The organism is Kovacikia sp. CALU 1929, from assembly GCF_056784235.1.
This window is the reverse complement of record NZ_JBXBCF010000064.1, coordinates 1-57,671: the sequence shown is the minus strand read 5'-3', so window position 1 is coordinate 57,671 and position 57,671 is coordinate 1. Positions and strand designations below refer to the sequence as shown.

54 protein-coding genes and 1 pseudogene (1 of these 55 running past the window's edge) are annotated in these 57,671 nt (G+C 50.0%); 27 read left to right on the top strand and 28 right to left on the bottom strand.

Annotated features, from left to right (window positions below):
• Positions 1-295: the beginning of a tetratricopeptide repeat protein gene (locus AC1S52_RS11405; protein WP_482029128.1), read on the bottom strand. It extends 3,314 nt beyond the left edge of the window; the window shows 295 of its 3,609 coding nt (coding positions 1-295); its start codon is at positions 293-295; its stop codon lies beyond the left edge, outside the window.
• A gap of 314 nt (positions 296-609) precedes the next feature.
• Here AC1S52_RS11405 and AC1S52_RS11400 point away from each other — a divergent pair, with 314 nt between their 5' ends.
• Positions 610-909, top strand: coding sequence for a P-II family nitrogen regulator (locus AC1S52_RS11400; protein WP_482029127.1), 300 nt, complete (start codon positions 610-612; stop codon positions 907-909).
• 78 nt (positions 910-987) lie between these two features.
• Here the strand turns inward: AC1S52_RS11400 and pdxH are convergent, their stop codons facing one another.
• Complete coding sequence (gene pdxH / locus AC1S52_RS11395) at positions 988-1,644, bottom strand: pyridoxamine 5'-phosphate oxidase (RefSeq protein ID WP_482029126.1); 657 nt, start codon at positions 1,642-1,644, stop codon at positions 988-990.
• Positions 1,645-1,891: 247 nt separating this feature from the next.
• On the bottom strand, positions 1,892-3,700 hold the full coding sequence (locus AC1S52_RS11390) for a mechanosensitive ion channel family protein (RefSeq protein WP_482029125.1): 1,809 nt from the start codon (positions 3,698-3,700) through the stop codon (positions 1,892-1,894).
• 559 nt (positions 3,701-4,259) lie between these two features.
• Here AC1S52_RS11390 and AC1S52_RS11385 point away from each other — a divergent pair.
• The 8 genes from AC1S52_RS11385 (at position 4,260) to AC1S52_RS11350 (ending at position 12,701) form a co-directional block, all read left to right on the top strand.
• The gene (locus AC1S52_RS11385; RefSeq protein WP_482029124.1) at positions 4,260-4,916 is read left to right on the top strand and encodes a hypothetical protein; all 657 of its coding nucleotides are present in this window, start codon (positions 4,260-4,262) and stop codon (positions 4,914-4,916) included.
• 92 nt (positions 4,917-5,008) lie between these two features.
• A complete protein-coding gene (locus AC1S52_RS11380; protein ID WP_482029123.1) occupies positions 5,009-5,323 on the top strand; it encodes an SH3 domain-containing protein in 315 nt (104 codons plus the stop codon).
• A gap of 65 nt (positions 5,324-5,388) precedes the next feature.
• Positions 5,389-6,195 carry a hypothetical protein gene (locus tag AC1S52_RS11375; RefSeq protein ID WP_482029122.1) on the top strand — a complete coding sequence of 269 codons (807 nt, stop codon included), beginning with the start codon at positions 5,389-5,391 and terminating at the stop codon, positions 6,193-6,195.
• Between the two features lie 126 nt (positions 6,196-6,321).
• The gene (locus AC1S52_RS11370; RefSeq protein ID WP_482029121.1) at positions 6,322-7,587 is read left to right on the top strand and encodes a PrsW family intramembrane metalloprotease; all 1,266 of its coding nucleotides are present in this window, start codon (positions 6,322-6,324) and stop codon (positions 7,585-7,587) included.
• 36 nt (positions 7,588-7,623) lie between these two features.
• The gene (locus tag AC1S52_RS11365) at positions 7,624-8,427 is read left to right on the top strand and encodes a CPBP family intramembrane glutamic endopeptidase (RefSeq protein ID WP_482029120.1); all 804 of its coding nucleotides are present in this window, start codon (positions 7,624-7,626) and stop codon (positions 8,425-8,427) included.
• Positions 8,428-8,557: 130 nt separating this feature from the next.
• Positions 8,558-9,061, top strand: a complete 504-nt coding sequence (locus AC1S52_RS11360; protein ID WP_482029119.1) for a hypothetical protein — start codon at positions 8,558-8,560, stop codon at positions 9,059-9,061.
• Positions 9,062-9,080: 19 nt separating this feature from the next.
• The gene (locus AC1S52_RS11355) at positions 9,081-10,634 is read left to right on the top strand and encodes an alpha/beta fold hydrolase (RefSeq protein WP_482029118.1); all 1,554 of its coding nucleotides are present in this window, start codon (positions 9,081-9,083) and stop codon (positions 10,632-10,634) included.
• A gap of 60 nt (positions 10,635-10,694) precedes the next feature.
• A complete protein-coding gene (locus tag AC1S52_RS11350) occupies positions 10,695-12,701 on the top strand; it encodes an alpha/beta fold hydrolase (protein ID WP_482029117.1) in 2,007 nt (668 codons plus the stop codon).
• A 142-nt stretch (positions 12,702-12,843) separates the two neighbouring features.
• On the opposite strand, the gene AC1S52_RS11345 is transcribed toward AC1S52_RS11350, so the two are convergent.
• From AC1S52_RS11345 to AC1S52_RS11330, 4 genes are all read right to left on the bottom strand, one after another.
• Positions 12,844-13,326, bottom strand: coding sequence for a cupin domain-containing protein (locus tag AC1S52_RS11345; RefSeq protein ID WP_482029116.1), 483 nt, complete (start codon positions 13,324-13,326; stop codon positions 12,844-12,846).
• 183 nt (positions 13,327-13,509) lie between these two features.
• Positions 13,510-13,779: a type II toxin-antitoxin system RelE family toxin gene (locus AC1S52_RS11340; protein WP_482029115.1), complete on the bottom strand. Its 270-nt coding sequence runs from the start codon at positions 13,777-13,779 to the stop codon at positions 13,510-13,512.
• Positions 13,776-14,012: a hypothetical protein gene (locus AC1S52_RS11335; protein WP_482029114.1), complete on the bottom strand. Its 237-nt coding sequence runs from the start codon at positions 14,010-14,012 to the stop codon at positions 13,776-13,778. The genes AC1S52_RS11340 and AC1S52_RS11335 overlap by 4 nt, the downstream gene beginning before the upstream one ends.
• 121 nt (positions 14,013-14,133) lie before the next feature.
• On the bottom strand, positions 14,134-15,894 hold the full coding sequence (locus AC1S52_RS11330) for an AIPR family protein (RefSeq protein WP_482029113.1): 1,761 nt from the start codon (positions 15,892-15,894) through the stop codon (positions 14,134-14,136).
• Between the two features lie 193 nt (positions 15,895-16,087).
• Between AC1S52_RS11330 and AC1S52_RS11325 the strand changes: the two genes are divergently transcribed.
• The 3 genes from AC1S52_RS11325 to AC1S52_RS11315 all read left to right on the top strand — a co-directional run bounded on the left by AC1S52_RS11325 (position 16,088) and on the right by AC1S52_RS11315 (position 18,939).
• Entirely contained in the window at positions 16,088-16,243 is a 156-nt protein-coding gene (locus AC1S52_RS11325) for a hypothetical protein (RefSeq protein WP_482029112.1), read from the top strand.
• Between the two features lie 193 nt (positions 16,244-16,436).
• Complete coding sequence (locus AC1S52_RS11320; protein ID WP_482029111.1) at positions 16,437-17,636, top strand: ATP-grasp domain-containing protein; 1,200 nt, start codon at positions 16,437-16,439, stop codon at positions 17,634-17,636.
• Between the two features lie 400 nt (positions 17,637-18,036).
• Positions 18,037-18,939, top strand: coding sequence for a succinate--CoA ligase subunit alpha (locus tag AC1S52_RS11315; RefSeq protein ID WP_482029110.1), 903 nt, complete (start codon positions 18,037-18,039; stop codon positions 18,937-18,939).
• Here the strand turns inward: AC1S52_RS11315 and AC1S52_RS11310 are convergent.
• From AC1S52_RS11310 to dnaK, 4 genes are all read right to left on the bottom strand, one after another.
• Entirely contained in the window at positions 18,936-19,175 is a 240-nt protein-coding gene (locus AC1S52_RS11310) for a hypothetical protein (protein WP_482029109.1), read from the bottom strand. The two genes, AC1S52_RS11315 and AC1S52_RS11310, sit on opposite strands and share 4 nt — an antisense overlap.
• A 178-nt stretch (positions 19,176-19,353) precedes the next feature.
• On the bottom strand, positions 19,354-19,557 hold the full coding sequence (locus AC1S52_RS11305; protein ID WP_482029108.1) for a hypothetical protein: 204 nt from the start codon (positions 19,555-19,557) through the stop codon (positions 19,354-19,356).
• Between the two features lie 144 nt (positions 19,558-19,701).
• Complete coding sequence (gene sufU / locus AC1S52_RS11300) at positions 19,702-20,169, bottom strand: Fe-S cluster assembly sulfur transfer protein SufU (protein WP_482029107.1); 468 nt, start codon at positions 20,167-20,169, stop codon at positions 19,702-19,704.
• Positions 20,170-20,355: 186 nt separating this feature from the next.
• Entirely contained in the window at positions 20,356-22,260 is a 1,905-nt protein-coding gene (gene dnaK / locus AC1S52_RS11295; RefSeq protein ID WP_482029106.1) for a molecular chaperone DnaK, read from the bottom strand.
• Between the two features lie 206 nt (positions 22,261-22,466).
• Between dnaK and AC1S52_RS11290 the strand changes: the two genes are divergently transcribed.
• From AC1S52_RS11290 to AC1S52_RS11270, 5 genes are all read left to right on the top strand, one after another.
• Positions 22,467-23,126 carry an NfeD family protein gene (locus tag AC1S52_RS11290; RefSeq protein WP_482029105.1) on the top strand — a complete coding sequence of 220 codons (660 nt, stop codon included), beginning with the start codon at positions 22,467-22,469 and terminating at the stop codon, positions 23,124-23,126.
• Between the two features lie 72 nt (positions 23,127-23,198).
• Positions 23,199-24,590, top strand: coding sequence for a flotillin family protein (locus AC1S52_RS11285; RefSeq protein WP_482029104.1), 1,392 nt, complete (start codon positions 23,199-23,201; stop codon positions 24,588-24,590).
• A gap of 72 nt (positions 24,591-24,662) precedes the next feature.
• Positions 24,663-25,949, top strand: coding sequence for a flotillin family protein (locus AC1S52_RS11280; protein ID WP_482029103.1), 1,287 nt, complete (start codon positions 24,663-24,665; stop codon positions 25,947-25,949).
• A gap of 302 nt (positions 25,950-26,251) precedes the next feature.
• Positions 26,252-26,374, top strand: coding sequence for a hypothetical protein (locus tag AC1S52_RS11275; RefSeq protein ID WP_482029102.1), 123 nt, complete (start codon positions 26,252-26,254; stop codon positions 26,372-26,374).
• Positions 26,375-26,391: 17 nt separating this feature from the next.
• A complete protein-coding gene (locus AC1S52_RS11270; protein WP_482029101.1) occupies positions 26,392-28,095 on the top strand; it encodes an MBL fold metallo-hydrolase in 1,704 nt (567 codons plus the stop codon).
• 53 nt (positions 28,096-28,148) lie between these two features.
• On the opposite strand, the gene AC1S52_RS11265 is transcribed toward AC1S52_RS11270, so the two are convergent.
• The 3 genes from AC1S52_RS11265 to AC1S52_RS11255 all read right to left on the bottom strand — a co-directional run bounded on the left by AC1S52_RS11265 (position 28,149) and on the right by AC1S52_RS11255 (position 33,667).
• The gene (locus AC1S52_RS11265) at positions 28,149-30,863 is read right to left on the bottom strand and encodes a two-partner secretion domain-containing protein (protein ID WP_482029100.1); all 2,715 of its coding nucleotides are present in this window, start codon (positions 30,861-30,863) and stop codon (positions 28,149-28,151) included.
• A gap of 164 nt (positions 30,864-31,027) precedes the next feature.
• Positions 31,028-31,822 (bottom strand): hypothetical protein, encoded by a 795-nt coding sequence (locus AC1S52_RS11260; protein ID WP_482029099.1) that lies wholly within the window; start codon positions 31,820-31,822, stop codon positions 31,028-31,030.
• Between the two features lie 273 nt (positions 31,823-32,095).
• Entirely contained in the window at positions 32,096-33,667 is a 1,572-nt protein-coding gene (locus AC1S52_RS11255; RefSeq protein WP_482029098.1) for a photosystem II high light acclimation radical SAM protein, read from the bottom strand.
• Positions 33,668-33,952: 285 nt separating this feature from the next.
• Here AC1S52_RS11255 and AC1S52_RS11250 point away from each other — a divergent pair, with 285 nt between their 5' ends.
• On the top strand, positions 33,953-34,321 hold the full coding sequence (locus AC1S52_RS11250) for a DUF1830 domain-containing protein (RefSeq protein WP_482029097.1): 369 nt from the start codon (positions 33,953-33,955) through the stop codon (positions 34,319-34,321).
• Between the two features lie 135 nt (positions 34,322-34,456).
• On the opposite strand, the gene AC1S52_RS11245 is transcribed toward AC1S52_RS11250, so the two are convergent.
• The 3 genes from AC1S52_RS11245 to AC1S52_RS11235 form a co-directional block, all read right to left on the bottom strand.
• Complete coding sequence (locus tag AC1S52_RS11245) at positions 34,457-38,629, bottom strand: hypothetical protein (protein ID WP_482029096.1); 4,173 nt, start codon at positions 38,627-38,629, stop codon at positions 34,457-34,459.
• An 85-nt stretch (positions 38,630-38,714) separates the two neighbouring features.
• Entirely contained in the window at positions 38,715-39,017 is a 303-nt protein-coding gene (locus tag AC1S52_RS11240; protein ID WP_482029095.1) for a cytotoxic translational repressor of toxin-antitoxin stability system, read from the bottom strand.
• Positions 39,018-39,035: 18 nt separating this feature from the next.
• Entirely contained in the window at positions 39,036-39,233 is a 198-nt protein-coding gene (locus AC1S52_RS11235) for a hypothetical protein (RefSeq protein ID WP_482029094.1), read from the bottom strand.
• A gap of 94 nt (positions 39,234-39,327) precedes the next feature.
• Here AC1S52_RS11235 and AC1S52_RS11230 point away from each other — a divergent pair, with 94 nt between their 5' ends.
• Entirely contained in the window at positions 39,328-40,794 is a 1,467-nt protein-coding gene (locus tag AC1S52_RS11230; RefSeq protein ID WP_482029093.1) for an aminopeptidase P family protein, read from the top strand.
• A 124-nt stretch (positions 40,795-40,918) separates the two neighbouring features.
• Here AC1S52_RS11230 and AC1S52_RS11225 read toward each other — a convergent pair whose 3' ends face one another.
• From AC1S52_RS11225 to AC1S52_RS11195, 7 genes are all read right to left on the bottom strand, one after another.
• A complete protein-coding gene (locus AC1S52_RS11225; RefSeq protein WP_482029092.1) occupies positions 40,919-41,656 on the bottom strand; it encodes an alpha/beta fold hydrolase in 738 nt (245 codons plus the stop codon).
• A 187-nt stretch (positions 41,657-41,843) separates the two neighbouring features.
• The gene (locus AC1S52_RS11220; protein WP_482029091.1) at positions 41,844-42,101 is read right to left on the bottom strand and encodes a hypothetical protein; all 258 of its coding nucleotides are present in this window, start codon (positions 42,099-42,101) and stop codon (positions 41,844-41,846) included.
• Positions 42,064-42,423, bottom strand: a complete 360-nt coding sequence (locus tag AC1S52_RS11215) for a DUF6972 family protein (RefSeq protein ID WP_482029090.1) — start codon at positions 42,421-42,423, stop codon at positions 42,064-42,066. Before AC1S52_RS11215 ends, AC1S52_RS11220 begins: the two co-directional genes overlap by 38 nt.
• Positions 42,424-42,592: 169 nt before the next feature.
• Positions 42,593-42,727 carry a hypothetical protein gene (locus AC1S52_RS11210; protein WP_482029089.1) on the bottom strand — a complete coding sequence of 45 codons (135 nt, stop codon included), beginning with the start codon at positions 42,725-42,727 and terminating at the stop codon, positions 42,593-42,595.
• A 451-nt stretch (positions 42,728-43,178) separates the two neighbouring features.
• The gene (locus AC1S52_RS11205) at positions 43,179-43,652 is read right to left on the bottom strand and encodes a hypothetical protein (RefSeq protein WP_482029088.1); all 474 of its coding nucleotides are present in this window, start codon (positions 43,650-43,652) and stop codon (positions 43,179-43,181) included.
• An 85-nt stretch (positions 43,653-43,737) separates the two neighbouring features.
• Positions 43,738-43,917 (bottom strand): hypothetical protein, encoded by a 180-nt coding sequence (locus AC1S52_RS11200; protein ID WP_482029087.1) that lies wholly within the window; start codon positions 43,915-43,917, stop codon positions 43,738-43,740.
• Positions 43,918-44,133: 216 nt separating this feature from the next.
• A complete protein-coding gene (locus AC1S52_RS11195; protein WP_482029086.1) occupies positions 44,134-44,346 on the bottom strand; it encodes a hypothetical protein in 213 nt (70 codons plus the stop codon).
• Here AC1S52_RS11195 and AC1S52_RS11190 point away from each other — a divergent pair.
• Positions 44,345-44,491: a hypothetical protein gene (locus AC1S52_RS11190; RefSeq protein WP_482029085.1), complete on the top strand. Its 147-nt coding sequence runs from the start codon at positions 44,345-44,347 to the stop codon at positions 44,489-44,491. The genes AC1S52_RS11195 and AC1S52_RS11190 overlap by 2 nt on opposite strands.
• A 736-nt stretch (positions 44,492-45,227) precedes the next feature.
• Positions 45,228-47,324: a molecular chaperone HtpG gene (gene htpG / locus AC1S52_RS11185; protein ID WP_482029084.1), complete on the top strand. Its 2,097-nt coding sequence runs from the start codon at positions 45,228-45,230 to the stop codon at positions 47,322-47,324.
• Between the two features lie 341 nt (positions 47,325-47,665).
• On the opposite strand, the gene gyrA is transcribed toward htpG, so the two are convergent.
• The 3 genes from gyrA to AC1S52_RS11170 form a co-directional block, all read right to left on the bottom strand.
• Complete coding sequence (gyrA, locus tag AC1S52_RS11180; protein ID WP_482029083.1) at positions 47,666-50,257, bottom strand: DNA gyrase subunit A; 2,592 nt, start codon at positions 50,255-50,257, stop codon at positions 47,666-47,668.
• Between the two features lie 159 nt (positions 50,258-50,416).
• Positions 50,417-50,638 (bottom strand): hypothetical protein, encoded by a 222-nt coding sequence (locus AC1S52_RS11175; RefSeq protein ID WP_482029082.1) that lies wholly within the window; start codon positions 50,636-50,638, stop codon positions 50,417-50,419.
• A gap of 145 nt (positions 50,639-50,783) precedes the next feature.
• Positions 50,784-50,951 (bottom strand): hypothetical protein, encoded by a 168-nt coding sequence (locus AC1S52_RS11170; RefSeq protein ID WP_482029081.1) that lies wholly within the window; start codon positions 50,949-50,951, stop codon positions 50,784-50,786.
• Here AC1S52_RS11170 and AC1S52_RS11165 point away from each other — a divergent pair.
• From AC1S52_RS11165 to AC1S52_RS11140, 6 genes are all read left to right on the top strand, one after another.
• Positions 50,943-51,983: a nitrilase-related carbon-nitrogen hydrolase gene (locus AC1S52_RS11165; protein ID WP_482029080.1), complete on the top strand. Its 1,041-nt coding sequence runs from the start codon at positions 50,943-50,945 to the stop codon at positions 51,981-51,983. The two genes, AC1S52_RS11170 and AC1S52_RS11165, sit on opposite strands and share 9 nt — an antisense overlap.
• 399 nt (positions 51,984-52,382) lie before the next feature.
• On the top strand, positions 52,383-53,192 hold the full coding sequence (locus AC1S52_RS11160) for a DUF488 domain-containing protein (protein WP_482029079.1): 810 nt from the start codon (positions 52,383-52,385) through the stop codon (positions 53,190-53,192).
• Positions 53,189-54,007: a hypothetical protein gene (locus tag AC1S52_RS11155; RefSeq protein WP_482029078.1), complete on the top strand. Its 819-nt coding sequence runs from the start codon at positions 53,189-53,191 to the stop codon at positions 54,005-54,007. Before AC1S52_RS11160 ends, AC1S52_RS11155 begins: the two co-directional genes overlap by 4 nt.
• Positions 54,008-54,156: 149 nt before the next feature.
• Positions 54,157-55,572, top strand: coding sequence for an aldehyde dehydrogenase family protein (locus AC1S52_RS11150; RefSeq protein ID WP_482029077.1), 1,416 nt, complete (start codon positions 54,157-54,159; stop codon positions 55,570-55,572).
• 88 nt (positions 55,573-55,660) lie between these two features.
• Positions 55,661-56,116: a DUF3598 family protein gene (locus tag AC1S52_RS11145; RefSeq protein ID WP_482029076.1), complete on the top strand. Its 456-nt coding sequence runs from the start codon at positions 55,661-55,663 to the stop codon at positions 56,114-56,116.
• A gap of 18 nt (positions 56,117-56,134) precedes the next feature.
• Positions 56,135-56,953 (top strand): alpha/beta fold hydrolase, encoded by an 819-nt coding sequence (locus AC1S52_RS11140; RefSeq protein WP_482029075.1) that lies wholly within the window; start codon positions 56,135-56,137, stop codon positions 56,951-56,953.
• A 340-nt stretch (positions 56,954-57,293) separates the two neighbouring features.
• Here the strand turns inward: AC1S52_RS11140 and AC1S52_RS11135 are convergent.
• Positions 57,294-57,503 (bottom strand): annotated as a pseudogene (locus AC1S52_RS11135) (DUF5615 family PIN-like protein); the annotation flags it as partial.
• Positions 57,504-57,671 lie beyond the last annotated feature (168 nt).

The following is a 57,671-nucleotide window of genomic DNA, read 5'->3' as shown; positions in this document are numbered from 1 at the left end:
ACACATCCCGTCGCAGTGGGTGAGGCAGTGGGGGCAATTGCTCATAGAGCTTTGCCATCAGTTCAATCGGAGTCTGAATGATGTCTTCAATATGGAAGGATAGGACAGCAAAGTCTGCTTCCTGTTCGTGGTGCTTCTTCAGCCGTCTGATCAAGGTCGATTTACCGACTCCGCCAATGCCCCAAAGATGAAACACCACAGGATACGCACTGGGCTTCTGCAACGCTTCGGCAAACTCGTGCTCAACTGCTTCAGCCTGCTGCCGAGAAATGTAGAGGGGGGATGGCTCAGTCATGCAAATACCGCTGTGGTTATTCCTCTCTGAAATTTTAGCGCGATCGCTCTCTCCATACCTTCAGACTGCTCAACGCCGATATCTGAATAGATTGAAGTTTGATGTCGTACTTCATCAAATAACCCTGGAAATGAAACATCATTTGGTTATGATGAATCACAGTGGAAAAGTAGGTGATTCCCCTTGTATAAGCCACCTGCAAACTCATCCACACGTCGTTGTGGTTGACTCATCTAACAATTACTGTCAGTTAATCGCTGTAAGTTAGTAGGGCTTCATTCAATACTTTCCATCCAACCATTCTCGGAGTTTTTATGTCCTCTTCTTTAATGCACGGTGTTCTTGTCACAATTATTGGTGAAGCCGTTCTACAGGATCGGTTGATACACCTGCTCACCAAGTCTGGCGTGTCTGGCTATACGATCACTCCGGCGCAGGGCGCAGGGAGTCATGGCAGACGGATGGGTGATATGGCGGGTTACAACACCAACATTGAAATTAAAACTATCGTCACGTCGGAACTATCGGAGCAATTGCTGGAAGACTTAAAGCCATTTCAAGCCACCCATGCCCTGATTGCCTTCCGGCAAAAGGTAGAGGGTTTGTTTGATTAGAGATTGGTTTGAATGGCTCACGACCCCAATGACAAGGTCGTCATTATCATCCTGGGTGATTGGCAGAACCTGCACCACTCAGGGTGCAAGCCTCTGAATTTCCCAATGTTCATTATCTTGACGAACATACAAAAAGCGATCGTGCAGTCGGTTAGAACCCCCTTGCCAGAATTCAAAATTCTTCGGAATGACCCGGTAGCCTCCCCAGGAAGAGGGCAGAGGAATTTCCTGGTTGAGAAACTTCTGTTTCATCTTTTCAAATTCCAGCAACAACATCTGGCGGGATGAGATGACAGAACTTTGAGGGGAACACCAGGCTCCTAATTGGCTCCCGCGTGGACGAGTCACAAAATAGTGAAGCGATTCGGTTATCGGGATTTTGGTCGCTGTGCCTGTAATTTGCACCTGGCGTTGTAGTGGTAGCCAGAGAAACAACAGGGAGACATGGGGATTTTCGTTGATATGTTGAGCTTTGCGGCTCTCGTAATTGGTGAAAAAGACAAAACCATCCTGGTCAAAATATTTCAAAAGTACGGTACGAACTAATGGTTCCCCTTGAGTAGAAGCCGTTGCCAAAATCATGGCATTGGGTTCATCTAACTCTGCCTTGCAAGCTTGTTGAAACCAGAGTTCAAATTGCTGAAACGGATCTGCTTGTAAATTCTTGCGTGTCAGTTCTGCTTGAGTGTAGTCTTCTCGTAGATTACGGATATCCATGCGTTGCAATATCACCATGATGTTCTCAAGCTGGGCGGGCGACCAATGGGTTGCACTCCAAGATTAGAAAAACAATTTGAGGAACTTGTGAGGAGATGGTTGATGCCCATAACTGGTAGACCCTTTTTAGGAATGAGAATTAAATAAGTTCGGGATTGGGTAGGGGCGGGTTTTACCGTCAAATCCATCGCGTCAGGCAAATTGGACTGCTAAACCCGCCCGTACAGTTTGCGGGGTTATTAAATCCAGGATTCTTAGATAAAGGCTAATTTTGAACAGGAGACTCTGCCAAATCCGTGTTGTGAGTGATCCATTGTGGTTTACCGATCGCGATCTGGTTTGCCTCAAAGGCTTGTCGTACCCGTAGACGAAACTCTCGTCCAACGCTCCATTGTTCCATTGGCACAGTCTTGATCCAGACGCGCACAAGCATTCCAGTATGGGAGAGGTCATCAATCCCTAGCACTTCGGGCATTTCTAGCAGGCGATCGCGCCATTCTGGTTCATGATACATCTGCTGCGACACCTGCCTCAAAACATCGAGAACCTGCTTCGGGTCATTTTCATAGGCGACCACAATGGAAAAATCGACCCGTGACCAGAGGCGGGTTAAGTTGCAGACATCGGTGATATTGCTATTGGGAATGGTGATCAGTTGACCTTCACCATTTCGCAGTTGAGTCACACGCAAGTTGAGATTTTCCACCAAACCACTCTTGTTATCAATCTGAATCACATCGCCTACGGCAAATTGATCTTCTATTAAAATTAAGCAACCATTGACCAGATCCTTAATCAGACTTTGAGAACCAAAGGAAATCGCTAAACCAATGACAGCGCCTCCTGCCAAAATTGAACTGGTGGGAACATCGAATAAACCGAGGATCCAGATAATCCCAACAATGACCAAAACAAAAGTGATCAATCCCTTTAAAGCTTCAGCGATGGTGGTGCTTCTCATGACGACGCGCTGCGCTTCCCCCAGCGGGAGCAGTGGATTGACTTTCCAGGAATGCATGAAGCGATCAATTAAACTTTTGCTGATACGGATGGCTAAACTAATGCCAAACCAGATCACAAGCAATGCCAGTGGAGTCGCCCATACGTTAAGACTCCATCGCATCAAAAGGGGAACGTTGGATATGATGTGAGCAATGCCGATATACCACATCAAGATAAAAACCCAGAACAGTGCCCATTTGAAAAACTTGTCAATGTCTAATTGACGCTTTAGACTAAATTGGTGTTGCAGAGTTGCCAAAAATCGCGATCGCACATCCGCAATCTCTCTCGCTTCCGTTTCTTCTCCTTCGATAATTTCTGATTGAATGATTGTTTCTGATTTCTGTGCTTTTTCTGTAGCGACGAGCGTAGCCAATTCTTGTTGATAACGCGCTTCCAAAATTTGTTGGCGGCGGGTCAAAATCCGTCGCAGGAACCAGATTACAGCACTCGCAATCAGCAACCATAACAAGATTTGCAATGCCTGTCTCACACGCTGTAAAAAAACTTCCGGTGAAGCCAACTGCTTGAACCGAACGATTTCATTTTGAATAATGGTTTGCCATTCCTCTGCTAATTCATCCAGGGTTTTGCCATGCAAGTCAGCGTCTGGTTCTGTAACGGTCACTAATCGAATTGGACGGGTGAATTGATCGTCGCTAATCTGAATAATGGGGCGGTTATTCAGGGTGGATGTCGTTACCATTGGTGTTTGTTTGGCACTGCTGGTTCGGTAAAACACTCGCCACAACCGCTCATTGACTTCTTGTGCCCGCACTTCAACCGGAAGCATACCTGCTGCGACTTCATCCCGATTAAAGATTGTGGGAGAGGTCACCTCAAACAATTGCTGACCATCGAGTGGCGATCGAATCCAAGCCGTTTCATACTCCCCCGATCGCCTGACCCCCGACGGCGGATTGAGGCGATTGTTGGAGGCATCGCTTGACATAGAAGGCAGTTGACTGTGGGCGATCGCACCCCAGCCAAGCACCAGACCGAATGTAAACACACTGATCAAGGCAAAGCGGATGAGAGTCTGAAAAGAACGATGGAATAAAAGTCTACGCATGAGTCAACCCAACGAATCTGAGATCGCAACTGACATTAACTTTACCGAAAAAGAATCAGTCGCGGTCAGGGAATCAGGTTAAAAGGTCTCATGGTTAAAAAGGCTCATAAAATCAGGGACTCGGCGACAAAGGTTAAATTTATCGCCTCGCTACGCTAATGAGTCGCTCTACGTTTACTGGGATACGGCTCCCTATGGACAAAGCTCAGCGGGTGGCAACTCAAGCGGTGGCAGTAATGGCGTTGAGCGGAGTCGAAAGGCAAATCTCCAGAGGGTAAAATCTGTTTGAGAAATCGCCCCAGTCTATAGAGCAATCTCACCCCAATACTTTTTGTCTATAGCGGTTTGCACCTGGATAAAGTACAGACGTGTGAAGTACAGTGAGATGCTTTGCATCCTCACTGTACTTCACACCCTTGAAAAGGGCTATAGCAGCGCTTAGCACGCTTGAAGGCTCAGTGTCATTCCACAAAACTTGCTTCACAACTTTCTCACATTTGCGTGTTACTTTAGTGAAATAATTTTAGTGACGCTAATTTTCTAATTGAAGGAATTATCGATGAATCTTCGGAAATCTGTTACAGCGATCGCGCTGTCAATTGCTTCGCTTAGTCTGACTGTGTCGGCAAAAGCAGACACCGTGAATGCCCGCTGCGATGTGTATCCTAAAGGGGAAGATCGGGCGACATCTTCGGGACCCTGCACCTTTTCTCAACGGCAGGGTGTTGTTGGGATTCAATTGCAAAACGGTAAACGCTACGACTTACGTCCGGTGGGTAATAACCCCGGCAATTACCGCGATCAGAACGGGAAAGCCGCCTATCGGCAGTCTGGGCTGGGCGACAAAGGGCAAATCTATCGCCTTGCTAACGAATCCATTTTTGTGTATTGGGATACCGCTCCCTATAACAATCAGGGTAATACGAGTGGTAATCAGGGTAACACGATGGGCGGAAGTTCCACGGCTGCTAATTCCCAGCCTGCGGCGGGTACGACCGTCTCTCGCCTGAGTGATTTAGTTGGGGCACGGGCAGGACAGGCAGAAAACGCGCTCAAACAACGGGGCTATCGTTTCGTCAAGGCTTCTCCTTCTGGCAATTCTGTTTACAGTCAATGGCTAGAGGGTAAAACCAATTACTGTGTGACTATCCTCACCGAAGAAGGACGCTACCAGTCGATCGTCTATGCAGGTGGTTCAGAAGATTGTGCGAAATAGTCGCGATGGCTTAGATCTCTGGCTTGTCAAAAAAGTCGGAGATCTGAATTCCTGGGTGCTTTGTTTGTAAAACTTTTTTATGAGTTGTCATCATGTTGAAACGGAGTTTTCCGTTTGTTCTTGCTGCGATCGCTCTCTTCTCTACAGGATTTCCTGTTCTGGCGCAGGGCATTTCCACGCTAAGAGCCAGCAATCCGAACTCACGGGTTAATGTCCGATCGCAACCCACGATTTCCAGTTCACCCAGCTATGGGCTACCGGGTGACAAAGTAAAAGTGATTCAGTGCGTCCAAGATCGCGATCGTCGGGGCAGTGACTTGAACTGGTGCAAGGTGCAATTTGTGCAGTCTAAGGCGATCGGCTGGGTTCGCAGTGATTTCATCATCTTTGCTGATGGCGGTGAATAACCAACTTTAGGCAAAACGTTTCTCAGTATCGATTAGATCAATTCATTGAGGAGTTTGGTTTCGGAATGCAATTCAAAACTACTTTCGGATGCGGTGTACTGGCGGTGGTGACATTCACAGCGGTATCTTCTGCGATCGCCCAACCTGTGCCCTCTAGCGCTAGAAATGCTTGTATCCAAAGAACCGCTGAAGAAATGGGAGTGGCAACCCGCGATGTTTCCGTAACCAGCGCAGGTCCGGTTAGTGCTGAAAGTGGGGCAGTAACCCTGTTCATGCGGAACAACAAGACAAGCCAAACGGCAGAATGCCGCGTCAACACCATTGATAACACGGTTTTGTCAGTCAACCTGGATGGCGGCAATGGTGGCAGCAATCCTGCGGCTCAGAAACCAGAATTTTGGGTCACGGTTTCCAAAACCTTCCTCAAAGCCAGCCCTGGGCTATTGGCTAAAACCGTGACCAATAACGTTCCAAACGGAACAGTTTTACGGAATCTGGGCTGCCAGCGGCAGACAATGCCCACCTGGTGCCAGGTTGAATTTCGCGACGATCCTAGCGTCAAAGGTTGGGCGTGGTCACCCAATCTCAGCCCCTATACGGCGACCACACCTCCATCCACTCCTTCTACCCCGTCTGCTCGCCCCGGAGAAACCGTACCCGCTTTGGCTGATTTAGTGGGAGCCAGAGCCGGACAGGCTGAGAATGCGCTGGCGCAACGTGGCTATGAGTTACGGCGCAGTACCCAACAGGCAGATAGTAGTTTTACCTATTGGTTGGAACAAAATACAGGAAACTGTGTGGCGATTAGAACCACCGATGGTCGGTATGGAGCGATCGTCTATACAGCCGATCGGGATTGTAACCGTCGATAGTCGGTGACTGCAATCCATTCCACTTAGTAAGAGCAGGTTTTGCCAGAGTTTTTTTAAGTACCTGAACTGCTGCTGATAAACCTGCCCTTACATATTTTGTACATTTAACAATTATCAATAACATCTATGACCCTCAGTGAGACTGCCCGAATTCTCTATGGCTCCCCCTTGAGCCGTCCTAAAAATGCGATCTTTGCCACCATTGTTCTGGTTGTGCTGCTACTGACCAGCCTGTTTTCCTTGTTCCGGGGCTATTTTTCCGCGCTCTCCCCAGCGGCTGTCCAGGTCTTTGTCATTAGTCAAATTGCCGTCCTGCTGGTGACGCTGTTTCCTCTTGCCATTCTGTGGTTTCTCGATCGACGCGAACCGGAGTCCCGCTGGCTGTATTTGATTGCCGTGTTGTGGGGGGCGCTGATTGCCACCGGGCTGGCTCTACCCATCAATGACTTTATCTTCAAAAGCCTGAGTGATTTTGTGGCGGTTCATCCCGACATCAAAGCCATTTTGGGGGGCGAAAATGCTGGGAAGATGCTGGCAGCACCCATTGCCGGACCACTCGTAGAAGAAACAACAAAAGGACTGGGGGTATTGCTGCTGTTTTGGCTGCTGCGATCGGAGTTTGATAGTGTCCGCGATGGCTTTATCTATGGAGCATTAGTGGGCATTGGCTTTAATTTGCTGGAAGCTCCGCTTTACATCACCAATGGGTTCAACACGACTGGAGATATTCCGCTGTATTTCCAGATCGCCGATCGCTTTGCCCTGTTTGGGTTTACGGGTCATGCCCTGTACACTGGGCTGTTTGGCATGGGCTTGGGACTAGCCCGTCAAACGACCCGCCGCTGGTTGCGCTATGCGGGACCGATCTGCGGCTGGCTACTGGGCTTTTCGGGTCATTTCCTCAACAATGCCATCGGCTTGTTCCTGGCGCTCTTCGTCTACTTTGCGACGGGTAAGCCATTGCCTGCTGAATCAAAAACCGCCGTCGCCGCCCCTGCTGTGGTGGAACCCTTTCTGACTCAGTGGGTGCAGCACAGTGCCCTGCGACTGGTTGGCTTTTTACCATTTTTCGTGATTGTGGGAGTGATGCTGTGGCAAAGCGGTATTTGGGAGCGGAACGTGATCCGAGAACAGCTTGCCGATGAGCGGGAACCCGTGATTACGCCGGAAGAATACGAGGGGGTGAAGGGCGATCGCATCTTCAGAACCCGTCGCATTCCTGGATACAATCGCCGCACCTCTGCCGCTATTGTCAAAGCCCAGGATGAATTGGCGTTTCGCAAATGGCGAATGCAGCAGCAGGGGCAGGATGTGAATGCCGATGCACTGGTGGCATCCTGGCGCGATGAGTTAACGCGATTGCGAGGCACTAAGGCGGCGATCGCGGCATGAGCCGAAACCATTGAATAGGAAGGGAACATAACCGTTATGGATGAGCGTGCATCACTCTCAAAACCTAAAATTGCGGTCTTAGCGGCATTCATCTATACGGCAGTGATGGGTGTTGCCATGTTTTACATGAAAACCTTTCGGGGCATCACCTACGGCGCACCGGAAATGATGACGGTGTTCTGGATCGTGTTGCTGGGGCTGAATCTCCTGAACGTGTTTTGGGTGACTCGCTATTTTGGCTGGCAGGCGATCGGCTTTCGTGCGCTCAATCGGAAGCAGATCCTGTGGTTTCTACCTTCGATCGCCGTGCTGATTGCCATGTGGGTGGTCTGTTTATCTGGACTGAGCCGTGCCTCCCTCAGTGCTGCCCAGTGGCAGTTATTCGCTGTGGCTGGCTTCACTACCTTGTTAGTCGGGTTCGGGGAAGAAATTATGTATCGCGGCATTGTATTACATGCTTTTTTGCTCACCCGTCGCGTGCGGTGGGCGATGCTGGTGAGCGCGATCGCTTTCTCCCTACTTCATGCGGTGAATGTGTTTGGAGGGGTTCCTTTACTGGCTGTCCCCATGCAATTGCTCATGACCTTTCTATTTGGCTTTTTCTTTGCGCCGTTGATGCTGAAACTCAACAACATCATGCCGCTGATTATCTTTCACTGGCTGTGGGACTTTGTGCTGTTTGCCGCACCGCTGGTGGGTGAACAGGTTCATCGGTCTGTAGGCGCGATCGCCCTACTCAACATTCCGATTGAAATTATTGTGGGCATTGTGCTGTGGTTGCAGATCAAGCACGTACCGGAGCGGGCGATCGCCGATGTTTCCAATCCCGCTCATTCCTGATACCGCTTTAAAGCATAACGGCTATAAATCAATCGCTGGGTAGGGGCAAGGCAATGCCTTGCCCCTACAGGATGCGTCGCATTTTCAATTTAATTTGGTATGAGCTAATCATTTTTCCAACAGTAGGTTTATGGTGTACCCCTCCTCGGATCAATCTCAATCTCAACCTGAAGCCATCACGAGTTTGCAAGCAATCTATGGACAGCCTAGCCAGACGGGGTTTGGGAGTGCAGTGTTCTATGAAATCGTTGAGCCAGGAGCAGACGTAGAACCCATTGCATTGCAGGATTACCAACACTTTGTTGGCAAACTCTGGGAGCAATATGGTGAATCTGCCTGGATGAGTGCCTGGAAGCAGGTGTATGTTCGTCCCACTGGGATTCAGCCGGATATTGTGGCGGAACTGAAGGGGCTTAGAGATCGGGATGCAGTGCAATTCGTCCCTATCCTGCTCCTGAGCGAAACAGATGATCAGGTCAGAGCGCAGCAAGCCCTAGCAACTGTTTTCAATCATCCCCAGGTCAACGATTTGCGAGTCTATGCGATCGGCGATGGCGCAGCCATGTCAGGTTTATTGCTGGCTGGTTGTCGGACAAACGGCGAAGTCACAATTTTGCTTTCACTCTTAGATTAACGATTAAGGACAACCCCTCATGAACCCACGACTGACTCATTTTTGCTCATTCACCCTGCTCACGGTTGCGGTTGTTGCCACCAGCAGCAATGCAGTCAATGGAGCGACCCCTAATCGTGCCAAATTTGGTGTGGCATGGAAAACCGTTGACTGCAAAACCTTTGACGTGCCTGCCGCCATTGCTGCCCAGTCGGATTGTGGCTACGTCACCGTCCCCGAACAGCACGCCCAACCCCAGGGGCGCACCATCCAACTCGCGGTTGTACGCACCCGCAGCACGGGCAAAACGCCTGCTGCTGATCCTTTGTTTGTGGAAAATGGTGGCCCCGGCGGCACAACCATTGGCATGTTTGCCGATAAAGCCTTGCCGGCATTTCCCGAACTCCAAGCTTTGTTAAAGAGCCGCGATTTAATCTTCATGGAGGAGCGGGGGACAGAGTATTCCAAGCCCTTCCTGTCCTGCCCTGAGCTTAATGCTCACAATATTGCCGTGGCTAAAGGGGAGAAGGACTACACCGATCCGGGCTGGTTTAAGGCGTGTAACAATCGCTTCAAGCAGCAGGGGATTAACCCCAACGCCTTCAATACCCGCGAAAATGCCGCTGATGTTTACTTTGTGGCAGAGACGTTAGGCTACCCGCAATTCAACTACTATGGCGTTTCCTACGGCACGTTATTGGGGCAATATGTCATCTCCCAGGCAGATAAGCACAAGGTAAAACTCCGCAGCGTGATCCTGGATGGTGTGGTCAGACCGGATATTGATTTTAACCTAGCGACGAGTCACACGATGAGCTATGCCCTGCGAAATCTGTTTCACGCCTGCGCGCAAGATCAACAATGCAGCCAAGCTTATCCCAATCTGGAGCAGAAATTTCTGGCGATCGTCGATCAACTCAACCAGAAACCCCTTCCCATTACGCTGACCATTCCCTCCAGCAAAAAAGCGATCGCATCCAAACTCGATGGCAATGCCTTTCTCGCTGGCACTCTGGGCTACTTATACAGACCCTATTCCGGTGAAACAGGCCGTGGTAGTTCTCTACCCAAGCTCATCCAGGCCGCGAGCCAGGGCAACTTTGGTTGGATTGCAGAAAAGCTTTCAGGGGATCTGGAAAGTAATGAGGACGCGAAAGAGATGTATCACACCGTCCTCTGTGCTCGGGCTAAGTCGGTGCAAGTCACGCCCTCCCAGGTGTTGCCGCCGCCCTATCCGCAACTGATCCCATTTGGCATCCGCGAAGCCGAAGTCGGGACGAAGGTCTGTGACGTTCTCCAGGTCGAGCTAAAACCGCCCTTCGCTTACGAAAATCCGGAGATTCCCACTCTGGTTTTGAATGGCGCTTACGACCCGGTCACGCCCCAGCCCTACGGGGAAGCCGTTGCCAGGAACTTAAAAACCGCCTATGTTTACACCTTCCCCGGTGTTGGGCATGGGGCGTTAGTGGTGCCGCCGAAGATGCCTGCGGGAGACTGTGCGACTCAAATCGCCGCTGACTTTCTCACGAACCCGCAGCAAGCGCCCGATAGCCGCTGTCTCACCCAGATCAAGCCGCTCTTTGTGGTTGAGTAACCCTGCTGTTTGGCATGAACGTTGAGCGATCGCATGAATCCGCAATCAGGAATGGTGAACATGAAACAAATTTACCGATCGTTGGGACTGGTGGTGATGGCTGCGCCCTTGACGTGGGTTGAAATGAACCAGGTGGGGGGCAAACCGGAAACCGCGATCGCCCAAACTTCTCCGTCTCCCCCGCTTTACCGCACCCAAACCATTCCCTGCCCAGTCGTACTGCCATTGGAAACGGAGGGAAAGACCGTAACCTGCGGCGTGCTCACCGTCCCCGAAAACTATGAGCAGCCGAAGGGTCGTCAAATCGAAATTACCTATGCCCGCTTTCGCAGTACCAGCCTGTCACCCTTGCCCGATCCGATCTTTTATTTAGAGGGCGGTCCAGGGGGCAGTGCTGTGAGTCGTCTGGATGCTTACAGTCGGGTTGTGTTTGCCCCTCACCGCCAGACCCGTGACGTGGTGCTATTTGACCAGCGGGGAACTCAGTTTTCCAGTTCCTTAGGCTGTGCTGCTACTGCCTTTGCCCTGGACAAGTTGGGGAGCCAGTTTGACCAGTATGTGAAAAAGATTGCCGATCATAATCCGTTGACGGACGACCGCACGATCGCCCAGTATGCCGTCTGTGCCCAGGTGCTACAAAAAAATGGCTTTGATCTGAGTCAGTTCAACACCCCCAACAGTGCTCGCGATACGGTGAATTTAGCCGCCGCTTTGGGGTACAAACAGATCAACCTGTATGGCATTTCCTACGGCACCTATTTGGCGATGGCGATCGCCCGTAACTACCCCACCGTCGTCCGGAGCGTTGTCCTGGATTCTACCGCCACCCCCCATATCAACAAATATACTGAGGCAGGACGACGGAACGTGATGCCTGTATTGAACCTGTTGCAGGATTGTGCCGCCGATCCCGCCTGTAACCGGGCATACCCCAATCTGCAAGCCCGTCTCAATACCTTGCTGGAAAAACTCGCTCAACAGCCGATGACCTTGCCCAAAGTGGAGTCTGTGCCAACCCCAGCGGCAGCGGCAACCTCAGCAGCAGCAGCAACCTCAACTGAAACCAGCATTACGCTCAAGAGCTTTGCTGAAAACGTACCGAACTGGCTGAACACAAAACCCACCTTCGGGGGCTATTTGCCCTTGATGATTGCTGAACTGGAACGAGGCAACACAACGACCTATGAGCAAGCCCTCTCCGGTAAACTCTTCCAGTCAGACCCCAAGCCTGAGGGACCGCTAGTGATCGAGCATTATCGGAAGCTGGCAACTAATTTTCAAATTAAAGCCCAAGACCTGCTCAAGGAAAGGGCGACCATTGCCCAGGCAAAACGGCATTCAACTCAGTGGGTAAACCAGGTGAAAACACTGCTGAAGACGTTGCCAGAACCCCAGCAAAACCTCGCGATCGCCAACTTCTATGGTGCGGGCTACGATGCCAACCGAGGGCGCGATCTCCAGACCTTACTGACTTTGATCGCTGAAATATTTCCCACTCAAACCGCACAACCCCTACGGGCAGAATTGCAGGCAATGGCAGAGGCAGAGATTCGGCACATTTATGAACTGCTGACAGACAACATCAATCAGGTCAGTCCCGTCGATCAAGGGGCCACGGCAGGAATGCATATGAGCTTCGACTGTCGTGAGCATGTGTCCTGGAGTTCCCAGGCGGAAACCGAAGCCGTGAATCGTAGTTTGCCGCTGCCACTATTAGCGCAACCGTCCTATGGGGAGATGCTGGAACAATTAGCCATCTGTCAACACTGGCCGGTCAAACCCGCAGACCCCAGGGAACGTCAAGTCGTGAAAAGTAACATTCCCACCCTGGTCTTGCAGGGCCGCTACGATGCCCAAACCACCACCGATCGCGGGAAACGATCCCTGGAATGGTTAAGCAACGGCACCTATGTGGAAGTTCCTAGCCAGGGTCATGGGGTGACATTAAATCCCTGTGGCAGAGATATCGGCATCGCGTTTATTAACCGTCCTGAGATCGCTCCCAACCCAAGCTGTACAGCCGCGCTGAAACCGAAGTTCGTGTTGCCACCCGCGTTATCCCGCTAGATCTTCGTGCGACGGTTCCCCCCTGATCCACCCCGATCGCGATGATGTCCCAGGGAGAAGAAATCATATATCGTTTATCTTAAGATCGAACGCCCAAGCTTATCCACTCAGCGCCTTGTTAGCCGTTTCTGGCTCGAAGACACTAGGGTTGTTCGCGATCGTAATAGTCAACCGTGTTCTCAGCCCGAAACATCTTCCGAAGACCGCGCTCCCCACGGTTTCCGGTCACTATCAGAACTTTCTGAGAGTCCGGATACTCGCACGCCTCGACATCAACGAGCGTTGACAGTGCCAGGTAGCGCATGGTCGTTGTTCCAGTGTTAATGATTTGGTGCGCGACCTCTGCACCGCCGGGGGGACAAGCGATTACATCATGCTTACGGATTGGATAGCGCTTGTCCCCAAACCGCAACTCACCTTCACCTTCAAGGATCAGGAACATTTCCTCCTCACCATGATGGTTATGAAATGGGCACTGAACCTTTCCAGGTGGCAAGACTGTTAAGTTGTAGCCTAGTTTTTTTGCCCCAATGTGGTCACTAATCTGTCCTCTACTAGAAGTGTAGAGACCGTTTTCCTCAACGTCGTCGAACTCGACCTCTTCCAGGTTCATGATGGGCTTCATTTTGTGATCCTCTAGTGATTTGATTCTCTTGTCAGCAATGACCAGAGTGGGATTGACAACTGCTGAACATCACGACGTGGGTTTATGATGGCTAACGGTGAAGTTGTGCGGTGGCAGATAACCTTGAACTCAGCACCCAGATCTCTCGTCCGTCCGCACCAACGCAGTGTTAGGCTGCTGGCGCTACAACCGCTTAAGCAACTCGCCGTACTCTGCATGTGCGCCAATCCAAAACCAGTAAATGTGATCATCTTCCAACAAGCCAAGAACTCGGTAGTCCAAACTGACACGAGCTGAATAAATGGGTTGGCGCTGGCTAACCCGCTTAAATTGAAGACTATTGTGGTAGGGATCTGAACGCCAAAGTTCGTAAGCTTTGGTCGCTTGTTCTTGAACTGATGCAGGAAGCCCATCCAGTTTCTTGCGAAACGCTTTTGTGGCGCTTGATTTCATGACTGCGATTGAGGCGGAAACACTTCGGCAAGTGGAGTGATATCACCAGCAGCAATTTCCTGGCGTACCATCTCAGCTATACGATCCCATTGATCATCTGTCGTGGATTCAAACTGAGCTTTCCATACCCGCTCATCTTCTAACTCAGCAAGGAGACGAGCAGCGATCGCATCCTGCTCATCAGCAGGTAAAGTTTTCAGTTGGGCAATCACTCGTTCAAGCAATTCAGTCATTGTTAAGTTCCCCCTTCAAAGAAATACTAAGTTATTGTTACTCACTGATTGCTTAGCAAATTCTTTACTTGAGACAGGCATGTTTGTAAACCTGCTTCTGTTATCTAAGTATTTCTCAAATTCAATCATGCAACATTATAATTCGCTGATCAGTATCATTATTTTGGTGTGCTTCAATAACGGTTCTTGCTTGATCTTGAATTGTGGAGTCTTTTGCTTTATCCCGGTCATAGCTCCCAAGAAGTACTTCATCAAGAATTTGACACGCTTGGTTGATTGCTGATGTTAGCTTTATTTCGTCCCACAAGTCATTGCGAACCTTCTCACAATACTTTTCAAACTGATTAGAAGTCATTTGAGGCGCGACAGTGCCAGCAATCTGCATTCGCAAAATGCCTAACAAATGGTATTTAAAGGCTCTATATCTACCATCAAGTTGCTTTTTCCTCAAGAGAGATTCTATCCGGAAAAGTGCATAAGCACTAACATAATACGCAATTGGAAAATGTCCATTAACAAATATTCTGTTTTCGACATCCTTTAAGAGAGTGCCATAATATCTACTAGCTTGATGAGCACGATCTAAAAACATTGATGCAAAGGCACGAATTTGAGTAGAGACTGTGACAATTTGAATTTTATCAGGACTATCTTCCAAATCAAGGAAAGAACGATATTGTTGTGACCGTCTTTCATAATAGAGCCGATGCTCTTGTTGAATAGCGTTGTAATATTGCTCCAGGGTTTTCTGGAAATCTGTTAATGCAGATAGTTCTTCAAGTTTTACTACAGTTTGTCTGTTAGTTGCTTTAGTTATTTGATTCTTTAAAACATCCTCAGGAGAAACAATTAACTTGATAGGAATATATACATTGTCTAATATAGTAGCTCGATTATTGAAAAGCACATGGCTAGTTTGGCATCCATTCACAATTTGAAAGCCAGTTAAATTAAAGCTATCTCCAGTCACACTTAAGTCATCCGCAACTACAGTAACTCCATTGTTTAAGAGAACAAAGGTTTCCTTTGCTTGACTTGTTAAGGTTTGCTCAATTTCCTGATTTACAGGGTTATCTCCTTGAAAATCTCGAACATTGTCATAGAACAACCCACGCAGGAGGTTACCGCTCTCATCAGTAATTAAACTTATATAGATTGAGATAGGTAAGTATCCAAGATACGATTCCTTAACTCCTGTCATTGGAGGTAAAGTGACTCTCTTAGAGAAGACTATTGTTTTGGAGAGAGCATTTTGTGCTTGACTAAAGAGTTGTTGCAACTTCTTAGCATCAATCGATTCAAAGGCAGGTAGTGTCCTAAAAATATTTAGCTCTTCAAGAGTTGATAGCTCATTCTCTATACGTGCCTTTAACTTGTCATCATCTTGCCACTTACCAGTAGTGACATAATAAAGTTTAAGCTGAGGGTTGCCACGGCGAAATATAGAGCTTTTAGTATAGATATGCCTAAGAAGTTTTTCCTTTTGGCTGAGAAGATCATTTCTTGGTAACATAGGAAACTGAGCAAATAGCTCTCTTACTCCATAAAACATATTGGAAATTTCGGCACCATCAAAGTTCTTGCCAGATTTTGCTTGAATGAAAACAAACTCTACATCAATATATTTATTAGTAGCTGCCAGGTCGTCAATTTCATCAGTTGTATTAACAAGTAGTCCATTTACGATAACTGCAACCCCATCAAGTTGAAGATCATTACCACCAGCAACATGGATGTCTTCAACTTCAAACTCATCAGCGTACTCTTTTGAGACTACACAATAGTTAACAAAATGCTCAAAAAGCACTGAGTTATCGATATCGTCTGGGAAGCCTTGCTCTTGCTTAAACGAGTTGACAAGGTTTTGAGTGACTAGATCCATGCCTATACTCAGAGATGGTTTTCCCTAGTTTACATTTTCTCACCAAAGATTTTCTAGAACGCCACTCTCTCAACAGGCAGGCTAAAACTGCGTCCTTGCAGACAATTTGAGCAGCCCCAACTCATTATTAGAGAGAAATTTTCCACATAGCATTCCAATTTAGGTGATTCGGTGGAAATCCATTAGCCTAATCATGCCTCTAAAAGTGATTTGGCTATTTTTACTCTCACTCACCTTGAACCGTTACTGCGTCTTTGGGAATGACTTGCGAGTTGTGTGGGACACATCGGATGAAGCCATTGAATCCATTGGAAAAACCTTGGAAGTTGAAGGGGCGATCGCCTGCTAACGGGCAGATCCCAGTACTTCAAGCTTGCGATCGCACGTAAATCTGTCCGCATAAAACCGCTCACTACTCCCTGAACAAGCCAAAAGTCAGGTGTGCGAGTTAGTCCTGAAACGCAGCATAGGCAGTGAGATTGCCTCCTGCCGCAGATGTATGGTTGAGCCTGTATCATTGTAAAAGTGAACTGGGAAGACCTATGAATCTGCTGGAATACCAGGCAAAAGAATTATTTCGTCAGATGGGAATTCCGGTGCTGCCCTCCCAGCGGATCGATCGCCCGAAAGATCTGAAAGGTCTCACCATCCCCTACCCGGTCGTGCTCAAGTCCCAGGTTTACATTGGTGGACGGGGGCGTGTGGGAGGCGTTCGCTTCGTCGAAAACACCATTGATGCTGTGGCGGCAGCTCAAGCGATTTTCAATTTGCCCATCATGGGAGAATATCCCAAAGCTTTACTGGCAGAGGCAAAGTATGATGCCGATCGCGAATTTTATCTGGCAGTTGTGTTAAATCGGTCTATCCGTCGCCCGGTGCTGCTGGGTTCTCAACAAGGCGGAATTGATGTCCAGGCGGCGATCGACCAGATGCAGCATGTCATTGTTGAGGGTGAGTTTTCTCCCTACTATGCCCGTCGTTTAGCTCTGAAAATGGGGCTTGAAGGCGCGTTAATGATTTCGGTTACGTCCATCTTAGAAAAGATGTACCATCTCTTTGTCCAAAAAGATCTGGATCTGATCGAAATCAATCCCCTGGGGGTTAGTCGGGGGGGAGAGGTAATGGCACTTGATGGAAAAGTCATCGTCAATGACGATGCCCTGGCGCGCCATCCTGACCTGGCAGGGTTATTTGCCATCCCAGAATCCCAGATTCCTGATTCTCTATCGGGTTTGCCCTTTGCGATCGAACCCAGTAGTCAAATTGGAATTCTCTGTAATGGAGCTGGTTTGACCATGGCAACCATGGACTTACTCGCCCAGGCAGGCGGTAAACCTGCCAGTTTTCTCAACATTGGCGGTGAAACCCAGTGGAACTCGTCTCCTGAAGTCCTGCGCCAGCGACTAGAGCAAGGCTTGGAACTGATGACTCAGTCAAAACAGGTGCGGGTGCTGTTGGTAAACCTGGTCAGCAGCCTGATTCCCTGTGATGAAATTGCTCAAGTGATTACTGCTTTTCTCAAACGCCGCATTCGAGAGCCAAGAGGAGTTAGCGAAATCAGACCTGACACGCTCATTACCCATACCCTCCGAATTCCGCAAATGGTGGTGCGGTTGGCGGGGAGTGAGTGCGATCGCGCCAAAGCCCAACTCGCGGATGCCCAGGTCACCATTGTCGATAGCCTGGATGATGCCGTAGCCCATACCATAGCCCTGACAAAATCCATTGGCAGAAATTCTTAAAGACTGTGATCTGAGTAGCAGCACGATCGCCGCTTATCCGTCATCCTGATAGTTATTCTCAACGTGAACTGACCTGTAACAGGGGACAGGGTACGGAGTATGGGCAGCATTTTAGAGTAAAGAGTTTAGATTGAAGAATTTAAGTGGAGAGTAAAGAGGTGAAGTGATAGGTTGTAGGCAGCGGCTCCCACTAGCCGCATTACCCATGTCCCTGACTCTCAAATCAAAACTTTCAAATCAAAACTCTCAACTCCCCATACCCTGCCCATTTTGGGAGAATCCTACAATTAGTCGAAGTCAGGCATAAAGTTAATCATGTATAGTTCTTATTTCTTGGATTTACTACAGCAATTCTCACTACAGCTATTTATTGACACCAGGGCATAAGGAGAGTGCATCCATGAACTTTACATCAGACAGTCGAGTGCTTGTGCAGGGAATCGCTGAGCCACTGGGTTCACTCCATGCCCCTTTGATGAAGGCATACGGTACCAACATTGTTGCTGGAGTTAGCCCTGGCTATGGAGGGCAAACCTTACAGGGAATTCCCCTGTTTGACCTGGTTGAAACTGCCGTTGCTTTAGTGGGTACGGTGGATACCAGTGTAATCTTTGTTCCGCCCTTTGAAGCTCTGGATGCGGCTCTGGAAGCGATCGCTGCCGGGATTCGCCAGATCGTTTTGATCACGGATGGGATTCCTCCCCTGGATATGGTGAGTTTGTTGAGAAAGGCAGAAGCGACAGAAACCCTGGTCGTGGGTCCGAATAGTCCGGGCATTATCGTCCCCGGTCAAATCTTGCTGGGGATTCATCCGGCAGAGTTTTATACCCCCGGCTCCGTTGGGCTGATTAGCCGCAGCGGAACGTTGACCTACGAAATCGCCCTGGAACTAACCCAGGCAGGCTTAGGACAGTCCATTGGGGTCAGCATTGGCGGTGATACGATCGTCGGTTCGTCCTTCCCCCAATGGCTCCAGATTCTAGACGAAGATGAACATACGGAAGTGATTGTGCTGGTGGGAGAAATTGGCGGTGACAGTGAAGAAGCCGCTGCCCATTACATTGCTGAGGCGATCGATAAACCCGTGATTGCCTACGTCGCCGGACAAACTGCCCCAAAAGGGCGGCGGGTAGGACATGCCGGAGCTATCGTTGATTCCCAAATTTCAGAATTTGGGGCTGAAATTGGCACCGCAGACAGCAAAATCAATGCCTTTGAACGGGCAAAAATCTCCGTCGCCCGTCGCCCCTCTCAAATTCCAGACCTGGTTAAAAAAGCCTTGAAGATGCCGATGAAGCGTTAGGAACTGAAACGCTTACTGACCCAGCCGATCGCACCGCTCAAAATGGCACCTGCCATGAAAATGCCGATCGCAGGCGTAAATACGGGGTCCCAAAGCTTATACCAGAGATCTAATCCAAGGGGTACGCCTGCACTATGCCCAACCAGGGCGATCGCTAACCAAAAAAAACTCAGTAGCACCAAAAATAAATTTGCCATTAAAGCTAGATTCACCCACTGGAACAGTTTATCTTTCATCGTTAACGCGCCCAAAGGTTAGTTTCACACTATCTACCAGTACAAATGGACAGGAGTTTATTCGTGCTTTAGCCTGAATCAACCCCTATCCCCCAGCACTTTATCATTCAAATTGACAAAAAACATGGCAGATCTGAAGCCAGATCTGCCATTCAAAACTGTCTATTCATCTGCGATTTCAAATGCTTCTAGTTTTTCCCAAATTCACACCTACAGGTAGCTCCAGGCTGTCTGGGTCAACATAATGACACACGGCATCATTCATACAGATGAGCGCCCAACCTGCCCGGTCAATATCCATCAGGTTGTAGGATGCTTCCTGTATGAAAAACCCTTTGTGATTGCGTGTTTCCGGTTTTATTTCAATGTTTTCCAGGATCATAAAATGCCTCCCTCCTTAAATTAAGGAAGCAAAAGAATGAAAAGCTAAAAGTATAGCTAATCAGTTAGATGACTAAATCTTATCATTGGATTATGAGAAGACTGGTTAATTTATTTGATCAAATATGTTTTTATATGAATGACTCTATTCATTGGTGACAAACCCAACCGGCTGAGGGTTGGAAGCTTCAATCGCTGCCTTGAGCGTGTGCCAGGTGAGTGTGGCGCATTTAATCCGGACCGGAAACTGGGAAACCCCTTGCATTACATTCAGTTTCCGCTGTTCTTGGGGAAACTGGTCTTTCCCCAACATCATATTTTGGAACCGCTGCACCATCTCCAATGCTTGCTCCAGGCTCTTGCCCTGCAAAGCTTCTGCCATCAAGTCTGCCGATGCCATGGCGATCGCGCAGCCTTCTCCTTCAAATTTCACATCCTCAATGCGATCGCCAGCTTCATTGAGCTTTACCGTCAGCTCAATCGTATCTCCACAGGAAGGGTTGTGCCCCTTCTGATAGCGGTGTGCCGGATCGGTTTTTCCCCGGTGGCGGGGTTTTTTGTAGCGTTCCAGAATAACTTGTTGGTAGAGGTCGCGCAGATTTTCCAGAGCCATGAATTGGAAGCGTTAACGATTGTTTATTCTTCTTCATCCTAACGAAGAAAGCTTCATCTTGAAGGAAGAGAGCAGTGTGGAAATATCGGGCAGCGTGTCAATAATCGCTAAAAAGTTACCAATCAGGAGCCAGAAGACAAGATTTCTCCTGGCTTCTGGCTCCTATGGCTGGATGACCTGTCCTCGCTACTTAGACTCAACGAAGTCAGCATCAATCACATCGTCGTTGGGGCGATCGCTCTCCCCACCAAACCCAGGCGAGGAGCTGTTGCTCGCCGCATTGGCACCATTGGCATTGGCGTAGATTGCCTGACCTACTTGCATCAAAGCCTGTTGCAGGTCACTGCTGAGGGACTTCATCTGATCGTAGTTTTCCTGGTTGGTGGCTTCCCGCAGGTCTTTCACCAGTGCTTCCACACGCTCCTTGTCGGCGGCAGGCACCTGACCATTCAGCTCTTGCAACTGCTTCTCTGCCTGGTATGCCAGAGTTTCAGCAGTATTCTTCGTGTCTACCTGTTCGCGCCGCTGGCGATCGGTTTCCGCGTTTCTTTCCGCATCTTTCACCATCTGTTCTACTTCGTTCTTGTCCAGGGTGGAAGAACCAGAGATGGTGATCGACTGAGCTTTGCCAGTACCCCTATCCTTAGCGGAGACTGACAGGATGCCATTGGCATCCAGGTCAAAGATCACCTCAATTTGGGGTACGCCACGGGGAGCCGCCGGAATCCCATCCAGACGGAAGGTGCCCAGGCTCTTGTTGTCATCTGCCATCTGCCGCTCACCTTGCAGGACGTGGATTTCCACATTGGTCTGCCCATCAGCAGCGGTAGAGAACACTTCCGACTTTTTCGTGGGAACGGTGGTATTGCGTGGAATGATCGGAGTCATCACACCCCCCAGGGTTTCCACCCCTAGAGATAGGGGAGTCACATCCAGCAGCAGCACATCGGTTACTTCCCCAGCCAGCACCCCGGCTTGAACGGCAGCACCGACCGCAACTACTTCATCCGGGTTGACCGTCAGGTTTGGTTCTTTGCCGGTAAGCTTGCGAACGAGATCTTGCACTGCTGGAATTCGAGTAGAGCCGCCCACCAGCACCACTTCATCAATATCGCCAGCGGCGAGTTTGGCATCTCGCAGGGCTTGCTCAACGGGCTTACGACAGCGATCGAGCAAATCGGCACATAGTTTCTCAAATTCTGACCGGGTCAGGGTTAAATCGATGTGCTTGGGACCTTCGGAGGTTGCAGTAATGAAAGGCAGGTTAATCGTCGTTTGAGTAGCACTGGAAAGCTCTATCTTGGCTTTTTCAGCCGATTCAGTCAGCCGCTGGAGAGCTTGCTTATCCTTCCGCAGGTCTACCCCTTCGTTGCGCTGGAACTCGGTTGCAATCCAGTCCACAATTTTTTTGTCGAAGTCGTCTCCACCCAGGTGGGTGTCGCCACTCGTCGCCTTCACCTCTACCACGCCATCTCCCACTTCCAGCAGAGACACGTCAAAGGTACCCCCTCCCAGATCGAATACCAGAATGGTTTCGTTGGTTTTCTTGTCCAGTCCGTAAGCAAGCGCGGCTGCCGTTGGCTCATTCACGATCCGCAGCACTTCAATGCCAGCGATTTTTCCGGCATCCTTGGTTGCCTGCCGCTGGGAGTCATTGAAGTAGGCAGGAACGGTGACAACCACCTGAGTCACCTTTTCACCCAGGTATTTGCTGGCATCATCCACCAGTTTCCGCAGCACTTGAGCCGAGATTTCTTCGGGTGCAAACTTTTTGCCCGCAGCGGAGCTATCTAGCTTAACGTTGCTGCCGTCCCGATCTACTTTGTAGGAAACCTGTTTCGCTTCCTCCGTCACTTCGTCATACTTCCGTCCAATGAAGCGCTTGACGGAATAAAACGTATTGGTGGGGTTCATTACTGCCTGACGCTTGGCAATTTGCCCAACCAGGCGGTCTCCATTCTTCGTAAATGCCACCACCGAGGGCGTGGTTCGTCCCCCTTCGGCATTGGCAATCACCAGGGGTTGTCCCCCTTCCATCACTGCAACACAGGAGTTTGTCGTTCCCAGGTCAATTCCAACAACTTTAGCCATTACCTCAAAACCTCTTTCAGCTAGGGATTTTCTTTATGTCTTATTGCTCCCAGCCTAATCAAAATGCGTAGAAAGACGGTTTCGGTAGGGACTCCTAAGAGACGGGGGATTTCCGTACCTGGTGACCGTTAATAATCATTCCAAACTAGAGCCAGTCATGGTGCAAATGCCTAAGATTGAAATGTTTTTGACTAGATTCTTTTTGAATGCTGTCAGTCTATTGGTTCTGCTTTGCGATTGGCGGGTCGTTTGTATTCCTGGCAGTTTTGGGCGGTCTGGATGGACCGGATTACGACATTCATTTCGACCCAGGTTTTGTCACCCACATTGATGGCGATATCGAGCTAGCCGATGCGGAAGGGCGCTCTGATGATTCCCGTTTGAACCTCATCCCCCGCCAGCCAAACCCCTGGGGGTTTCTGTGGGGCATTCTGAAAAGCCTCAAGTTCTGGACGTTTGGGCTTTGTTTCTTTGGTCTCACGGGGTTGGTGTTGTCACGTTTGGTGTTGTCACCCTTGGTGGTGGCGATCGCCGCTGTCAGTATGGGTACTCTATGTGGGGCTTTGGTTGCCGGAGTGCTTCAGGCATTGCGGCGACGACAGGTTGATAGCCTGGTCCGCTCTCCTGACCTGGTGGGGTTAACGGGAACGGTTGAGCTTCCTTTTGATGCAAATAGTCGAGGAAAAGTCCGGTTGCTGGTGAAAGGGACGATGGTGAATTTCACTGCCTATACCGATGAGGTAGAGGAATTGCACCAGGGTGAGCGGGTGTTGGTCGTGGGGACGGAGCAAAACCGCCTCTGGGTGGTGTCTGCCGATAGTCTCGATAGGTTGCCTGAGCTTCCTGGTGAACGCCCTTTTGAATGACAACAGCCCGGTTCATTCTTACTCCATCTGGTTTGACCGGAATTTTTTCAATCCGTTTTGTATGGATTTATCATGTACAACTCCACTGTCGATATAGAACCTAAATTTGTTACCCGTCTGGAGCAAGATGAGGTCGTGGTTCAGGTTGAACAGGTGAATGCTGAACCCTATCCCACCGTCCAAAAAATGGAGGTCGGGTCATTAGCGGCAGCCCTCCCCTTTGCCCTGACTGTTTTTGGTGCAATCCTGGCAATCTGGTTTATCAGCAGTTTTATGAAAATCTGCAACCCGAACGAGATTATGATCCTGTCCGGTCGCAAGCACCGCACGAAGGATGGTCAGGAAGTGGGCTACCGGGTGATTTTTGGTGGTCGCACAATTGTGATTCCCATCCTCGAAACGGTTGAACGGATGGATCTGACGACCATGCCGGTTCCGGTAGAAGTGAAAAACGCCTACTCCAAGGGCGGTACCCCGCTGCACATTCAGGCGATCGCCAATGTCAAAATCTCTGGCGATTCCGAGATTGTGGGAAATGCGATTGAGCGCTTTCTCCGCCGCGATCGGGCGGAAATTGCCTCCGTTGCACGGGAAACCCTGGAAGGGAACCTGCGGGGTGTTGTTGCCCTGCTCACGCCAGAACAGGTGAACGAAGACCGGCTCAAGTTTGCTGAACGCATTGCCCAGGATGTCTCGCGTGATCTGGTGAAACTGGGTTTGCAACTGGATACGCTCAAAATTCAAAGCGTGACGGATGATATGGACTATCTGCGATCTATTGGACGCAAGCAGATCGCCCACATTGTCCGGGATGCCGAGATTGCGGAAGCGGAGGCTCTGAGTCAGGCAGAAAAGATCGTTTCAGAGTGTCAGCAGCAAGCAGAGGTGGCAAAGTCCCAGGCATTGGGGATTATCCAGCAAAAGCAGAACGAACTCCGCAAGATCAAAGCCGAACTGGAACAGCAAGCCCGCTCTGAAGAAGAACGCACCATTGCCGCCGAGAAAGAAGCCAGAGCCAGGGCAGAGCAGCAGTTTCAAACGGTGCGGGCAGAACTGGAACGCCTGCGGTTAGAGGCGGATAAGGTGCTGCCAGCGGAAGCAGACAAGCAGGCAAAAGCCCTTCAGTCGCGAGGGTCGGCGGCGGCATTGGCAGAAAACGCGAAAGCCTCGGCAATGGTCAACGATATGCTGTCGAAGGTCTGGCAAAAAACAGGGGTAGATGCCTCTGAACTGTTTTTGATTCAACAAATTGAGATGGTGCTTCAGGAAGCTGCAAAAATTCCCAAACGAGTGCATCTGGAGCAGGTAAACGTCATCGACAATGGTGACGGCAAATCTCTAACCACGTTGGTCAATGTCTATCCCGAAATTGTGCGTCAGTTTCTCCAACATGTGGATCAAACCCTGGGAATTGATGTAGCTACCACCTTGAATCGGCAAAACGGGCATCGGGACAGCCATTGAAGCCAGGGGTGACGGTCAACCATTTCGGTTTGAAAGGGAATTAGGGATTATTTCATCATTTGGGAGGAATCCATGTTTGAGGCGATCGCTGCCTTACTAGCCATTTTGGGCGTTGGGACAGGGGCTGGGGTCTTTGTGATCCACAACCTCTACTACATCTGCCAGCCCAATGAGATTTTGATCTTTGCCGGAAGCACCCGTGAATTATCTGATGGTCGCAGGGTGGGCTATCGCCTGGTTAAGGGCGGCAGCAGCATTCGCGTACCATTGCTGGAACGAGCGCTCCGCATGGATCTGAGCAATATGATTATTAATCTGCGGGTGTCTAATGCCTATTCCAAGGGCGGCATTCCGTTGACTGTGGAAGGGGTTGCAAACATCAAAATTGCTGGGGAAGAACCCGCTATCCATAATGCGATCGAGCGTCTGTTAGGTAAGAACCGCCAGGAAATTGAGCAGATGGCAAAGGAAACCCTGGAAGGCAATTTGCGGGGTGTGCTTGCCAGTCTTACCCCTGAGCAGGTGAATGAAGACAAAATTGCCTTTGCCCGCAGCTTGCTGGATGAAGCTGAGGACGACCTGGAAAAGTTGGGGTTGGTGCTGGACACGCTTCAGATCCAGAATATTTCGGATGATGTCCGCTATCTTGACTCGATTGGTCGTAAACAGCAGGCAGACTTGCTCAGAGATGCCCGAATTGCCGAAGCGAAGGCAAAAGCGGAATCGGCGATTCAAACCGCTGAGAATCAGAAGATCACTGAACTCAGCCGTCTGGATCGGGACATCGGAATTTCCCACGCGGAAGCCGAACGTCGGATCACCGACGCGATGACGAAGCGAGAGGCGGTAGTTGCCGAAGCGATCGCCGAAATTGCTTCCGAACTTGCCCGGATTCAGGCAGAAGTGCCCGTGCAGCAGGAACGGCTCAAGCATATTGAGCAACAACTTCAGGCAGATGTGATTGCTCCAGCAGAGGCGGAGTGCAAACAAGCGATCGCCCGCGCCCAGGGGAACGCTTCCCGCATCATTGAAGACGGCAAAGCCCGCGCGGAAGGAACGCTACGTCTGGCAGAATCCTGGAAAACGGCGGGTACAAATGCGCGTGACATTTTCCTGCTCCAACGACTGGAAACCCTGCTGCAAACCTTAACTTCCGCTGTACCTGATATTAATGTGCAGAACGTAACGGTTGTTAGCCCGAACCAGAGCAGCAATGCCATCAAAGCTGCCAGCTTCCTTGAGCAGTTGAAGCAAACCACAGGAATTGATGTGGCAAAAGCGGTAAAAAACCTGTCTGAGCCAAAACCGGAGCCGTTACCACCATCGTTAGAGGATCTGGATCTGGATAACCTGGTTTGAAGGGGCGGTTTCCCTGACAGATCGCCGTGGCTGAAGCGAATTGGTTCCTGACACCTGATACCAGTTCAATATCAGTTTGTACTGAACAAGGGGCTTAAGCCCCTTGTCTACCAGGCTTTCTTCTGTGCAGCTTCAAAGAGAATTGGTATGACACCTAAGCACCCGTTACACAACTTGTTGCAAAAATCTGTGAAATGGCAGAGGAAGGGGAATATTGTTTTACAATTCTTGAAGTTGATGTGAATAAATCTAGTCGATTAGATCGGCTTGATTTGGTTAGTCATAGAGAGTCATAAAAAGAAATGGATATCAAACTAATTCTGCCGGTATTCACCGCTGTTTTTATCGTCGCCTGTCTGTTCTTCGGGACGCGGAATGGGTTTTACGATTCCGACAACTATCACGGTAATGGGTCGGCTCACTAAACGATGGTTTAACCTTCGTGACCGAGCTAGAGTGTTTAGCGTATGGCGTTGAACAGGCAGATGAAGGAGTTTGCCTGATGCTTCGCATGGGTCCCTATCGGGTCATGCTGGATTGTGGTTTGAAGAACCTGTCTCCCCTCGCTTCTAGAAAGGCAGTTCCTCCAGCCGACCTGGTGCTGTGTAGTCATGCCCATGCTGACCATGCCAGAGGATTGCTGGAACTTCACCGCGCTTTTCCCCAAATTCCCATCTATGCCAGTGAAGTGACTGCCCAACTTTTACCTCTCAACTGGCTGAAGGAAGATTTAACCCAGCTTCCCCGCCTATGTCAGGCACTTCCGTGGCGCACGCCGGTTGAATTTTTAGATGGACTCAGCGCCGAACTTGTCCCTGCCGGACATTTGCCAGGAGCGTCCGCCATCCTGTTGACCTACACACCAACGGGTGGCTCACGCCCATACCGGGTGCTCTATACAGGTGATTTTTTTCTGTCGAACTCGCGTCTGGTGGAAGGGTTGCCCTTAGAAGAACTGAGAGGATTTTCACCCGATGTCTTGATTGTGGAAGGAACCTTTGGTACAGCCCGTCATCCCCACCGCCGCCAGCAAGAAAATCAACTGGCAGAACGGATCAGTCAGGCGATCGCCATCCGTCAGCCCATCCTCCTGCCGACTCCATCCCTGGGGTTAGCTCAAGAACTGCTGTTGTTGCTACGCAGCCACCACAATTTCACAGGACGTGACATTGATATCTGGGTAGATCCAAGCGTGGCGACTTGCTGCGATGCCTACCTGGCTATCCTTCGCCACCTTCCCCCGGCTGTGCAAAACTTTGCCCGGCACCAGTCCCTATTTTGGGATGAAAAAGTTCGCCCCAGAGTCCGTCGGCTTGCGCCCCATGAGGCGCGATCGCTCCAGGCTCCCTGCATCGTTCTGGCAGATGAAACCACTGACCTGAGCCAGTACTACCAGTTCAACCCGGAAGACTGGCTAGTTCTGGTTCCCCAGCAGCCCCACCGTCATGTCAGTGAGGTCAGGGGGGTCAGACGTAACAACCCTGACAGGCTTTCCACTTCCCAGCCAGCTAAAAAAGAGAAACAAGAGTCGGGAGAAATTATTTTACCTGCTGTTGAAGTGTATCTACTGGCGCAGCATTGTGACAGTCCGGGTACCACTCAACTGATCCATAATTTGCGTCCTCAGCATGTGGTCTTTGTCCACGGCTCCTCCCCCTATCTGGCAGACCTGACCGGGCTGGAAGAATTGCACAACCGCTATCATCTGCACTCGCCAAGTGCAGGTAGCCTGGTAGAACTCCCAATTGGCGAAACCTTTTTGCAGCCTGCGGCACCGGAAACTAATTACGAAGGTGAACTCACTGAACTGGATACCGTCGTCACCATTACCTTACCCAATGCGGTTACCGCCGATCCTCGCTGGAAAAACCTGTCAGACACGGGACTGATTGAAGCGCACTGGCAGGGAGAAGAACTGGTACTGCGAGGTTTGCCCCAGCGAGAACTCCTGCGCCAGGGCGGCGATCGCCTGGTTGACTGGGTGGATGCCAACTCTCCTCTGCGCCAAAGCTGTGCCAACTGTCGTTACTTCCGGGGGCAACGCTGCTGGAACCCTAACTCTCCTCTGTACGAGTTTAGGGTCACACCCGATGGCTTTTGCCCTGCATTTGAACCCTTGCGTGAAGGAGTAGGGGGGGAGGAGTGAAGGGGGTGGATGGGTGGATGAGTGGATGATCCACATACCCATACCCCCGTGCATCATTGCCCCAAAATCTGGAGAATCTGGGCATCGTCGTCTGTTGGATTGCAGGGATTGTCCACGATGGTTGAGGAACCAGCAGCACTGCGATCGCCTCCAGGGTTAGAGGCATTCCGGTTGGGGGGGCAGGCAGACGTAGAGGTTTGATTCTCAAATTGCTGCTGAACAGACTGGGCATCCACACTAGACTCAAACCGGGCAACATTTGACCCACTATCGCCGGTTCCGGTCGTACCTCCCACTGTCCCCCCACCAGTAGTGCCGCCTCCAACAGTGCCCCCTGTTCCTCCGGTTTCTGTCCCCGTGGGAATGCGGGTTGGGTCAAAGGGCTGGTTCTGCAAAGAAGTCACCAGGGTTGCATCTCCCTGCCCCCGGACGATCGCACCAACTGCTCCACTCAACGTTTCTGGAAAGGTGCCTGCTGGAAACAGGGTCGAAAAGTTGTCAAAACTGCCCGCCGGGTCGTCACCGGGACCAAATACCGTAATCGTATGGTCATTATTGGGACCAACCACGAATTGAGCCTCTGGAATATTGCCCGTTCCTTCAATTTGCACCTGCCCACTGCCGACTGTTCGGAGTTCGCCCCCATGCCGAATGCGGATCGGAGCCGGACCCGAATCAGGGCTGGCAGATAGGCTGGTAGGTAAATCCACAAACACCTGCCTCACTCCATCCACTAAACCCTGATCAACCAGGGATTGGGGGTTTCCCCTCGAAAGAAACTGGATCAGATCGGCATCTTCAACCGGGTCAAGCACCAGCCGCAAAAAGTTGGTGAATGAGTCCGTTGCCCGGAAATAGCGAGCAGCCTCAATGTTGATGCCTCCCCCGCCCGCAGAGATGGTTCTTACAATCACGTCTCCTGTGGTGGCGGTCAGGCTAACGGAACTGGTGTTGCCAAATCCACCGCCTGCCGAAATTCTGCCGGTATTGATAGCGTTGCCAGCGATTTCTACACTGCCATTGACTAATAGAGAACCGACGGTATTGATGTTTCCGGTTGTAATGTCAGCCCCAAAGATACGGATATCCCGGTCATTCGTGCGAATCGTATCATCAGAGTTCATGGAGAAATTGCCAACTCCATTGGCATCGGCATCTGTCCGGAAGGTAATGGAACCCCGATTCGTTGCATCGCCCCCCAGTAGAGCAGGAATTTCCAGCGTACCGCCCGCTAGAGGCTCGATTGTAATATGGTTGCTGGCTTCCAGCAGGATGTTGGCAACCGTACCCATCCCCTCCAATTCAGATTGATAAATGATGGAGGGAATGGGGTCCCCGCTTGTCACCTGCCCATTGTTGCCGAGGGCATTGTTACCAAAAGCATCGGTGGCAATTCCATTGTCATCCCCATCCCCGGCACCACTCCGGATCAGAATGTTCTCTGGGTCGAGCAGTAAGGTGCCAGGAGTTCCTGTGGTAGAGCGCAGATCAGCCGTTCCCCGGTAGTTCAAAGTCCGCTTGCCAGAAACTTCGGCAAAACCACCACTACCACCCTCGATGCCACCCCGCGCTGTAATCGAACCATGAAAATTCGTGGTATGGTCTGCCCAGACAATGACCCGCCCGCCATTTCCCTGCTGGATGGCATCTGCCTGGATGGTTGAGCCTGGACTGACATAGGTCAATTGGGCGTTGGGACGAGGTCCCTGTCCCCGATAGTCGCCGCCTACGAGAACGGTGCCGCCGCCGCTGTTGCCAGAAGCATTCAGGCTAGCATTGACCACAGCAACCCGATCGCCCAAGACCTGAACGGTGCCACCGACCTGCCCCGCTGCCACTGTGGAAACATTCACCTGTCCTGAAGCAATGGCAGTACCAGCCCGTGGCGTAATTCGCAGCCCTGACCCCGCCAGGGAGATCGTGCCATCGGCATGAACAATGGTTCCTGTGGCATTGCCACTGCTGCCCCCTGTGAGCAGTTCTGGTAAAGAGGGAATGGGTTGATCAAAGGGCTGGGGAGTGGTGCCAGCCGTGGGCAATGGGCGCACCTCTAGACTCAACAGTTCTCCCGGTTGGCTGATGCGAACCAGACGTTCGCCAGGAACAGCCGCGATCGCCACCTGTCCACCCGATGCCGACAATGTTCCCGTATTGACCACCATCCCACCCAGCAGGATCAAGCTCTGTCCTAGACCCACTGCCAGATTTCCGGCATTCACGATTGCCCCTGGTTGCGGCATGGTAAAGGCAAAGGTGTTAGGACTCCCAACCAACGAAGCATAGTCATTGCTGCCCCTGGCGCTGAACCATCCCCCACACCCGCCACCTGACACCCCACACCCCAAGCCAACCCCGTTGGCAGTCGTTGCCATAAACGACCCTGGCACATTCAAACTGGCATTGGCACCAAAGATAATGCCTGCCGGGTTCATCAAGTACAGGTTGGAGTTGCCACCTGTGACCTGAACCAGCCCATTGATGACAGAGGCATCCCCGCCAGTAACGCGCCCCAGAATGTTTTGAATCGCAGGATTGGCCAGGAAATTGGCAATCTGTCCCTGACTCAGCCCAAACTGCTGAAAGCTATGGAACAGATTGGCTCCTGCCCTGGTGCCACCTGTGATATTAAAGGCACTGCCACTCTGATTGATGAGTGTATTGGTACCGTCGGGAGCAGCGGTAAGGGGGACTTGTGCCTGAGATGGGAAAGTGTGGGCGATCGCGCTTACCAGCAGCAGTCCACTGACCATGCCTTGCAGATAGTTCATAGGAGCCTCGAACAACGTAACTGATGTAACAGATTCAATAGCTTGAAGACGATTGAATCGGTGAGCCTGCCCCTGATTGTGAAAGATATACCTGCTTACTATTGATCCGACTCTCACACCTTAGTCTGACGAAAAAATCTAGACTCTGTCGCTATCTTACGCGGTTACTTAATTAATCGATAAATTCGGCTGGGTCCACCGTAGTAGCCATCGAAGTCGGTATTGGACTGCCAGCGGAAACTGCCTCTGGAGGAAGAGTTTGACAGGACTGTGCGACAGCCATCGTCCAACCCAACCCCAATATGGGCATCGCCATTGGCAACAACCAAGTCACCCGCCTTTGCTTCAGCCCTGGAAACTTCTTTCCCGCGACCGCTGCATAGGGCATTCACTAGAGAAGGAACATAGTTTGGGTTGTCACCCAGGGGCGGAATGCCAGCCTGGGTCAGTACCCGGTTGAGGGACCAGGCACAGGCATTGTTCCCACCATCGGGTCCATCGGTGGTACACATGCCAATCAAGCTTTGGGCAGCCGATGCGATCGCCCGATTAAAATCCTGACTCGCTTTACTAGCGTCACTACTACTCTGGCTGATTTCCTTGGGGCTGATTTCCTGCGGACTGATTTCCTGCGGGCTGGTGCGAAGGTTGATCTCCCTAAAATACACTTCAGCCGTTTGGGCACCGATGACTCCCCGATAGGGGACCGCATTCCCCAAACGGTGCTTTTCTTTGAAAGCATTAACGCCCGTTTCTGACAGGTCAAACCCCTGGTCTTTGCAGAGTTTGAGGAATGCCGCCAATGTCCCCGGACCAATCACACCGGGTCTGCCCAGCTTCATGAATTGCTTTAACTGATCAACCTGATCAACCCGCAAATTCGCCAAAATGGCAAAGGCATTTTTTTCCTCAACCGTCAGTTTGTTGAGATCGATGTTTTCAACGGTGGCGGTAGACATAAATTTAACCCCATTTTTGGAACTCAAAATCAAGCCAGTCAGTCCGTTTGTAGTGACGACCTGTTTGAGAAGATAAATCAAACCTGGGGGCGATCGCAGTTTTCAATACCAAATTTAATTTTTTAAGAAGATTTGGAAGCAACAGAATTTCTACTGGAGTGGATAGGCGGAACCTTGCTGTACATTGACAGATTCAGCCCGATCTACTGACAGCAGGGTAATATCTTGCGGTACCGAGTGGCGATGCCCTCGATCCAATCCCACGGTTCTCTCTTAAACTGGCAACAGCAATTCTTTCGACTTTGGCTCAATCGGAGCCGACAGCGCCTCTTCCAGATCTGCCCGTCCCAATCGCTGTTCCAGAATATTCATCACTTCGCGCCCAAAGTCGTTGGGATTTTGCCTCCAGGCTTGCAGGCACACTTCCCCAAAGAGAGAGCCAAGGGGTTCCGGGTTCCACAGCAACTTGTTGACCGTCCAGGGAGTAATATTCATCGGGTCATAACCGGGCTTCAAAATCTTCTGATCAAAAGCATATTTTTCCAGGTGGGTGTGGGGTTGCAAGCCAATGAAAAAGATGGCTGGCTCGACCTTGTCTGCTCCAAAAATGCTTTCTAGCGCCCGGTGGTAGGCGATCGTCTGCCGAATCGTGTCAAAGGTTTCGTCAATCACGTTAAAGGAATAGTTGACGGATACCAGATCATTGAATCCGGCAGTTTTGAGATCTCGGCAGTTTTGCAGAACAGTACGCAGGTTATAGCCCATCCGCATTTTGCGGACTAACTCTTGCGAACCGCTGGTGATGCCAATCTCAAAGTAATTCATGCCGGTTTGCACCATCAGATCGCATAATGCCGGTGTCAGATTGTCTGCCCGAATGTAAGCTGCCCAGTGGATGTCTTTCATTCCTGCATCCAACACCTTTTGCAGCAGTTCCGCCACATCATCCATATACTTGCGTGCTGGAATCAGTTGAGCATCGGTAAACCAAAAATTGCGAATACCGCGATCGTAGAGTTGGCGCATTTCGGCAACCACTTCATCGGCTGGATTAATCCGCACCTGCTTGCCTTCAATCACCGTGTAGATGCAATAGCAGCAGTTATGGGGACAGCCACGCTTGGTTTGGACTCCCACATAGAAGTCTTCCGCTTGCAGGTAATACTCAAACTCGTGCCAGATGGTTTCGATGTAGTCGTAATTGCAGGCTGTTTTTTCAATGGGTGTGGGGGTTTCGTGGATCATGCGATCGCGCGGCTTCGTTTCCCCCACGACATAACATCGCTCATCCCAAAAATCCTTACCATGCAACAGCTTTTCTAACAGCGCTTCCCCTTCTCCCACAGAAATAATTGTCCCTGTGGGTAAGCTTTGCCCAAGTTGCTCATAGAAGACACTAACCGCTCCACCGCCAACCACCGAACGGACTTCCGGGTGATACTTTTGCGCCCGCTTCATACCCCGCTTAATCAAGCCCAGGTTGCGCCACAGTTCGCCGTAATATCCCTTTGCTACACGCACCAGACCCAACGCACCCCGTAGCTTGACTAAAGGATTACGAGCATAGAAAAACTCAAACGTATACTGAAGCGGGTTTCCACCCCGTCCACCAACGGGAGCGTAAATTTGAATATCGCGCCAGGAAAAGACAAGCAGGGTTGGACGAAACTCATCAATACAGGCATCCAGTGCTGAGGCGTAATCAAGCGGCGGTACGGTACCCAGGTCAAAGATGCGTTGGTCCAGGTCTGGAAATACTTTATGTACGTGATCTGCCAGATAAACCACCCCAATTGGAAAAATTGGGTTACACGGGAGACGAACGTAGAGAATTCGGTTAGCCACGGATCCCACTCTTATCGAAAATTCTGAAACCATTTTTCACATATCTTTACGATACCACCGTCTTTCAATTGCGGGGGGATGCAGTGGGAAGGTGAGGCGGGAGAGGTGAGGCGGGAGGGGTGAGGCGGGAGGGGTGAGGAAGGTCATTTTTCAATTTGGGGAAGGGGAAAATATATACCTTGCGGCATAGGCTGACTTGGGTCGGTTGGTAATCGGATTTACAGCGGATGGGATCGCGGAATGTTAGCTTTGGGGAGTCTCTTGTAATTTCGGGGTAGCTCCTTTATGGCTCAGATTTTTGACCCCTTACCATCGGATAGCGTTAGCAAGAAAATCATTTGCTGCTATGTAAACGCAACCAGCCGAATTCAGATTATTCGGATTACTAATATCCCTGGCTGGTATTTCGAGCGGGTCGTGTTCCCAGGACAGCGTCTTGTGTTTGAGTCAATGGCAGAAGCCATGCTGGAAATTCACTGTGGAATGATGGCGAGTGCCATTTTGTCGGATACAATTCCCTGTTCGCGATTGAGAGTGCATGATGAAATCCTGTCGTCTCTCGATGAGGATGAGCAACAGCAACTTGAGGAGAAAAATGACGGAAAGGAACCGGAGGTTAAGACAGTGGTCAAACCCGCCGTTGTGGCTCAGTGATTTTGTGTGACTCCCTGAGCACTGGTTCCCTGACAATGGCTAATTAGTTGAGATAACAATTTAGGTTTGGTTAATTTCCCTGGCATAACTAAGGTTCCTTTAGATCAAGACGTTTAATTCGCCTATTTCTTTCGGTTAGTCCCATTCACCCAACTCGGAAGTCCAATACTGTACCAGGTGTGAAATCTGGGTACGGCGGGCTTCAAAGGTCGCGGCGACCCAGATAAATGCTACCCCCAGAGCAATTCCAAGTGCCCACAGCAGCATTGGGTTATCTCTGTTAAACAGCCATAGCTGTCGCAAGACCTGAATGATAAAAGCTAAAGTGCCAATGTAAAGGAATGCCCGTATCCGTAGCAAAATTCCTGCAAAGACGAAGCTGAGCATCAGCGCGGTACTCATCAGGCTAACGAGGATCGGTGGAATGCCCTGGATTCCCACCTCCGCCTGATAGATTGCAGTGAGACACAAAAGAACCGTAGCTAAACTGCGAAGCAGGTGACGTTTGTCTCTCTCCGTGGGCGATCGCAGTCCGGGATCAATCTGTGCCACATACAGGAGCGATGCACTGATCAGCGCGGCGTACCACAGTGGCTCGGTGACACTGTACTGGTTCAGTAATCTCAATACTGCCCAGTTTGCCAGTAGTACCCCAATATAGCTGAGCCGCACCTGTCTTTCTGATTTAGCTAACCAGGCATAGAAAGCGGCACCAATCAACAAACTTTGAATGGTGCTGCCCCAACCCGTGAGTAAAATCACAACCGCCGGTAACATTGCCGCTGACCTGCGCCAGGGTGTCCGGTGCCAGCCCCAGGACTGCCAGGGTAACTGGTAAAGCAGACAGGCAACGAGGGAGGCGATCGCGCTGCCCCACTCAATTAACACCTGATTGGGCAATAGCAAATAAAGCCCATAGGCGAGGGTGATCAACCCTTCGAGAATGCCAGCGTAGGTCCAGAGGAAGGGTGCGGGATGTGGGGGGTAGGGTTGTGGGGTATCGAGTTGCCTGTCCCCATTGCCCATTGCCCATTGCCTATTGCCTATTCTCTGGTTGCCCATCGCCAAGGCATAGATGAAAAAAATCGTCGCTATTCCAACCCACCACCATTCACCAGTAGGACTGGGGGAGTTGAACAGTGCCCAGAGGAGAAACAGGTTTCCCACTGCCCAATGCAGGTGGGCGATCGCCTGTAGCTCCAGGGTAGTCAGGCGCAAGTAGGGAGTCAGCCAGGGCAGAAGTAAACAGAGGGCGATCGCCCAAAAAGCTGCCAGTGCTGCCATCAACACAATGCCGTCTCCTGGACTGCCTCCCGTTATTTGAGAAAGCTGATAGACCAGCAGTTCATAGGTTCCAAAGGAGAAAGCCAGAATCGCCAGGTAGGTCAGTGGTTTGAACTCCGGTTGCCGTCGCCCAATGCCGATTCCCACCAGAGCCGCTGCCAGGGTGTAAAGTCCTGTCCTGGCTGTGAATTCCCGGTGTGCAAGTAGAAACCCCAGGACTGCATAGAGTAGAGGAATCAGGTGGAAGGATAAAGGATGTAAGACTCTGCCGTTTCCGAAGGGTAGGAGGAAGACGGAACGGAGTCCTGCATCTTGTCCTGAGTCTTGTGTGCTGAGTGCTGAGTTTCCCTCTCCCCTGCTCCCCTGCCCCTCTGCTCCCCTGCTCCCTTGCCCTATCCACCAATCTCCCAGAAGCTGAGTTCCCAGTCCCAGTCCCAGGTTGACGATCGCCAGGGTGTCGAGCGATCGCCCGGTGAGGGCAACGATACCCATGACAAAGAGTTCCAGGCTCCAGGCAAGCAGGTAGAAACCGCTGTTAAACACCGATTGCCAGGTTCGATAACCGATTGCCAGAAACAGCAGCGTAGCGGCTGAGACATATAGCCAGTGGGCAGAGTCAAACCCCAGGTAAAGAATCAGATTGGTCAGCGTTAGCATCAACAGGCTGAGTCCGCTGAGGGCGATCGCCCAACCATCGGTTGCCTGACGATACAGTTCTGCCAGGGCAGTTCTACGGCGTAAGAATATTCCTCGCAGGAGCCAGAGAACCAGAATGGCGATCGCAATCAAATTAATCGCCAGTTCAAAGGTCAGATTCTCACCCAAGATTTCCCAGGTCGTGGCGGCGGTAAACGCTAAGGCAAAACCAACAGTCAGGGCAGCCGCCAGCCAGTGCTGTAACCGTCGAGTGTTGAAACCCATCAAAACAGTAGCGGCACCCAGACCAATCAACCGTTCACCACTGGAGCCAAATGTAAGGAGTTGAACCACCACCAGTCCGAATACGCTTAACCAGCCCGCCAATCCTGACGATGGAAAACCTCTTCGATAGGTCAGCCCCGTAAGCGCCAGTGGTGTCAACAACCAGGCAACACTCCAAAGATTGCTACCCTCTTGCTGCATCCCTTCCCATAGAAACAGATAGCTAATAGCCGCCAGGATTAAACCAAAGTGCCATGCACTCTGCCGCCATACTTCTACCCTCTCTGCTTCTACGGTTTCCCTTGCTCCTGCCTCTCCCCTCTCTCCTCTCCCCGCACTAAACCCCCACTCCACCAGCACCCCAACCAATAGTGCGATCGCCCAATGATGCAGGCTGAGGTTAGGAAAGAAGTAACGGATACCAGCGGCGATCGCGACTAACCCGGTTCCATGCGTCAGGTAAACCAGAGAGAGTTCTGGCTGTTTACGATTACGGATGACGGCAACTAAAACGAAGGTAGACAGGGTCAAATTCACCAACCGCACCAGGGGATTACCTGCGCTCAAGATAGCCAGGATTAGTCCCAGTCCCAGAGCCAGCGTCTCTGCCTGTTTTGCCAGTGCCGGTTGCTGCCAGTACCGGAGACGAAATGCCAGCCCGACTGTTAGCAGCAGATAGGGAAAAAACCAGAGTCCTGCCAGGGAGAGCGGCATGGCTTCTGCTCCAGCCAGTTGAATCGAGCCATTAACTAAGCGCTGTTGCCAGTCTGCTGGCATCACCCGCCACAGCAACCAGAAGGCTTGTAACCCCACCAAAAAGCCCGCTGTCAGATACTGCACCTGACCAGAACGCCACAGATAATCTGCCAGGAGCCACAATCCTAAACCACTGATGGCGATCGCCTGCCAGGGGGGTGTATCCATTACCGCTACCAGCCATCCCACCACAAGTAGCACCGTACCCACTCTCGCCCAATCTGCCCGGTGAATATCTTTTCGGGATAGCCAGCACAGCAACCAACCACAAATTCCCGCTGCCAGCCCCAGTTGGGTAACTGGAACCTGAACCAGAAAAATAGCCCTGCCAATCAGCAAAAGGATGCCAAAGGCAACGGCGATGAAGCCATAGGGGAGGGGTTGCGCGGGAGGCGGAGGGATTGAGGAGATGGGGAGATGGGGGGATGGGGGGATGTCTCCTTGGCTTCCCTGCTCCCCTTCAAACTCCGCTTCCTCCGCTCCCTCCGCTCCTTCTGCTCCTCTGCCCCTCTGCCCCTCTGCTCCTCTGCTCCTCCGCCCTTCTACCTGATCCTGATAAGCCAGCGACAGAGAGGCTCCCACTGTGCCCAGGTAGGTCGCAACCAGGGGAAACCCTTCCCTGCCCCAGCCCCAGTGCAGCCAGCTTAAGGCGATCGCGGTTCCAGCGACCAACCAGGTATTGCCAGGTTCATTGGAGGTAGGTTTGAGTGAGAGGATGGTGATTGTAGTCAGGCAGAGAGCAGCGATCGCGGCAACGGTTAGCCCATAGGTGCTGGTCAAGAGACGAAACCCATCCATCATCCAGAAGTTAACGGGAATAATCAGCAACGTTGTGATCTGCAACATCCGGCTGGTCAAGCGCAGGGCAGGGCTTTGTTTGGTCAGAATGGTTGTGACCCAAAATGCCAGGGTGTAGCCCAACAGAATCAGGTATTGCCCAACTGGAGAAACATTTCGCCACTGACTCGCTGCCAGCACCCCAGAGGACACCACCACCATGAACACACCCAGAAATAGCAGCCACAGCACGCTAATCTCTGCCATGAAAGACTGCATCGCCCGCGCCAAGCGATTTGCAGGACGGGCAGGCACAGCTTCTGCGGGTGGGGAAGACGTTTCTAATAAAAAGTCGTCTACAAATGGACTGCGGAAGCCATCTTCTGTTTGGCTCTGGGCTGACAGAGATTCCCGCAAAGGACAGCTCAACTGTTCTTGGCAAATTTGTTGCACGACTTCATCTGACAGCAGCCCCAGTTGCAACCAGATATCTAACCCTTCCAACAATGCTGGATGAGACGATCGCACAACCAATTCCAGAATGATTGGGTGGTCAGAAGGGGATGCCATCAGTTGGTTAGTGCTTTAGTGAGACAAGACAATTCTGTTGTCAGTCTCTCACGATGGTAGCGTTATGCTACAGATCCTTAAATTCCTACAAATCGGGCTTGCGCATGACCCTCAGGAACTTGGTGATCTGTCCCATGACCTCCAGGCTGATCAAATATCGATCCAGCGTGAAGCGGTAGTAAATTTTGCTGGAGCCTAGCTGGCGAAATTCTGGAAGTTCTTGAAGCTGGTTGAGGTTGAAAAAATCTTGAAAAACAAACTGCTGAATCATGGCTCTGGCAGCAGGCTCCAGTCGCTTCAGATCGAGTAAGAAGGCACGTTCGTAACGAACCTCATATCTAAAAGCAGGCGGCGTTTTCTGGATTAAGGATTGCTTTGTGAGGTGCATAGAAAGTTCGGGAAAAAACTAGATCAATGACAAAAACTGCAAAGCTTCCTCACGAGTAAAGGTGTCTCCAGGCTTAAGCGATTGCTTAGATGCCTGAATTGCCCGCTGCATGTAAAGGTCGTAACAGAGGTCTGCCAGTACGTTCCACATATCAGCCAGTTCTTCATCGGATAGCTGGTCAATCAAGAGATGCAACCGATTTCTAAAAAGCTCCATATCACCCAGCCAAACAAACTGCTACGCTTCATTTAGAGTTCCCCAGATAGCCAAAAAATATAGCAATTAATTCCTCTCTCCGCGCCGACCCCGCGTGCCTTTCTCCCTCACCTCATCCTACGGGAATGCCAGAGGCGAACACTCCTCACTCCTCACTCCTTCCTTACGTCTCCCTGCCATGCTGACTTCTGACAAACCCAATTTCCTGACGGATAGCCTTAAAGTTCGCCGCGATCGGTTAGCGAAACTCGTTAACTTTCCGGTGGTTCTGTGGTCGGGAATTGGTAGCCCGCGAAATTTTCCAGCCAATCCCTATCCATTTCGGGCAAGCAGCCATTTTCTTTACTTTGCCGGTCTGCCCCTGGAAAATGCCGCCATTCGGCTAGAAGCTGGGCAGCTAGAACTGTTTATGGATGAACTGGGTCCAGACGTTACCCTATGGCATGGTGAGTCCCCCAGTCGGCAGGCGATCGCTGAGATGATTGGGGCAGCGGGTGCTTATCCTACTGTCCAGTTGAAAGGGAAGACCGAGGGAGCGGCAACGATTCCGACTCAGGATGCCGCCACCCGACTGATTCAGTCCCACTTCTTAAACCGGATGCTGACCCCAATTCATGATTTGCAGGGCATCGATTTGGAATTGGCAAAGGCGATCGCTATTCTGCGCCTGACCCAGGATGTGGCAGCTCTAGTAGAGATCCGTCAGGCAGTGGCAATTACGGTGGAGGCACATCAAGCAGGGATGGCAGCGACCCGCCATGCCAGAACCGAAGCTCAGGTGAGGGGGGCGATCGAAGGGGTGATCATGGCGCACAATGCCACAACTGCCTACTCCAGTATCGTGACGGTTCACGGGGAGGTGTTGCATAATCACCAGTATCACCATTCCATTCATCCTGGTGACTTGCTTTTGGTTGATGCGGGAGCTGAAGTAGATTCTGGTTGGGCAGCGGATGTTACCCGCACCTGGGCAGCGTCAGGTAAATTTTCTGCCACCCAACGAGCAATTTACGAGGTGGTTCTGGCGGCTCATGATGCCTGCATTGCGGCAATGCGCCCCGGTGTGGAATATGAGGATATTCACCTGGTAGCGGCAACGGTGATGGCTGAGGGATTGGCAGATCTGGGGATTTTGAAAGGACAACCGCAGGATTTGGTGGATCGGGATGCTCATGCTCTGTTTTTTCCCCACGGGATTGGACACCTGTTGGGGCTGGATGTTCATGATATGGAGGATCTGGGTGACCTGGCAGGTTATCAGGCAGGTAGGGGAAGGAGCGATCGCTTCGGCTTAAATTACCTCCGCCTCAACCGTCCCCTGCAACCTGGCATGGTTGTCACCATCGAACCAGGTTTCTACCAGGTTCCTGCTATTCTCCAGGATCCAGAAAGAAGAACGCGATTTAGTGGGATTGTGGACTGGGAAAGACTTGCTGAGTTTACTGACGTGCGTGGGATTCGGATCGAAGATGATGTGCTGGTGACTGAAACTGGAACTGAAGTGTTAACTGCCGCCTTACCAACCGCCGCAGGGGCGATCGAACAGTTGGTGAATGGTTAACGATCCCAATCAGCGGCGACTATTAACCTTTCACTCAGCACCAGCAGTAATCGAGGGTCCGCTGCGTTGGGCTTGTGAGACTGCTGGCTGTAAGTCTTCAACTAACTTTGTGAGTGTCGAGAAGTCAAGTAGAATCATCCAATCCCCTTGTTAAGCAATCTACAAGTTGATCAGGCATTGAAAAGAATGGGCAATGCGAGGATTGAAGTTGAAATCGCCGTTTAACCGCAACTCGATCCAGCATTAATGTCTGATGTTGGTGACTCACAGCATTGTCATTCAAGGTTTCAATATAAAAACGTGGCACTGATCCAAAACCACTATCAGTTAACGTGATTGGATTTGCACATGGATACATTGGTTCTGGGCGATGACGTGCAACTAATAACTCCTGATATTGGGGTGGACAATCTACACCGAAAACCTCTACGATCCCTTCTTCAGCAATCCACGCTAAAGTATTATTCTCTGAGCCATCCTGCCTCCAGTAAGACATCATCTTTGTTTCGTTATCCTCCGATGTAAGTTGATAGAGACTCTCACCGTTCCGAGGTAAGTAGGCACATAAATAAACTAATGCTTTGATCTGGCTTGAAATAGCTTCGGCAATGCCTGAAATTACCATTCCTGCCATGCTATGCCCAACTAGAATGATGTCGTGACGCTCTCCAATCGCTTCGACTACAGCATCACGGTAACTATCTAGTGATACAGACTCGGGAGAAGTTGTGTCATCACCGTGAGCTGGGAGATCTAAACTGATGACAGTGTACCCCTTATCTTCCAGTCGAGGTGTAACTTCAGACCAACAGAACTTTCCCATCCATGAACCATGAACCAAGACGTAAATTCTATCAGCCATTGCCAAGCTTCCTATTCTTTTGAACCGCAGTAGATAGCTTTACAGTACGCTCTCCACAGACAATGAGAAGCAGCCCAACGTTCCCAAGCACCGGACACAGATCACCTTGGCAACTCACCGATCACTTAACGTTGTTACGGTGCATTGTTTTTTTATGCGGCGTTTCTACGAAGGGTACAGTCTGTGTTTACAGAACTTCTTCAGCCAAAAGTTGCCCCTTAACCCGTTCATATTCATCTTCAAGAAGCCATTCTTGGGCTGCTTCATAATTGGAGTGGGTGACTACAAGTTTATAGTCAGAGGCAGGATTAAAAATACGGCAAGTGCCATCTTGATCACCCACTAGCATGAGAATCTTAGGTGGGAAAAGCACTGGATCAACCCAAAGTTCCAGAAACTTCCAGGTTTTAGCTTGTTCTGCGAGGACTGGTGCGTGGGATTGCATGATACTCACCTGTTGTTTTCACAATTTTGATCTCACCGTAGTAAAGAGGGGTTTGGCTCCCGTCTGCTCTAATTATGTATCCGATCGCCTCTGAAAAGTAGAGTCCATATCGTTCGTAATCATCGTCTTCATCCTCTATTCCGGTTCGTTCTCCATCCGCAATGATAGCCTGTGTGACCCGTTCTAAAGTTTCACGATCATTGAATACATGCGCTCTACTCTCTCTTCGGAGCAAGCGTTGAACTTGAGAAGTATTCGGCAAATGGCGAGCAATCAGGCTTGTTCGGGAGTCTGGAGTAATATCTCGATCAATTCCGCTCATAATGCTCTGTTTATCGCATTTTCAGAGCATATCACGCAGAAAATGCAGTCTTGATTATGGCTTCCACTGATGTTTCCAATAGCTACATAGTTGATCTCGTTTGAGTAAATCAACCCGAAGTTTCCGTTTTTCTTCCATGCATTCGTCATATTTCTTCTGCTGAGCGCTGCTAACACTGTCCCCAGAGAAACACTTCACTAACCCAAAAATTAATCCAATAAACAGCACCAACCCATACGCCTAAACCAAAAAACATGGCGATAGGTAACATTTTTACAGGATCTTTTTTATTTAGCTCAGACATTTTAAGTGCTTCCTTAAAAATGCTCAAAAATATCGAACAGGATTGCGCCCATCAAAGTTGATACTGCAATTCCGAATATATGCATTTGTAAATGCAATCACCAGCCGACCATCATCAAGCCGAAAACTATTTTCAGCATCGAAAGTACCCTCAATTCTTTGAGTGCCGTCAAAGCTGACAATCTCAACATCAGTAATCTCCTACTCCTTGCCTTGAGCAACTACCCAGTTACCTGATTTGTTGGCTCTGAGCAAATCGAGCAGATTATCTGCTGTGCGAACTTGAATGGTGAGCTTTGTCATGATTTTGGATGAGGAACTACAGCAATAGCGGTTTACGGCATAACGACCAAGATGAGCGGCAGTAGACAAAGTTTGCATCCCCACCAAGATCTTGCAACTGTCCATTCCATCAACTTGTTATGCCGTAACGCTGACATCATTGATGCTTACTATGTCACATACGGAGCATTCTGCCACTGTTTGAGAAGTTTTAATTCCTGCATCTGACCAAGCCAAAGGTCAATAACATAGTAATCATCGCCATCAAGACCATTATCAGATAAGGTATCTAAGTTTCCATAACAAATTCGTACTTGATACATACCAGGTCGCATCTCTAAGCGTTGAGCATCGGGCAAATAATCTGTGCAGCCAATTACCACCAGCCTTCCGGATGGAACATCAACACTACACTCTACAACATGATCCCATTCATCCAAATTGGCTCCTGGATCAGTGTTGTTGATACGGATAGTAACTGGTACAGTCATGTTGCGAACGGTATACACAGCAACAATGTACGGGGTGACCTTTGCCATGTTGCTGCAATCCAGCTCTGTTACATCAGAAGGATAATCTGGCTCCTTCTCATCATCCATTAAGTAAAACTGATGATAGTCAGCAAAAATCTCAAAACTATACATCTACTAACCCCTGACGCAGCATTCTAATAATGAATTAACACTGATCGCCTCACCACAACCTTAAAGTACTGTTTCACTAGCAACCTCAAGGTAATTTGAAATGGACACCAACAGATAGTCTTGCGGTTACTGCCCCTACAGATAACCTGCGCGGCATAACGATGCCCATCAACCGCCGTAAATAATAGCCGATTGGCTCTCGGCGGTCGGTGTGTATGGGCATTTTTAGACCAACGATCGCTTGCTTCAATATATTCATAAGCATGGTGCGTTCCCAAAAAACTATCGGTTGAGTAGGAGAAGTTGCACCAAGAAACACACTCTACAGCTACTTTTCTTCAGCCGACAGCGCTGATATGCTGGTCTACCGGATGACCCCCGATCACCAGTGAACTACACCATTAAACCTTTAACATCAAACCAAAAAAAGATGCCCCAAAAGCGTAGCTTTTGAGGCATCCGGTTGAACGATTTTTTATGATTAGTCTTCAAATATCTTGAATGCCACGTATCCAATAGCCGCGATAAACGCAACTGGTGCTGCTGCTGTAATTATCGCTCCAGCAGCCATTCCACCACCAACAACAGAACCAACTGCTGCCATTCCAGATGATATTGCCGCTCCGCCAGCGAGACCAGAAGCACCGGCAGCGGATGCTAAGGCTGCGCCTGTAGTGCCTGCAGTTGCAGACATGATAGTTGCAGCAGACCCGCCGATTACGGCTGAAGCTGTGTTAGCAGCTACAAAAGCAGTTGCCGCTGAACCTGCGGCACCAACAGCAGTAGATTTTTTCATATTTATGGTTTTTCGCTGTAAGGAAGGCATTTCATTTCAATAGTGGCATAGTCAACATAAGGATGCCAACTGCATCTTCAAACGTTTACAGCGGTCTAACTATTAATTAGGTTGACGGTGTCTACCTATCTAGCCTCTCAGGGATAATTAGGCTGAAACCTGCCTATTTAAGATCCCAAATCAGGGGATTAGGCTGACTCAAATCTACCTAATGATCCCAAATTGGAGGATGAGGCAGACAAACTTTTACATAATAGGCTTCGTTTCCAGGATTAGATAGACGACTTTGGTAAATCTTCAGAGAGAAAATCTAATATATGCTGGCAATATTTTATACAAGTATTTCTGGATACGTAGGGGTGTCACCAGATGTGGAGTGGGACAGATTAATAATAAGTCCTGTGTTGGTTGGGTTGAGGCAGGAAACCCAGCACTCAAATGGGTTACGCTATCGCTCTAGCGCAGCCATGCGGCTGCACCCAGCCTTATATTTGATTCCACTTACCTGCGGCTATTCAGCACCACCTTTTGGGTTGTTATCTGGAAAGTTTCTGTATTAATCGCTTTTTAGAGCAATTACCCGGAAATTGTCCATCTAAAAGCTGTTTTCGGGCACCCCTTGCTCCCTTTTCGCGCTTTCAATTGCTCCAAAGGTAGGGAAACCCGATCTTTCTGTTCGGCAATCTGGTTAATCTAGAATGGGAGCGATCGCCGCATCTGCGCGCACAATAGTTTCTAAAAGCCTTCTAATCATTACAACTGAGAACTAAAGCGGGACTATGACCACCATCCTGGAACAGGGCAACATCAGTATCCATACTGAAAACATCTTCCCGATTATCAAGAAGTGGCTCTATTCTGACCACGAAATCTTTTTGAGAGAGCTGGTATCCAACGCCGTAGACGCTATCAACAAGTTGAAGATGGTGTCTCACTCTGGCGAGTACTCTGGCGATCTGGGTGAGCCGGAAATTGTGATCACCCTCGACAAAGAGAAGAAGACCCTTGCTGTCTCCGACAATGGCATTGGTATGACCGCCGATGAAGTGAAGAAATACATCAACCAGGTCGCCTTCTCCAGCGCAGAAGAATTTGTCCAGAAGTACAAAGCCAGCACCGACCAGCAGATCATCGGTCACTTTGGGCTGGGCTTCTACTCTTCCTTCATGGTTGCCAGTCATGTGGAAGTGGATACGCTCTCCTATCAATCGGGTTCCCAACCTGTTAACTGGTCGTGTGACGGCTCCACCGAGTTCAAATTATCGGAGTCCGAGCGGCGCGATCGCGGTACCACCATCATTCTGACGCTGCAAGAGGAAGAACAGGAATATCTGGAACCCTACCGCATCCGTTCCCTGATCAAGAAGTATTGCGACTTCATGCCCTTCCCGATCAAGCTGGTGGTGGTAGAACCACCCAAGGAGGCTGGGGAAGCTGGGGAAGCAGAAGCGGCAGAGGTCACGCCCCAGGCACCGGAGCAAATTAATCGGCAGAAAGCTCCTTGGAAGGAAGCTCCCAGTTCACTCACTAAAGATGATTATCTGGAGTTTTACCGCTACCTTTATCCTTTTCAGGAAGACCCACTTCTCTGGGTTCACCTCAACACGGACTATCCCTTTGTCGTCAACGGTATTCTTTACTTCCCCAAGCTCAGACCCGATGTTGATACGACCAAAGGGCAAATTAAACTCTTCTGCAACCAGGTATTTGTCAGCGACAACTGCGAAGAGGTCATCCCCAAGTTTTTGCTGCCCCTGCGCGGTGTGATTGACAGTATCGACATTCCCCTCAACGTCTCCCGCAGTTTTTTGCAGAACGATCGCACCGTCCGCCGCATTGCCGACTACATTGCCAAGAAGGTGGGCGATCGCCTGAAAGAGCTTTACCGGGACGATCGCGACGAATACATCCGCTGCTGGCAAGACCTGGGCACGTTCGTCAAATTTGGCTCCATCAATGACGACAAGTTTAAGAAACAGGTTGAGGATATTCTGATTTATCGGACTACCTGGGAAGGTGCGGGCAGTCAGACGACAGAATCCAGGAGCCAGGAAGCGGGAGATTCCCAGGCACCTAAGGTAGAGGTTCAGTCTGGCGAAGGGGATGCCTGGCAGGATGTCCCCACCCCCGACACCCCATCCCCGACACCCGGTACGCCGTTCTACACCACTCTCAGCGAATACCTGGAGCGTAACAAAGCACAGCATCCCAATCGTGTCTTTTACTGCACTGATGAGGTGACCCAGGCGACCTATACGGAACTGCACCGGAAGCAGGGGATTGAAGTCCTGTTTTTGGACTCTTTCATTGATACCCACTTCGTCAGCTTCCTGGAACGGGAGCATCCCGATGTCCGGTTCTCACGGGTCGATGCCGATCTGGACGATACCCTGTTTGACAAGGAAAAAGAATCTGAAATTGTCGATCCCAAAACCAACAAAACGCGCAGTGAGCAGATTAAGGAACTGTTTGAGCAGGCACTCAACCGTCCCAAGATCACCATTCGGACGGAAGCACTGAAGTCCGATGATCCCCAGGGAACCCCACCCGCGATCGTGCTGTTGCCAGAACACCTGCGTCGTCTGAGGGAAATGAACGCCCTGTTGCAACAGCAGGCGATCGAGTTCCCAGAGGAGCACATTTTGCTGATCAACACGGCTCATCCCCTGATTCAAAACCTGACTTCCCTCAGTCAGGGAATCATCCTCCAGGAAGGAGGGCAATCTCCCTCGGCTGAGTTGGCGAACCTGATCTGCCACCACGTCTATGATCTGGCGCTAATGGCACAGAAAGGCTTCGATGCGGAAGGGATGAAGTCCTTTGTGGAGCGATCGAACCAGGTGTTAACCCGCCTCACCGAACGGGCAACGGCTTAAAGCTGCAACCGTTCATTGAAATTTGGAAAGTCTGGGCAACATCAAGATCCCCGGTTTCTTGTGCAGATTGTTGGATTCATTCAACCAATTTCTCCAGAAACCGGGGATCTGACTGTTTAGCCGCAACACCACCTACCATAAGTTATGGCGATCGGTAGTGTTTCAAATATGTGGTTGGATCTGGTAGGAGCATTGCACTGCAATGCTCCTACGGAATATAAACAACAGGTCTAGAACACTACCCCCAGTCTGATGACCCAGGTGTTGCAAATTGCAGCAGAGCAAGGAACCGGGGTTGCCCTCCGCAACTTGCGGCAACAGTTGATGAAATAGGTTCCTGCCTATTCTTCGGTAGACTCACTCTCGCTATCTTCCAATGCCGCCGCTTCTTCCCCAGAGGTGGGAACCAGGGCAACGGCAGCGATCGCATCGTCCTCAGCCAACCGCTGTACCCGCACCCCTGTAGCCGGACGGGACTGGGACGAAATTGCATTCACCGACTGACGGATAATGATGCCCCGGTTGGTGATAATCATCAGTTCCTCATCTTCATTGACGATGTGGAGAGCCGCCAGGCGATCGCCCGGTTTGCGGAACTTGGTTGCCACCAACCCCATCCCTGCCCGATTCTGCAACCGGAATTGGGAAACTGGGACACGCTTGCCAAACCCACCTGTGGTCACAATCAACACCCACGGACCCAGGCTAACCGTTTCCGTTTCCAGGGTTTCCTCATCGCTCTCACTGGCAGATTCCAGTTCCTGTACCAGATCGGCAACAATCTGACTGGGTAAAATCGCCATCCCAACCAGACTGTCCCCTTCCCTCAGAGCCATCGCACGCACCCCCCGCGTTGCCCGCCCTAAGGGACGCAACTGCTCATGGTTTGCCCGGAAGTGAATTGCCTTACCCAGACTGGAACCAATCAGGATCGTATCCTGCTCGCGGGCACGACGGACCCACCGCAGTTGGTCGCCCTCTTCCAGGGAGATGGCAATTAAGCCATTGGTGCGAATGTTGCCAAAGGCTGCCAGTGCCGTCTTCTTGATGTAGCCGCCCGTGGTCAGCATCACCAAATACTCATCTTCGGTGAACTCTGTCACCGGAATCACAGAAGTAATTTTCTCGTTTCTGGGAATGGGCAGCAGTTGCACGACAGGCGTACCGCGTGAAGTGCGAGAACCCGTGGGAATCTGGTATGCCTTGAGGCAGTAAACGACACCGCGATCGCTGAAGAACAGCACACTGTCATGGTCGCGGCAGGTGAGGAAATGCTCTACGGCATCGTCTTCTTTCATCCGAGTGCCTGCTTTGCCTTTGGTGGCGCGGTTCTGCGCCTCAAAGGTATTGACCGGCATCCGTTTGACGTAACCCTGTTCCGTCAGCAGAATCACCGCCCGCTCATTGGCAATCAGGTCTGCATCACCAATTTCTTCTTCAGACTGCTCCAGCACTGAGCGCCGGGGAGTGGCACGAGCTTCCTTCAGTGCGGTGACTTCCTCAATGATGATGTCGAAAATCCGCTCCCGCCGCGCCAGGATATCTTGCAAATCGGCAATCTGGGTCTGAAGTTCTTCATGCTCGTGGTGGATTTTGTCTGCTTCTAGTGCCGTCAGGCGGCGAAGCTGCATTTGTAAGATGGCATCTGCCTGAGCTTCTGAAAGACTATAGGAGGTAATTAACCCCTGTTTGGCGGTAGGGGTATCGGCGGCACCGCGAATCAGGCTGATAATCGCATCCAGGTTGTCCAGGGCAATCAGCAAGCCCTGAAGCAGGTGATCCCGTTCTTCTGCTTTACGCAGGCGGTAGCGGGTACGGCGCGTGATCGTTTCAACCCGAAATTCCAGGAAAACTTCAAGAAATTGCTTCAGGGTAATAACCTGGGGTTCGCTGTTGACCAACGCCAGCATATTTGCTCCAAAGTTTGCCTGGAGCGGAGTTTGCTTGTAGAGGTTATTAAGCACGACACGGGGATAGGCATCCCGCTTCAGTTCGATCACAATTCGCATGCCATCGCGATCGCTCTCATCCCGAATATCGGAGATGCCATCAATCTTTTTGTCGTTAACCAGTTCGGCGATCTTCTCAATCAGCGCTGCCTTATTGGTCTGGTAGGGCAACTCGGTGACGATAATCGCTTCCCGATCTGGGCGGCCCCGATGTTCAATGGTTTCAATGCTGGCAACACCGCGCATGATGATCGAGCCACGCCCGGTAGTGTACGCATCCCGGATGCCCGTTCTACCCAGGATTTGTGCCCCGGTGGGAAAGTCGGGACCGGGAATGTACTGCATCAATTCCAGATTGGTAAGATCCGGATTACGGATCAGCGCAATAACCCCATCCACCAACTCTCCCAGGTTGTGGGGTGGAATGTTGGTCGCCATGCCAACCGCAATCCCAGACGAGCCATTCAGCAGCAATTGGGGAATGCGGGCGGGGAGAACGATCGGCTCCTGCTGGGAACCGTCAAAGTTATCAATAAAATCGACCGTTTCCGATTCAATGTCTTGCAGCATGCCCTCTGTGGTGATGGGCCGCAAACGACACTCGGTATAACGCATAGCCGCGGGAGGATCATTATCCACCGAGCCAAAGTTGCCATGCCCGTCAATCAGGGGCGATCGCATCGAAAAGTCCTGCGCCATTCGCACCAGGGCATCGTAAACCGCGGTATCCCCGTGGGGGTGGTACTTACCCAGCACTTCCCCGACCACACGGGCACATTTACGGAAAGGGCGATCGGGAGACAAGCCCAACTCATGCATAGCGTAAAGAATCCGCCGATGCACAGGCTTTAAGCCATCCCTGGCATCCGGCAACGCCCGACCCACGATCACGCTCATGGCGTATTCCAGGTAAGACCGCTGCATTTCGTTCCGTAGATCTGTAGGGACGATCCGATCCTGAGACGGCTCCTGGGCAAAAGTCATACTGTCAAAAACTCCGAAAACACGAGCAAACGGTGGTTAGCGGTCTGAGTTCAGCAAATCTTGAAGTTTGACCTCCAGATTGCTTTGAGCCAGATGCAAATTCAGCCTATAAATTGTATCACAATTGAACACTTTTGACCGTTTTTCGCCACCTCAGCCTCAGCCCTGAATCGCCTTTCCAGCATGGGTTTCATTGTAGAGCTTGCTGGGGCGCAGGGTGGCTGGGGCAGAGATATGCAGGAACTGCGACTCTACGGGAAAACTGCTGAAGTGCTGGGTTACTCGCTGACAAGAAGCTGTCGATAGTCCTGTAGATGTATTCTGGCAGAGGATTCCCAGGTGTATTAAGTCAGAATAGGCTGGCTGTTTTGAATCAACCATTGGGCAAGGGTGGATTTGGTGATAGTGCTTGGGTTCATCGCACAGCCTGCCGTTTAGAAAAGCCGGTCAATGGCTCCTGCTCCAAATCCCAAAACTCGATTGATTCGTTGTGCGATTCCAGTATCAATTGAGATGCGGTGGTGATTTATCCAATGATTTCACAAACCAGATCACGCTGATCAAACTGCGATCGCACATTCTCCACCTGATCGGGATGCACACTCAACAGAAAGCCATAGCTGGGAAAACAGACTAACCAGCGCGATCGGTATTGTACTCGTCTGAGAATCGCTATAACTTTGATATGAAACACACGACTACTACAGATACATACCGGGCACTGGCACTTCAACTGACCTGCCATGCCGTCAACCACGCTACCGATCGCCAGGAAGCCCGCGCTTTGATGCAACAGGCGATCTCCCGCATCAGTTCACAAATTGCTGCCAGCATTGCCTTTATTGGGGCTGACTGTCGTTTGATTGTCTTGCCAGAATATTTCCTGAGTGGATTTCCATTAGGAGAGTCATTTACGGTTTGGGCAGATAAAGTCTGTTTAGAGATGACGGGGGCAGAGTATGAGGCACTCGGACAGATCGCGCAAAAGCATCGCATCTTTCTGGCTGGTAATGCTTACGAACTCGATCCACACTTTCCCAAGCTGTACTTTCAAACTTGCTTTGTGATTGCTCCGAGTGGGGATGTCGTCCTCCGTTATCGACGGTTAAATTCCATGTTTGCGCCAACTCCCCATGATGTATGGGATGACTATCTGGCGCATTACGGATTGGAGGGCGTTTTTCCGGTGGCAAAGACAGAGATTGGCAACCTGGCGGCGATCGCTTCTGATGAGATCCTATTTCCAGAAGTGACACGCTGTCTGATGATGCGGGGTGCGGAGGTATTTCTGCACTCGACCTCGGAAGTGTATGGTCAAGGGCGATCGCCCAAAGACATAGCCAAAATTAGCCGTGCGATAGAAAACATGGCATACGTGGTTTCTGCCAATACCGCTGGGATTGCCCAAATTTCTATCCCGATCGCTTCCGCCGATGGTGGTTCTAAAATTATTGACTATCGGGGGCTGGTGTTAGCCGAAACCGCGACGGGGGAAAGTATGGCTGCCTTTGCTGAAATTGACCTGGTTGCACTGCGTCGTTATCGTCGTCGTCCCGGATTAAGCAATTTGCTTTCTCGACAGCGGTTTGAACTATATGCTGAGAGCTACCGTCAGGCTCAGTTTTATCCGGCTAATACCATGCTGAATGGGGAAGGCGATCGCAAACACTTTATGCAAACCCAGCAGCAGGCGATCGAGCATTTAGCGAATTCAGAGGTGATTTAGATCGGTGAAGTTGTGCGGCAGCAGATCACCTCGAACTCCCACAGATAAGCTATGTTCCGTCCACTTCTAAGACAGCGTTGTGCGGCTACCGGCACAAATCCGGAGGAATCAAGAACTTACTAAAAAAATTTTCAATGCTGAAAAGCTTGTGAAGTAAAATGCAGAATTATCTTATACCATTTCTTTATGAGGCTGCACTGAACAAGGGGCTTAAACCCCTTGCCTGACAAGGGTTAGTTCTGCTCATCCTTAAATGAAATTGGTATTACGTGAGGCTAACCTCCAAGCTATGCGTGAGATAGTATGGTACAAATGATCTGACTCGGGGTCGATAAGGTGCTACATCGGCAAAAGGCTCTATTGATGATACTTCAGCAAGTTGGAGGGACAGCCTCTAGCATGCAAATGATGAAGTGGGCTTTTTTGTTGTCTTGTGAAACCCCATCTCATGGAGGCAAAACATTTTATCAATTTATCCCATATCGATACGGTCCTTACTCTTTTACTCTCAACCAAGAAACTGATTCACTCATTCGCAATGGTTTCTTGGAGAAAGGAACTGATAATCGCTGGAGACTCACTCCTCTAGGAGAGAGCCTGGACATAACATTGCCTAGTGATGTTAGTAAAGATATTTGTCAAATTACTGCAACTTACGGAAGGCTACCTGGACAGAAATTAATAAATCTAATTTATGACAAATATTCTTGGTTCACGATCAACAGTGAACTTCCTGGTAGGAGAAAAGAAGAACGCTCAGTTGCAGAGAGATGTATTTATACTGCTGGCTATGAAGGGAAAACCGTTGATGAGTTTCTGAATCTCCTTATGGAGTCTGGGATATCTCAGTTAATTGATGTGCGATACAATCCTATCTCGCGTCGGTATGGTTTCCATAAAAGTACTCTGTCTCGCTTATGTAGTTCCCTGAAGATAGACTATCAACACTTTCCTGGCTTAGGAATATCAGGTTCAGAACGTGAACATATAGGTTCTGAGAATCAATATATAACGTTGTTTGAGAATTACCGTTTGAATCTTTCTTCCTGTGAGAAGGACTTAGCTAATGTAATTAGGCTATTGCAATCTGAACCTAGTGTTCTAGTTTGTATGGAAGCTAATCCAAGTTTTTGCCATCGCAATGTTTTAGCTCAACATCTAGCAACTTTAGTTGATATGCCAATTGAACACCTGGGTTATTCAGCATGAGTAATCAAGCAATCAGAACCAAAGTTCTTATAACTGTAATGACCTATCCACACCCATCTAGGGGGTATCAAGAGCTTGTTTGTACAGCTGGGATAACTGAGCAGGGTGAGTGGGTACGGCTTTATCCGATAGATTACCGTTATAGACCAAGAAATCAGCAATTCCGAAAATATCAATGGATAGAAGTTGATTTATTCCCACATGGGGCTGGTAATGATCGGAGAAAGGAAAGCAGAAAGCCAATTTTAGATACACTTCGCGTTTTAGGAGAACCACTCTCCACGAAAAATGGATGGAGAGAACGTTGTCGGATTATTGATCCAATTCCAGTTTATACAGTAAGGCAATTACGAGAATTGCATGAATCTGAGCGGGTATCGCTTGGTGTTGTTCAGCCTACAAAGGTGCTTGATTTAAAGATTGAACCCGCTGATCCTGAATGGAAACCAGAATGGCAGTTTCTATTTGACCAATTGACCCTTTTTGGACCTGTTCAGAGGACTCTTCGCAAGATACCTTACAAGTTTAGCTATCTCTTTGAATGCGATGATAGCAACAGACCTCATAACGCTATGATTGAGGACTGGGAACTAGGAGTACTCTGGCTGAATGAAGTCGCTCGTTTAGGTGATGAAGAGCAAGCGGCTTTGAGCGTTCGTCGCAAATTTCTTGATGAACTATGTAACGAAAGCAAAGATACCCGTTTCTTTATGGGTACAGTGTTTCCGTATAATACATGGGTCGTACTTGGTGTCTTTTGGCCACCTAAACCCAAAAAATCTCAACCTGATGTGATTCAAGGAACTTTGTTCTAAAAAGTTTGAAATAGAATTGCTTTCAACTTTCAACTCTGCATCAGTATTTTCTGGAAACTGTCTCAACCAGAAACTCAAGTGGTTCAACAGGGCAATAGGTATGCGCATCTGCCGATTATATCGCTAATTATATTGGGAGTCATAACGCCATGCCTGAATCGATCGCAGTTCGCAATCCCCGCACAGGCAAGGTTGATTACGGGATCACACCACCCACAACTGATGAACTGGCAGAACTGTGTCACCGCTTACGCACAGCCCAAATTGACTGGCAGCAGAGAGGAATAGAGGCACGGATCGAAGCATTACAGCAATGGAAGCAGGTTGTCCAGGCGCAGCGGCATGAGTTGGTTGAGGCATTGGTTGCAGATACGGGTCGGCTAGCGGTCTCAGTCTTGGAAGTGGATTCATTTTTGGGCAGTCTCGATCGCTGGTGTCAACTTGCACCTGAACTCTTACAAGGAGAGGAACGGAACACGGCAATTCCCTTCATTCGGTTGCAGCAAACGGCTGTTCCCTATCCATTGGCAGGCGTGATTAGTCCCTGGAATTTTCCGCTCTTGCTCTCGACGATCGATACGATTCCGGCTTTGTTAGCGGGTTGTGCCGTGGTGGTAAAGCCGAGTGAAATTGCACCGCGCTTCGTGAAGCCATTCATGCAGACGATCGCGGCGGTTCCCCCACTCCAAGCAGTGCTGACTTACATTACCGGAGCCGCAGACACGGGGGCTAATTTAATTGAGCAGGTGGATTTGATTTGCTTTACGGGCAGTGTGGCAACTGGTCGTAAGGTGGCAATGGCGGCGGCTCAACAGTTTATTCCAGCCTTTTTAGAATTAGGCGGCAAAGATCCTGCCATTGTCTTAGACTCTGCGGATTTAGAGTTAGCCACCTCAGCGATTTTGTGGGGGTCTGTGGTAAATACAGGACAATCCTGTTTGTCGATTGAGCGAATTTATGTAGCAGATTCAATCTTTGAACCGTTTGTAGATCAATTGACCACCAAAGCTAACGCCCTTCAGCTTGCCTATCCCACGGTTGAAGATGGGCAAATTGGTCCCATCATTGCCGAACGACAGGCAGCAATGATTACCGACCATTTGCAAGATGCGATCGCAAAGGGGGCGATCATCCACTGCGGCGGTAAAGTAGAAGTGTTAGAAGGCGGGTTATGGTGCCGTCCGACGGTTCTGACTAAGGTCAATCACTCCATGAAGGTAATGACCGAAGAAACGTTTGCGCCGATCATGCCGGTGATGTCCTTTTCCACCATTGAGGAAGCGATTGATTTAGCCAATGACACCATTTATGGGCTGAGTGCGGCTGTCTTTGCAGGTTCAGAAACAGCGGCGATCGCGATCGCCAACCAAATTAATGCTGGAGCGATTAGCATCAATGATGCGGCTCTGACGGCGATCATGCATGAAGGTGAGAAAAATGCCTTTAAGTGGTCAGGCATGGGGGGTTCTCGCATGGGTGCAGCAGCTTTGAAGCGGTTTATGCGCAAAAAAGTGCTGTTGATTAAAACGCAGGCGATCGCAGACCCCTGGTGGTTTCAATCCTAAAACTGGCAGGTTAAATCTTGTAACCAACTGATTACTGCAATCTAATTTAGAGCTATTCAGGGATTAATCCTGCATCAGAAACACCACCATGTCTAACATTCGAGACGAAATGCCTGTGCTTGCTCGCCATGAAGGGGAATGGTTTGGTACCTATACCCTGGTTGATTCAGAGGCGAAAATACTCGACCAGCATGAAGCTCGCCTATCCTGTCAGTTTCCGCAGGAGGGTGATTACGATTACTATCAAATCAATCGCTACACTTGGGCAAATGGCAAGCAGGAGGAACATCAGTTTCCTGGCATCTATCGAGACAAAAAACTGTGGTTTGATACAGAGCGGATTCAGGGGCACGCCTGGGAAGTGGATGAGGCAACGCTGATCCTGTGGTTTTCCTACAAAACCATCCCAGATTTCTACCTTTATGAAATGATTCAAATCAGCCCTTGCAACAATCACCGCACTCGCACCTGGCACTGGTTTAAGAATCATCAACTCTTTCAGCGTACCCTGATTCAAGAAGAACGGCTCAATTCATCCACCTAGCGGCTTCATCACACGATTATGTCTCCTCGAATTAAACGGGCTTTTCTCGATACTGAAGATGGTCAAATTCATTACCGCATTGGAGGTGAAGGAAAACCGCTTTTACTGCTGCATATGAATCCTCGCAGTAGCGATGAATTCCGCGAGTTAATGCCACTATTCATCGAACAGGGACGACAGGCGATCGCAATGGATCTGATGGGATTTGGTGACTCCGATAAGCCATCTCGCCTGTATTCAGTTGCCGACTATGCCAAAACTGCGATCGCGCTTTTAGATGAATTAGGCATTGAACAGACGGATGTTTTGGGCAATCACACGGGTGCATTTGTTTCGGGTGAAATTGCCGTTGCCTATCCCGATCGCGTCAAGAAATTGATTTTGTGCAATGTTGCTGGCTTTGGTGAAGCTGGAAAAGCAGAGTTAATGCGGCGATTCGAGCAAGGGTTTGTGATTCAACCAGATGGTTCTCATTTAATGGAACGTTGGCTGGCTCGCAGCCGCTATGTTGGCTCAGCAGAATTGAATCACCGTTGGGTATTGGATGATTTGAAGTGCTTTGGCTATCCGCTATATGCGGTTTGGGCAGTCGGCAACTATTGCATTGATGCCGCAGAACGATTTCATGCCATTCAGTGCCCTACGCTGATTTTGTGGGGCATTGATGATGTCCAGGAATTCGAGCATTTAGGATTAGCGCTGGCAAAGGATCGATATTTTGTTTCTCAAGCTATTCCTCACGGTAAAGTTGTGGAGATTAACGGGGGAACGATTTGCATGATGAATCAAATTCCAGCAGAAATCTCAAAAACAGTGATCGAATTCCTGAATGAATAAAACAATCACATCAGCAACTTACCGCAATAGGGTTAAGCAACGCTTTTAGAAGCGCGATCGTCATCACCTAACTTCCCATCCCAACCCACTACTCATTATTTGGCTCTTCCAATCGCTGCAAGCACGCTTGAACCGATAGCACAGTTACAGATGAATTCAAAAACCCTTGAATATCGCGACTCAAGATAGCATCTAGGAGAATATTGGTATCAACTAAAACGTTCACTGAAGGTATTTCTCCACCCGCCGTTCTTCCAACATGACAGCTACTTCTTGATCAGTTGGCGCAGGCTGTTCTGTTCTGAGCAAGCCACGCATCCGTCGAATTGCACTAGAACGCTCAGTTCTGACGCAGCAAGTTTTCAACTTGCGATGTCGAACAGTTTCCAAGGCGAAGCCGAATAACCTTCGGTGGATTTCCAAACACTAAGCTCAGGTCGTGCATGTCAGCATCTTTCGAGACAATCATCAAATCATTGTCTTTTGCATAATCCCAAACGATTGGATCGATCGTTGCTTTCATTCCTATATCTCGAACGTGAAGTGAGTTTGGGAAAAGATTAAACTTGTTGCGGAATAAGGGATAATCGAAAGGACTTCATCGAGTATGAGCCAGCATGATCAACCTCCATCGTGCGTTGAATAACGACCGTCTGCTGCGTGCTCTGACAGGTCTAAATCGGCAAGCCTTTGATGAGCTATTGCCTGTTTTTACGGC

What these genes read in the sequence shown, in the direction of transcription:
- AC1S52_RS11400 (WP_482029127.1), top strand. Translation starts at nt 610, where the DNA reads ATGTCCTCTTCTTTAATGCACGGTGTTCTTGTCACAATTATTGGTGAA.
- pdxH (WP_482029126.1), bottom strand. Translation starts at nt 1,644, where the DNA reads ATGGTGATATTGCAACGCATGGATATCCGTAATCTACGAGAAGACTAC.
- AC1S52_RS11390 (WP_482029125.1), bottom strand. Translation starts at nt 3,700, where the DNA reads ATGCGTAGACTTTTATTCCATCGTTCTTTTCAGACTCTCATCCGCTTT.
- AC1S52_RS11385 (WP_482029124.1), top strand. Translation starts at nt 4,260, where the DNA reads ATGAATCTTCGGAAATCTGTTACAGCGATCGCGCTGTCAATTGCTTCG.
- AC1S52_RS11380 (WP_482029123.1), top strand. Translation starts at nt 5,009, where the DNA reads ATGTTGAAACGGAGTTTTCCGTTTGTTCTTGCTGCGATCGCTCTCTTC.
- AC1S52_RS11375 (WP_482029122.1), top strand. Translation starts at nt 5,389, where the DNA reads ATGCAATTCAAAACTACTTTCGGATGCGGTGTACTGGCGGTGGTGACA.
- AC1S52_RS11370 (WP_482029121.1), top strand. Translation starts at nt 6,322, where the DNA reads ATGACCCTCAGTGAGACTGCCCGAATTCTCTATGGCTCCCCCTTGAGC.
- AC1S52_RS11365 (WP_482029120.1), top strand. Translation starts at nt 7,624, where the DNA reads ATGGATGAGCGTGCATCACTCTCAAAACCTAAAATTGCGGTCTTAGCG.
- AC1S52_RS11360 (WP_482029119.1), top strand. Translation starts at nt 8,558, where the DNA reads ATGGTGTACCCCTCCTCGGATCAATCTCAATCTCAACCTGAAGCCATC.
- AC1S52_RS11355 (WP_482029118.1), top strand. Translation starts at nt 9,081, where the DNA reads ATGAACCCACGACTGACTCATTTTTGCTCATTCACCCTGCTCACGGTT.
- AC1S52_RS11350 (WP_482029117.1), top strand. Translation starts at nt 10,695, where the DNA reads ATGAAACAAATTTACCGATCGTTGGGACTGGTGGTGATGGCTGCGCCC.
- AC1S52_RS11345 (WP_482029116.1), bottom strand. Translation starts at nt 13,326, where the DNA reads ATGAAGCCCATCATGAACCTGGAAGAGGTCGAGTTCGACGACGTTGAG.
- AC1S52_RS11340 (WP_482029115.1), bottom strand. Translation starts at nt 13,779, where the DNA reads ATGAAATCAAGCGCCACAAAAGCGTTTCGCAAGAAACTGGATGGGCTT.
- AC1S52_RS11335 (WP_482029114.1), bottom strand. Translation starts at nt 14,012, where the DNA reads ATGACTGAATTGCTTGAACGAGTGATTGCCCAACTGAAAACTTTACCT.
- AC1S52_RS11330 (WP_482029113.1), bottom strand. Translation starts at nt 15,894, where the DNA reads ATGGATCTAGTCACTCAAAACCTTGTCAACTCGTTTAAGCAAGAGCAA.
- AC1S52_RS11325 (WP_482029112.1), top strand. Translation starts at nt 16,088, where the DNA reads ATGCCTCTAAAAGTGATTTGGCTATTTTTACTCTCACTCACCTTGAAC.
- AC1S52_RS11320 (WP_482029111.1), top strand. Translation starts at nt 16,437, where the DNA reads ATGAATCTGCTGGAATACCAGGCAAAAGAATTATTTCGTCAGATGGGA.
- AC1S52_RS11315 (WP_482029110.1), top strand. Translation starts at nt 18,037, where the DNA reads ATGAACTTTACATCAGACAGTCGAGTGCTTGTGCAGGGAATCGCTGAG.
- AC1S52_RS11310 (WP_482029109.1), bottom strand. Translation starts at nt 19,175, where the DNA reads ATGAAAGATAAACTGTTCCAGTGGGTGAATCTAGCTTTAATGGCAAAT.
- AC1S52_RS11305 (WP_482029108.1), bottom strand. Translation starts at nt 19,557, where the DNA reads ATGATCCTGGAAAACATTGAAATAAAACCGGAAACACGCAATCACAAA.
- sufU (WP_482029107.1), bottom strand. Translation starts at nt 20,169, where the DNA reads ATGGCTCTGGAAAATCTGCGCGACCTCTACCAACAAGTTATTCTGGAA.
- dnaK (WP_482029106.1), bottom strand. Translation starts at nt 22,260, where the DNA reads ATGGCTAAAGTTGTTGGAATTGACCTGGGAACGACAAACTCCTGTGTT.
- AC1S52_RS11290 (WP_482029105.1), top strand. Translation starts at nt 22,467, where the DNA reads ATGCTGTCAGTCTATTGGTTCTGCTTTGCGATTGGCGGGTCGTTTGTA.
- AC1S52_RS11285 (WP_482029104.1), top strand. Translation starts at nt 23,199, where the DNA reads ATGTACAACTCCACTGTCGATATAGAACCTAAATTTGTTACCCGTCTG.
- AC1S52_RS11280 (WP_482029103.1), top strand. Translation starts at nt 24,663, where the DNA reads ATGTTTGAGGCGATCGCTGCCTTACTAGCCATTTTGGGCGTTGGGACA.
- AC1S52_RS11275 (WP_482029102.1), top strand. Translation starts at nt 26,252, where the DNA reads ATGGATATCAAACTAATTCTGCCGGTATTCACCGCTGTTTTTATCGTC.
- AC1S52_RS11265 (WP_482029100.1), bottom strand. Translation starts at nt 30,863, where the DNA reads ATGAACTATCTGCAAGGCATGGTCAGTGGACTGCTGCTGGTAAGCGCG.
- AC1S52_RS11260 (WP_482029099.1), bottom strand. Translation starts at nt 31,822, where the DNA reads ATGTCTACCGCCACCGTTGAAAACATCGATCTCAACAAACTGACGGTT.
- AC1S52_RS11250 (WP_482029097.1), top strand. Translation starts at nt 33,953, where the DNA reads ATGGCTCAGATTTTTGACCCCTTACCATCGGATAGCGTTAGCAAGAAA.
- AC1S52_RS11245 (WP_482029096.1), bottom strand. Translation starts at nt 38,629, where the DNA reads ATGGCATCCCCTTCTGACCACCCAATCATTCTGGAATTGGTTGTGCGA.
- AC1S52_RS11240 (WP_482029095.1), bottom strand. Translation starts at nt 39,017, where the DNA reads ATGCACCTCACAAAGCAATCCTTAATCCAGAAAACGCCGCCTGCTTTT.
- AC1S52_RS11235 (WP_482029094.1), bottom strand. Translation starts at nt 39,233, where the DNA reads ATGGAGCTTTTTAGAAATCGGTTGCATCTCTTGATTGACCAGCTATCC.
- AC1S52_RS11225 (WP_482029092.1), bottom strand. Translation starts at nt 41,656, where the DNA reads ATGGCTGATAGAATTTACGTCTTGGTTCATGGTTCATGGATGGGAAAG.
- AC1S52_RS11220 (WP_482029091.1), bottom strand. Translation starts at nt 42,101, where the DNA reads ATGCAATCCCACGCACCAGTCCTCGCAGAACAAGCTAAAACCTGGAAG.
- AC1S52_RS11215 (WP_482029090.1), bottom strand. Translation starts at nt 42,423, where the DNA reads ATGAGCGGAATTGATCGAGATATTACTCCAGACTCCCGAACAAGCCTG.
- AC1S52_RS11210 (WP_482029089.1), bottom strand. Translation starts at nt 42,727, where the DNA reads ATGTCTGAGCTAAATAAAAAAGATCCTGTAAAAATGTTACCTATCGCC.
- AC1S52_RS11205 (WP_482029088.1), bottom strand. Translation starts at nt 43,652, where the DNA reads ATGTATAGTTTTGAGATTTTTGCTGACTATCATCAGTTTTACTTAATG.
- AC1S52_RS11200 (WP_482029087.1), bottom strand. Translation starts at nt 43,917, where the DNA reads ATGCTTATGAATATATTGAAGCAAGCGATCGTTGGTCTAAAAATGCCC.
- AC1S52_RS11190 (WP_482029085.1), top strand. Translation starts at nt 44,345, where the DNA reads ATGATAGTTGCAGCAGACCCGCCGATTACGGCTGAAGCTGTGTTAGCA.
- AC1S52_RS11195 (WP_482029086.1), bottom strand. Translation starts at nt 44,346, where the DNA reads ATGTCTGCAACTGCAGGCACTACAGGCGCAGCCTTAGCATCCGCTGCC.
- htpG (WP_482029084.1), top strand. Translation starts at nt 45,228, where the DNA reads ATGACCACCATCCTGGAACAGGGCAACATCAGTATCCATACTGAAAAC.
- gyrA (WP_482029083.1), bottom strand. Translation starts at nt 50,257, where the DNA reads ATGACTTTTGCCCAGGAGCCGTCTCAGGATCGGATCGTCCCTACAGAT.
- AC1S52_RS11175 (WP_482029082.1), bottom strand. Translation starts at nt 50,638, where the DNA reads ATGGTTGATTCAAAACAGCCAGCCTATTCTGACTTAATACACCTGGGA.
- AC1S52_RS11165 (WP_482029080.1), top strand. Translation starts at nt 50,943, where the DNA reads ATGAAACACACGACTACTACAGATACATACCGGGCACTGGCACTTCAA.
- AC1S52_RS11160 (WP_482029079.1), top strand. Translation starts at nt 52,383, where the DNA reads ATGCAAATGATGAAGTGGGCTTTTTTGTTGTCTTGTGAAACCCCATCT.
- AC1S52_RS11155 (WP_482029078.1), top strand. Translation starts at nt 53,189, where the DNA reads ATGAGTAATCAAGCAATCAGAACCAAAGTTCTTATAACTGTAATGACC.
- AC1S52_RS11150 (WP_482029077.1), top strand. Translation starts at nt 54,157, where the DNA reads ATGCCTGAATCGATCGCAGTTCGCAATCCCCGCACAGGCAAGGTTGAT.
- AC1S52_RS11145 (WP_482029076.1), top strand. Translation starts at nt 55,661, where the DNA reads ATGTCTAACATTCGAGACGAAATGCCTGTGCTTGCTCGCCATGAAGGG.
- AC1S52_RS11140 (WP_482029075.1), top strand. Translation starts at nt 56,135, where the DNA reads ATGTCTCCTCGAATTAAACGGGCTTTTCTCGATACTGAAGATGGTCAA.